Here is a 55,114-nt window from a genome sequence, read left to right as displayed (position 1 = left end):
TCCTTTTAATTTTTCCATATTTTTAAAGGATTTTAGTTAACTCGTATCAGTTGATTACTAATCTATCGGGGAATGGTACCAGCATTTCCCGATTTTTTTATTTTCTTCACATCTATTTCATTGGCTGTTGTTTTTTTATGTTAGTCTAATTTTCGGGTTTGTTTATTATAACTTCATTTCCATCTACTTCAAAATAGAAGGGAATAATCTCGCTGAGCGACGCCATGACTTCCCCTATGGTCTCAATATCATAGCTGGCCGTAAACACCTTATCGTTTAAGGTTGGATAATTATTTGTAATGGAAATATTATAGTGCCGTTGTAGTTTGGGAATTATTTGGGCAAAGGGCGTGCGTTTTAGCACCAATCTCCCATGGATCCAAGAAGTGTGAATCTCCGTATCCACAGCTTCCATGGCCATGGTATTGTTGGACTTGTCCCAAGTAGCCATGTGACCGGGCTCCAATAGTGTGGGGTCCGTAGTCGGATTGTCCGCATTGGAAAGACCTACAGATCCCGAGACCAGTACCGTGTTTATTTCCCTGTCCTCAGGATACGCTTTTACGTTAAAGGTGGTGCCCAGTACGGTTACCACCAAATCATTACTACTAACCCTAAAAGGACGCTCGGCATCCTCGGTTACTTCAAAAAAGGCCTCACCGGTCAAAAATACCTCTCTGTCCGCTCCTTCCATGAATTTAACAGGATACTTTATGGAAGAGCCTGAATTGAGATGTACCCGGGTCCCATCGGAAAGCTGAATGCCAAATCGTTTGGCATAGGGTACGGTTAAGGTATTGTAAACCAGCTTTTCTATGGTTGCCGAGTTGGAATACGCCAAGTTGGATCCCTTTTTGGTAACCACCAAGTTTCCCTCCTTATCCTTAATTTGGGAAGACCCATCTTCAGATAAGACTTTTACCTCCCCATTTTCCAGTTGTAATGTAATTGCGTTTTTATCGGGTTGTGATAACATATTTTCAGGCGTTTGGACAGAGTTGTGCAAATACCAGAAAGCCAAACCGAGCAGACCAACAAAAATAGCCGCATATCTAAGAACCGCTCTTGTCCAAAGTGTCCTTTTTTGTGACACTTTATCGGGCCCCACTTTTTGAAGTATTTTGTCCCAGGCAGTGACTTCGTCCAAATTTTCCAATTCGCTGATGTCCTTACCTGATTTCTGAATTGAAGATATCCGGTCAAAGATTTCCTTATTTTCATGAGACGCGTGCAACCAGGAATCAAATTCTTTAGCTTCGGTCTCCGAAAGGTTTGTGGTCAGTTTTTTTACAATTAGTTTAGTTATTTCCATAGATGGTTTTCATAGCCTATACTATAAAGACACGGAAAAACGTAAAAAGGGTGATGTTAAAATTGAAAAAAGTTAAAAAAAGGCTACCGTAAATGCGAAATTAACAACAATAACAGAAACAATTGTGTGTCCTGTAGCTCCACGCGAAGGATTTTGTAGGCCTTTTTCATGTGCGATTTAACCGTGTTTACGGAGATGTTCAGGGTTTCGGCCGCGGTACTATACTTTTTACCTTCCAGGGCACAGAGCTCAAATACCCTCTTGCATTGCAGAGGTAGGTTTTCTATGGCAATCTTGATTTCCTCATCATGGTCAATCCGTTGCGGACTTTCATATTGGGGGAGTTTCAGTACTTTCTCGGAGATAGGCTCCAGCTTTTTTGATTGCCTAATTTTATTGAGGCTGGCATTTCTGACCGATTTTTTCACATACCCTTCCATATTTAGTATGTTATGATCTTGCCGTCTTAGTAGGGAAATAAATACATCCTGTACAATATCCTCGGCTTCATCAAGATCGGAAACAAAGCTATAGGCAATTAAACAAAGCTCTTGATAATGCCTTTTAAACAGCTTCTCTACCCTAACCAGCCACTGATGATCCATATACATTAATTCAAAAACCTAATTCACATCAACCCCTAATGTTATGAATAAAAAAACGATTTTGCGCATTTGAAATTACTTTTAACACAGAATCGCTGGTTCCAAATCCAAGTAAGGCCAAGATACGAAATAATCCAGTTTTTTTTGATCACGGAACTGGGTAGAGTTCAAATTTTGGTTTTTATAAAAGGGTTTTTGGAGATACTATTTTCACCGTTTGAAGTAAACCTAAACCCTATAAATATTGGGATTACCAAGACCTTATTACTTCTCGGTTTTTCAATGGGACAGCTTTAATTTATCCGGATACCCCCAAATATTCATACATTGCACAACTATCCCTTTTGGAGATTCGAAGATTTACGTTGTTGGATTTGCTGGCAAAACGGATTGCTACGGGAATAGCCAAACAAATACATAGATTCAATGAACTTCTAATACTATCAGTCATGCATATTAAAAAGAAATATACCGCCCTTGAAATGGCACTATGGACCCGATTTGAAACTCTTCTTTTTCTTCTGATAATAGTGGTTTGGGTGGCCATATATTACTTTTTTGATTTGGGCTGGATAAAGATTCCCTGGACCCCTTTGGCCCTGATCGGTACGGCCGTGGCCTTCGTTATTGGATTTCAGAATAATTCGGCTTACGGAAGAATTTGGGAGGCACGCAAAATTTGGGGAGGCATTGTCAACACCTCGAGAACCTTTGGTATGTTCGTGCAGGACATGGTATCGAACGAAAACGCCCCATCTCCCTTGGCCGAAAATGAGCTACACCGTGAAATAAAGGTTCTGACATATCGCCATATCGCTTGGATGAACGCCTTGCGGCATGCCATGCGTATGCCCAGACCGTGGGAAACCAGTATAGGCCACAGGACCAATCAAGAATGGAACGTGCGGCCACCCGAGCTGGATTGCGATCTGGTAGATGATTTAAAGCCTTATATTTCAGAAAGGGATCTGGCTTATGTAATGGATAAGAACAACAAGCAGACTGCTTTATTGTACTTGCAGTCCCATCACTTAAGAAAGCTCAAGGAGCAAGGAGTACTATGGGAGTTCTCCTTTTTGGAACTCGAGGCCATACTTCAGGAATTGTTTACACTTCAGGGTAAAAGTGAACGTATCAAAAATTTTCCGTATCCTAGACAATTCGCTACCCTAAATCATTTTTTTATGTGGATTTTTATTTTACTCCTTCCTTTGGCCATGGTACCACAATTCATTGAGATTGGCAATGGTTTTTTGAATGCCCATCCCTTGGTAAGTGATTTGTTCGCTTGGTTGTCCATCCCTTTCTATATCATCGTAGCCTGGATATTCCATACGATGGAAAGAATTGGGCGAACGGGTGAGAATCCATTTGAAGGAACCGCAAACGATGTCCCCATTTCAACAATTGCCAGAGGTATTGAAATTGACCTACGACAGAACTTGGGAGAGCCGGACGAAAAAATTCCGGACCAATTCCCCGTTAAGCACGATACACAATTCTAATATATGCACTGAAGAAAACCAAGTATACACTCTCAAATTTTGACCCATGTAATGTGATTCATTCCTAAACATTCCAACATATGACCAAAAGAACCTTGTTTATAGCCTTTGTCGTCTCCCTAGGAGGATTTTTATTTGGCTTTGATGCCGGTATTATCTCGGGCGTCATGTCCTATGCCGGTCCCGAATTTGATTTAAACGATGCCCAGACCGGTTGGGCGGTAAGTTCGCCTTCTTTTTCCGCAATGATTGCCATGCTGATCTCCGGCCGGTTAAGTGATAGGGTCGGGAGAAAAAAGATATTGATCATAGTAGCCTTTTTATATGCCGTTTCGGCACTTTTTTCCGCTTATGCACTATCCTATGAAATGCTGTATATTGCACGTATGATAGGTGGTTTGGCCTTTGGGGCCGCCCTGATATTGGCACCCACCTATATTGCCGAGATTTCTAATGCAGAAAACCGTGGAAAGTTGGTTTCCATTCAGCAATTGAATATCGTTCTCGGTTTTTTTGCCGCATTTTTAAGTAATTATTACTTCAATAAAGTTTACAGTTCGGGGGATTCGTTTCTTACGGAAGGCACGGTTTGGCGATGGATGTTAGGTGTTGAGTTGGTGCCGGCCCTGCTCTATTTTTTATTTATGTTCTTTGTCCCCAGGAGTCCACGTTGGTTGTATATGCGAGGCAAGGTCGCGGATGCCAACCGGGTTTTAAGGCAGTTGCACGGGGATGAAAATGCCAAGGAAGAGATCAATTCGATTGAAAAGAGCATTCGTGATCAAAAAAGCACGGTAAAGGTATCCATTGGGGAATTGGTAAAGCCCACCTTGCGCTTTATCTTTTTGGTGGGTCTTACCATAGGAATTCTGCAGCAATTTACCGGTATAAATGCGATATACTTTTATGCCACATCCATCTTTAAGCAAACGGGTATTGGTACGGATGCGGCCTTTACTTCAGGAGTTTTTCTCAGTTTTACCACAGTGGTTTTCACTATTGTTGCCATGTTTTTGATCGATAGGCTTGGAAGAAGGCCCTTATTACTTTTTGGTATGGCAGGTATTGCGATTAGTATGCTTCTATGTGCTTATGGATTCAACAACGCCACCTACGAACTGAAATCCACGGAAATTGCGCAGCTCGAAAATATTGATAAAGATGCTTTGGCCCAATTTGCCGACAAAAAATTCGAAAACGATGTCGATTTCAAAAATGCCATGAAATCGGCTTTGGGAACTCAGGTTTATGCAAAAAATGAAGGCACCTTGATTGAAGCGGCTACTGAAATGAATGCTACCTTGATCTTGATAGGAATTTTGGGATTTATTGCCTGTTTCGCTTTTTCCCTAGGTCCCGTAATGTGGGTCCTGCTGTCGGAAATGTACCCTAACAAATACAGAGGTTTGGCCATAGGGGTAATTGGTTTCGTAAATAGTTTTGCCAGTTGGTTGGTGCAGCAAGTGTTTCCTTGGGAACTATCCAACTTAGGCAATGCCCTAAGCTTTTTCATTTTTGGTATGATAGCCGTTATCGGATTCTTTGTGCTATTTAGAATATTGCCGGAAACCAAGGGAAAGTCTTTGGAACAGCTGGAAAAGGAATTGATAGGACGATGAATTATATACAAAATCCGATATTACGGGGATTCAACCCAGATCCCTCCATTTGTAGGGTAGGCGAGGACTATTATATTGCCACATCTACCTTTGAATGGTTTCCAGGCGTGCAGATCCATCATTCCAGGGACCTCAAAAACTGGAAGCTGATTGCCCGACCGTTGAATCGTCTTTCTCAGTTGGATATGCGGGGTAACCCGGATTCCTGTGGGGTATGGGCACCATGTCTCTCCTATGATAAAGGTACTTTTTATCTGGTGTACTCCAATGTACGGTCTTTTGATAGTATTTGGAAGGATACTCCCAATTATCTGGTAACGACAAAGGACGTTACCGGCGACTGGAGCGAACCGATTTATTTGTCTTCGCGCGGTTTTGACGGTTCTCTCTTTCACGATACCGATGGAAAAAAGTGGTTCCTCAGCATGTTGGTCGATCATCGTGGCGGTAAATTTTTTGGAGGGATAGAAATGCAGGAATATGACCCGGTGGGCCAAAAGCTGATAGGTGAAGTGCATTACCTTACGGAGGGCACGGCTTTGGGTCTTTCCGAGGGCCCCCATCTGTACTGGAAAGATGGATATTACTATCTTATATTGGCAGAAGGAGGTACGGAGTATGGTCATGCCATGAGCATTGGGCGTAGTAGTGATATTTTTGGTCCATATGAATTTCACCCTGAAAATCCCTTTGTATCCGCAGCCGCTAAGAAGAACCACCCGCTACAGAAGTGTGGACATGGGGATTTGGTACAGACCCAAAACGGCGACTGGTTTACCGTTTTTTTGGTAGGGCGACCTTTGACGACTCATGGCAATTGCATTTTGGGACGGGAGACAGCTATTGAAGAAGTCATTTGGAAAGAAGGCTGGCCTTATTTAAAGGGAGGAAGTCGAGTGCCCCGTTTGGAAATCTCTTGTCCCGATTTACCCCAATTCCTTCACGAAACAACTTCCATAAGAATCAGTTTTGATCAAAAGGAAATCCCTATGGATTTTCAATCCCTACGTATACCGATTGCCGAAAGTTGGTGTAGCCTTATGGACAGAAGAGGGTTTTTAAGATTGTATGGCAAGGAATCTTTAACTTCCTTGCATCAACAAAGTCTACTCGCAAGAAGAATCCAGGATTTTCATGTTCGTGTAACGACTTCTATTGATTTTCATCCCGATCATATGCTACATATGGCCGGTCTGGTATTCTATTACAATACCGGTCATTACCATTATGCCTGTATTACCTCCAATTATGAGGGAACCCGGAAGTACTTGTGTGTTATTACTTCGGATAATTTCAAAATGAGCTTTCAAGAGGAATTGGTGGATGTCACAAATCAGGAATCGATTGTGTTACGCGGCGAAATGGATCGGGATAAGCTGCAGTTTTTTTTCGGACTTGGGGAAGACAAATTTGAAAAATTAGGCGTTGAACTGGATGCGAGTATCTTGTCGGACGACTATGTAAGGGAGGGTAGCAATCGGTATCGTCCTGCCTTTACGGGAAGCTTTGTCGGTATTTGTTGTCAAGACCTTGCCAGGAATACCCATCATGCCGATTTTGAGTGGTTCGAGTATAAAGAAATCAACTAAAGAAAATGAAAATAGGAATTATAGGTTGCTTGACCCTACTACTGGCATGTGGCGAAAAGCAACAAAGGAAGATGGATGCTATGCCATTGGAAACTGAAAAAAAACAGGTCCGAAAGCGGGCCAAATTTGAACCCAAGGATGGTGAGGTACTGCTCTTTGTGGGGCAAGAGCTTGAAGCCGTTGGCGGTTTGGATGAATATAGCGATGGTTATTTGGATCATTTTGATAGGCCGGCCGGTTGGACCACTTATACCAATATTAACCCCGGTGAAAATTCTTTTGGCCGCGTTATGGAAGGGCTGGATGGCCTATATGAAACCCATGATTGGGGGGATAACGATTACAATGCTACATTGCAATTGAACGACCCAGATTATGCGAACATGGCCTTGGCCATTGGACTACAGTTCGTGAATCATGAAGAGAAGGTTGCCGATGGCACGCACGATGCGTACATTGACCGATTGGCCGATTTTCTTTTATCCCTTGGGAAACGACCGGTTTTTTTGCGTATAGCCTATGAATTTGATGGCGAACCATGGAACCATTATGATAAGGAAAGTACCATAAAGGCCTACAAAAGAATTGTAGATAGGTGCAGGGCAAAGGGCGTTACCAACACGGCATACGTATGGCAATCCACAGGTTTCATGTCTCCCAATGCCGGTGATTTGGAATCATGGTACCCGGGGGATGACTATGTGGACTGGTTGGGCTTTTCATTTTTCAATCGGTGGGCGGACCAAAAAATGATTCCTTTCGCAAGGAAAAAAGGAAAACCCGTTTTTATAGCGGAAGCCTCACCAACCATTTCGGATGTTGATGCCAAGACTACGGGAAACACCCTGGAAACACAATTGGATAATCCCCAGCAGGCCGAAGAGGCTTGGCAAAAATGGTTTATCCCTTTTTTTAAGACTATTGATGATAATCCGGATGTAGTAAAAGCGGTACACTATATCAATTGTCACTGGGATTCGCACCCTATGTGGTATGAAAATCCAACGTTTAAAAGAATTGATGCCCGCCTTCACTTAAGTGATTCCATAAGTAAGCGATGGAAGGCGGTTACTGCCCAGCCCAAGTATATCAAATCCTCCCAGGATTTATATGATAATCTGTATATGGGCAATTAAGGATTTTAATATCTTCGCCCTACTTTTTAGGGCAAAAATGGGTGGAAAAGCCTATTTACCTTGCTGCTAACCATTACCTAGATATCTGTTCGCTTCTTTGGCCAGGATCAGATTGCTTTTTATCCCCAGTTTTTTATGGATATTCTTTCTGTGGGTGTCCACGGTGAATCGGCTTAGGTTTAATTCTTGGGCCATTTGCTGACTGGTTTTTCCCTCGGAAAGAAGGGTTAATATTTGTCGCTCCCTTCGGGTAAGCTTCAAGTCCTTGTTTTGCCTTTCTAGGGCCGTCCACTTCTCATGGATTCCCTTGAACTTCGGACTAAAATAATGCATCCCCCTGGAAACGGCATGTATAGCTTCCAACAGTTCCTCCTTCTCGGCATTCTTTATAAGGTAGCCCTTGGCTCCGGCATCCAGCATTTCAACAACATCATCTTCTTGGTCGTACATACTTAAGGCTATAATCGATATCCTTGGGTATTTTTTTTGGAAGAGTTTGGCAATGGCAATACCATCCATAACCGGCATTCGGATATCGGTAAGGATAATTTTCGGGTCAAGACTTTCCATAAGCTCCAGTAATTCGAGGCCGTTGGTCGCTGTGCCGATGACATCGATACCCAGTTCGTTCTTTAAAATGGATTCCAGCCCATTCAAGAACAATTTGTGATCGTCCACCAGAATTACCTTCACGCTCATATCGGGACATTTAAGATGATAGTGGTGCCGTTACCGGGTTTTGAATCGATAGTAAGTGCGCCACCAATTTTTTGTATTCGGTTTCCCATGTTTTTCAGACCGACGCCAGAATCCGTTTTTTGGGTATCGAAACCTATGCCGTCATCCTCATATACCACATTAAGGGTGTTATCCTCTTCTGAAAATTGGATGTTTACGTTTTTGGCCTTGGCATGTTTTATGGTATTGGTGAGCAGCTCCTGAATAATCCTAAAAAGTTGTAGTTCGATGAAGTTCTGAATCTTCTTTTTAAAATCGATATTGGTAACCTCAACTTGAAGTCTTTCCGTTGATTTCAATCGGTCGGCCACCCGATTGACCGCGGGGATAAGCCCCTTTTCTATCATGGCCGATGCATTCCTTTGATGCGAAATATGACGCACATCGTTATAGGATTCGTCCAAAACGGCCTTTATTTTATCATACAAGGCCTGATCGTTTTTTTTGATATCCTCAACGAATAACTTTAGGGCCGAAAGTTTTCCGCCTAGGCTGTCGTGCAGGTCTTCGGCTATACGCTGCCGTTCTTTTTCCTGCCCCTCGATCATGGCATCGATTCCTATCAATTCTTGCTCCTTGAGTAGTTTTTCAACTTTTTGACTTTCCAATTCCTGCAATTGCTCGGCAATGATTCTTCTTTTTCTTATGTTTTTCACATAGGCATAGGTTAGGACACCACCGATGAACAGCAGGGCAAAGGCCGCATACATCAGGTTTCTACTTTGCCTTCTTTTAATGTTGGTCTGTAGATTGCTATGCTGTAGGTTTAGGATTTCTTTTTCCTTTTTTTCAGTTTCGTATTTGGTCGAGATCTCGGCAATGGCCTTTTGATTTTCTACCTTCAGAATACTGTCGTTTAGGGCGTTTTTCTTTTCTTCAAAGAACAGAGCAGTCTTGTAATCCCTTAATTGTCGATGGGCATCTGCCAAGTTGTTGTATGTAGTACTTGCGTTGGACCCTTTGCCATACTGTAGAGCGGTTTCCAAATAAGGGATGGCTTTTTGTGCATTTCCTTTTTTTAGTTGTAGATAGCCCAGATTGTTGTACAAAGTCCCGATTCCGTCATTGCTCTTGGTCTCCTTCCGAAGGCTAAGCGCCCTCGTTAAATAGTTTTCGGACTGGGGGTAATCGGTTTCTAGGTACATATTGCCCAGGTTGTTGTAAATTCTGGCCAGAGAGAATAGATCGTTACGTTCCTTTGCCAGGGCTTCCGCTTGTAAAAAATAGGATTTGGCCTTTAGGGTATCCCCTAATTTTAAAAATTCACCGGCAAGGTTTGGTAATGTAACGGCCTTGAAAGGAAGCATATTTTTTTGGGTAAAGATGGCCAGTGCGCGCTCACCATAGGCGATGGCCTTTTTGGAGTCCCCCAGTTCACCAAATGCAGAGGATACGTTGCTATAACATTTGGCCATATTTACGCTGTCGCCTTTCTTTTCAAAATACTGCGCACTTTGAATCAAGGTGGCCACTGCGTTTTTATAGTCCCCTTTTCTAAGATGTACGGCGCCAAGGCTAATTTTAACCGACGCGGCCTGGTCTTGGTAGTCCAGTCCATTGAGCAGATGAACGGACTCCATGAAATGATAGGACGCGGAATCCAACTGATTTTGATAGAAGTAGGCCCTGCCCAACTGGTTATGCGCCTCACTTTTTAAGGAGTCGTTGTCAAAAAGTAATGTTTTTTCTGCAAACTTTTTGCTTTCCGTAATGTCCGTACGTTCAAACATTTTCGATAGAAGTATTTGCAATTTGGCTTTTTCCTTTTTAGAATCGGACTGCTGCAAAATGGCTAAGAGGCTGTCTATCTGGGCTTTCTGACCAAAAACCTGAATCGGCATAAATAGGCATAGAAGAACGGTAATGATGTACAGTTGCTTGGTGGTCATTACTTTAAAGTTATCAAATTTTTGCTTTACAAGCTATCCTATTTTTTGACCGGTCGAATATTTCAACCCCTTTTTTAGTTACAGTTGATGCGGCAAAGGTGTCCTTTATCGGGTGCAGCTAGAACAGGCCGCACATGAGGATGCCACCTCCGATTCAAGCTTTCGTGAATAGGACTGTATTTCTGAATAAAAAACACGGGTATCACCCGCCTGGTACATTCTTGATTTTAGATTTTTAAGATAGGTGTTACCAAGGCAATTTGAGGCCGCTATGTGATTTAGGGCATAGTCTATGGTCTTATCCATCCAATCCCAGGGGTAGCCCTCATAGGCACCAAGCTCCAGACTGTTAACCAGTTTGCCCAGACCAAGGAGGCTATGGCAGTTTATGCTATTTGAAGTAGGCCTTTTAGCTTCACCAAAAACATAGTAGATGCGATGTCCGGCAATGGAGAATGCAATTGCGGTTAATTTTGCTGGCTTCTTGGGCTGATAGGTAAAGTTATATGTATTTGAGAGCTGGCTGGGCTGCCAGTCGAAAACCCCGGAACTACCACCGGATCTACTTGTGAGAGTGATATTGCCATTATAGGTGTACTCCGGATAGCTCGGTATCTTCAGCACGTTGTTGGATCCCAAAACGTCGGCTATACCCCATTTATAACCGCAGGGAGTGCGGCAACTTGCACATTGAAGGGTAACTCCAAAGGTCTCACCAGGTTGGAGCAAACTTAAATCTTTTGAAAATGTCCATCTAATTTCGTAAGATCCTATACAACCTGAACGATACGTTCGATTAAAAACCGCGGTCCCGCCATTTTTATTGGCACTTACTTCGATATAGGGTTCATTTTTTTTCTCATGTACTACATCAATAAACCCAATGGATTGCCCAACGGAAAAAATGGGCCATAAAAGAATTACTAAAGTTTTTCTCATGATTGTTGGTTTTTAAGGTTAGATCAAACCTACCTCCCTTTTGATATGGAACAAATACCTAGCATTAGGTATTTTATTTGGATTGGGGAGTGTATAGTTTGGACCCGAAAACAAAACCAATACCCATGATTTTTAAAAAACTATCGATTTTCATTACCCTCGCCAGTCTATTTAGTAGTAGTATCTGTTTTTCCCAAGACCCAAATGCACCCATTTGGGGCATTTATGCATCCGGGGTGGGGGATAGGTTGTCCAACTGTATGGATCCCTGTTGGGTGACCTATACGGTAGCCCTTACCACGGACCCGAACATTGTCGCCAATTTGGGATACGGCACTATGGGCGCCATATCCACCAATATTACCTGGCGAGAGGCCACTGCCCTTCAAAGAAGATATGGTAGGTATTATGATGATGAGCCGGACGGAATCTACAAATGCACACCTTGCGAAGTTCCCAGACCCGATCTTTCTTGTGCTTGGTCTTCCTCTTACGGCAGCATTCACTGGGGTAAGGGCTATTATGGAAAAAGTACCAATACCATTTCCGGTAAGCTGTTTCAGGAAGGAGGTGCGTGGGTATATAGGGGAACCTGGGGCAGGACAAACAGTTCGCGATCAGGAAAGGTAGAATTTAAATTTACATCGGCCAGTTCATTTACCGGCTTTTGGACGGAGAATGGAAGTACAAGAAAGGCAAGCTGGTCCGGATCGGGAAACTGTAATTGATTAAAGAGAGCAGGAATGAAAAAAATAAAATCGTATATACTACTTCTAATACTGGTTCCCTTGACCAATTGTGATGCGTTGGAGGAATTGGTGGAACAGGAATTTGAAGAGTCCATAACATTTGATGGAGAACTGGAAGTCGTGGAAAAATCTCCGGTTGCGTCCATAGATGATGACATTGATGTGGCAACCGATGCTGGCGTGTATCGGATAACTTCGGATCCGGACATAGCATCCTTAATTGAGGATGATAATGCCGAAATAACGAAAATAAAGATCAATGAGATCCGATATACCTACAAAGATTTTGAAGGTAACGAGGAAGCAGTGGTCGTTCAGGCCGGTTTTTCGATTGTCACGGGCAATTTGGCCGCGCTGAACTCTTTTTTGGAAAATGGTATAGCCATTGCGGATGCCGATCAAAGAAATATCCAGTTTACCCATCGAGATGATTTTAGTACAATTGAGAAAGCTCTTTTGGGTAGCCCAAATGGTACCATTATATTTCAATATTTTGGAAGGATTTCAAGAAACCCTGTGGACTTTAAGGTGGCCATCCGGGTTGATGTGACCGTAACCATAAAGGCGAAAATCTAGTAGGAACTATCGGTAATCGAATCAAAAAAAATCCCCTAAACTACCACATCCTAAAGTTAACCCATATTCGGTTAACTGTTTTCCGCTGAAGTGGATTTTAGAAATTCAGAAGGTGTAGTGCCCGAGAGCTTTTTAAACACCTTATTGAAAGTGTTTTTATTGCTGAAACCGGAATCATAGGCTATCGCCAATATGGTAAGATGGCGATATTCCGGATTAGCCAATCGAGATTTGACCTCCTTAAAACGATATTCGTTGAGGAACTCATAAAAGCTCTTTCCCAATGCAACGTTCAATACTTGGGATACCAAATACTTGGGCCGGTTGAGTTTTTTGGAAAGTTGGGAAAGGGAAAGGTCATGATCTAAATAAGGCTTTTCATTCTCCATGTAAACCAGGATTTCCGAAAGATGTCTCTTTAAATCGGATTCCAAAAGACTTGAGCTTTGGTATTTTTCCCTGGCCGTATCCAGGAAAACCTCGGTAAAGGCCTTGTTGTTCTTAATGGCTAGGACCACCAAGGTATGAATGGCTAGGGCGCAACAAAACATGGTGAGATAATATGCCCTAATATCTATAAATCCTTTTTGAAAGTACCAGAGCAGGGCCAAAAAATCTATCATCCAAAAGACTAGAAATCCTATAACGAATCTCTTGAGCCACATTAATTTGGTTTTATAAGCCTTATCCAAGTCTTTACTGAATTTTTTGGAGAGCAATTGCAATGTCACAATTCCATAAATTAAGCACTGTAGAATCTGCGCTACGGTAAATACTTGGGTTCCCATATCAAAAGCTTGACCATCGGAGCGGATTTGATTTTGAATTAAGGTAATTTTTCCGTCACCCGTGAGTATAAAAAATGGGAGCATGTATATAACTGCCAGTAGAAAGGGCAGGGTATGTAATAAATCGGAGAGCTTCAATATAAAACGAGCACTTAAGATAGATTTTATATAATACAGGAACAGAGGCCCTATTAGAAAAAGGAAAGGGAGGCTCAAGTGGGTAAAATGGGGAATCATGGTGTACAGGGTGGAGTTAATGACCAAGTAGTTGAGCAAGTTTAGCGAGAGAATGACGATAAGTGATACCAAGAAGTATTTGGATTTTTTCTTGGAAACCCCGGTTGCAAGCAAAATACTGAGAAACAAGCCCTGTAAAAGCCCAAAAAGGAGAAGCGCCGACCAGGCGTCAAAAGTGATATCGGTTGGGTGCCCCATACTCAAAAATACATCTTCAAAATACAAATGTAACGTCTTCGTATACATTGCTTAAGGTGGGCCCATAAAATGGGTCACGCTCAATCTATGGATACCATAAACTTATGCATTTGACATAATCTTGCTCCATAAATTAAAATCTTATGGAAGGATTGACCCTATTGCGCACCGCTCTTAAAGGAAATGGTATTTTCTCGTTAGCATCGGCCATACTCACATTGGTATTGGGCCATTCGGTTAAGGCCGTCAATGAAATGGCCAATGGACAACCCATGGCTTTTTCAATTCAATTAGCTGTATTTGCTATCGTGGTTTTAATCACGGCCCATAGAAAAAAGGTGTCGACTATTCTGGTTTGGATAATAATTGTTCTGGACATTTTATATGTTTCGCTTGGATTTTACAATCTTTTCGCCCTAGTCTCCGAGATCAGCACAAGTGGTAAGCTATTGATTTTGGCGACGAATGTCATGGTTGCCCTATTTGCCATTTTTCAAACCATTGGAATGATCAGGTATAGAAAATCGCTAAAAACGATTACCCGGTAGAAAATTCAAAAATGGTACTTAGCGAAGTCATCCCATGAAAAATAAGATTCAAACGCATAAGGGGCTAGTATTTTTCTGGGTATTGGCAACGTGCATTTTGATCAATGCCCCTGCACAGTCCGTCCCTGACCCTGTAGATATTAGACCAAGGGAAATTAGGGATTGGGTAGGCGATGCTACTTTGGAAATCCGGGATAGGAACAAAAGAGGAAGGCAGCTTTTGAATGAATGTTTTGATGCACATGGATGGGTAGCGGGGAATTCGAGCACTATTTCCGCCACTTATATCGATGATTGGTCCGTGGCACCGGAACCTTTGCGTAGGTACAATAACTGGCCATATTTAAAGCAAGCTTTGCAACACGATTTTCTTTCTTTTAAGTTGGGGCATTCCCGTGCCCAATTGCTTAATGGCCCCTCCAAGGGTGAAATATGGGGTATTGACCATGCTATGCCCTACAAGATAATCAACGGGGAGATGAACCGTGTAGAAGATTCAAATATGGTTCCGGCCTTGGTCGGAAAGGAATATTTTATCCAGTTACCCTATTGGACAAAAAAGGTTCCCTTAGTAGCCTATGTAAAGGACACCGTGCATCAGGGCCAACCCTATCATTTGGTTTTTGGGACCTGGGAAACCCCCAAGGTCAACCCTAGGTTTGATCAGTATGTGTATTGGATAAACCAGAAGACCAAATTGCTGGAAATTGTGCAATACACAGTACGGGTTGTAGATCCCAGCGCTGTAGGATTTGTTGTCTTTGATGATTTTAGGGAAGTAGATGGGGTCTCAATTCCCTTTGTACATCGTTTGGGATATCTGCCGACCTCGGAGGGATTGATTCATGAAATGCGATTTCAATCCGTTGTTTTGGACCCAAAAGGATTGTCCCTTCACCTTCTTGGGAATCTTCGTGAAAAAGAGCAGCCCTAAAAGTGCTCTTCGAATACCAACTTCATGGCGAAATCGTCTTGAGGCCTTCATTTTCTTAGTAATTTTAGGAGGTGGTGTTTTTTGGTGTATAAAAGAGTCGAAACTCAGCGGAGATATATCCGAAATGTTTCAGAAACTTTTTAAGGAAACCTGTATACCTCATGAAAATAGGTACGGGTTAATTAGTCGGAAAAGTCCATAAAATAGTCTTTACCATTTAAATTAGCTAAGATTTTACCATGACTAAACGCATAGCGATTTTACTTGGATGCATTTTTTCCTTTGCAGCGTCGGCACAGGAACGTCCAAACATCATATTGATTATGACCGACGATCAGGGGTGGGGACAGACCGGATATTATGGACATCCGTTGCTGAAAACGCCCAACTTAGACAAAATGGCCAAAAATGGGCTACGTCTCGATCGTTTTTACGCTGGAGCACCCGTTTGTTCGCCCACGCGGGCCAGTGTATTAACGGGGAGATCCTGTGTCCGTGCCGGAGTGCCAGAACATGGTTATGCATTGCGAAGACAGGAAAAGGTACTGTCACAAGCCCTAAAGGAGGTTGGCTATGCTACCGGACATTTTGGGAAGTGGCACTTAAACGGTTTGCGTGGTCCGGGAGTTCCCGTTTTTAAGGAGGATACCCATTCGCCCGGCGCATTTGGATTCGACTCCTGGATAACTGTTTCCAATTTCTTCGACATAGACCCGATAATGAGCAGGAGTGGCGTATTTGAGGAATTCCGGGGGACATCATCGGAAATCATTGTGGACGAGGCCTTAAAGTTTATCGAAAAGGCGGTGGCCGAGAATAGGCCATCCTTCACCGTAATCTGGGACGGCTCCCCACACGATCCCTTTGTGGCCCGGGAAGAGGACATGAAAGGGTTTGAACATTTAGATTCCCGAAGCAAAAATCACTATGGGGAATTGGTCGCCTTTGACCGTAGCCTAGGCAAACTGCGAAAAAAATTGCGACAGCTACAGATTGCGGAAAATACAATGGTTTGGTACTGTAGTGATAATGGGGGATTGCCACGTATAACACCGCAAACGGTCGGTGGTTTGCGCGGCAACAAGGGAACGCTTTGGGAGGGCGGTATCCGTGTACCATGTATTATCGAATGGGAGGGAAGGATTGCTCCCAAGATCAGTACGTATCCGGCCTCTACCATGGATATTTTTCCGACCATCGTGGATATGTTGGACCTGCCCCCAAAAACGATGCTAAACCCTACGGACGGTGAAAGTCTGAAGCCCTTGCTCGAAAATCGCGGGGCGAAGATCCGGAAAAAGCCGATTCCATTTATTTTCAGGGGTCAAGGTGCCCTAATCGACAACCAATTTAAACTGGTAGCCACCAGCATTCAGGAACAGACCTTTCAGTTGTTCAATCTAGAAAAGGACAAAACGGAAGCTACAGATGTTTCCACGTTGAACCCGAAAAAGATGGAAACCCTGAAAAGAGCGTTTATGGGCTGGTATGATTCAGTTAATCGCAGTGTTGCGGGACTGGATTACCCGGAAAAGGAGGTAGATGAAAATCATCCGATACCCCATTTCTGGAAGGACGATCCAAAATACGGGCTGTTCGTAAAAGAACATGGTGGCAGACCTGAATACTCGGGGGCGTATAAAAGGTAATATGTAGCGTCCCATTTGGGGCCTACGGAAAATCATACGAGAGTTGGCAAATACTACATACCTAAATTAGAGCGGCTAAAAAAGGTAGCTTAACTTGCAGAGGTAAACTTACTTCGTTTCCATAGGTATTTTATCACATTCTATACGCTGTATTGCAAGATAAGTGCATGATGTAAGGAAAACTATTCTTTTTGAGTTTGTTTCAACGTGTAAATGAATTTACGGTCTTAGTTTCCTATGGCCAATGAAGTATTTACGCTTTTTGTCCGCGGGGAGTTAAATTTTTTTTGTATGTTTGTACTATATGTATAGTACAATAGTTTTATAGTATAATGATCAAGTTTAGATTGGACCCCAAGACCGGAATTCCATTTTATAGGCAAATCATTGACCAGATTAAATTTGGTATTGCTTCCGGAAACTTAAAAACAGGCGAGCAACTCCCTACAGTTCGGTCCTTGGCCGTAGATTTAAAGGTTAATTTAAATACAGTGGCCAAAGCCTATAGGGAGCTGGAGATTCAAAATATACTGGAAACCCATCAGGGTACAGGCACTTTTATCAACGAAAACAAGATTAGGATATCAGAGAAGGAAAGGGCACAAAAACTGGGTGAAATATGCAACGAGTTTTCTTCCATTGCCTATAGCTATGGGTTTACCATAGACGAGATAATCGATCAACTACAAAATCAAAAATAATATGAAAGCGATTACCAAAAAGTTTTGGAACCCCATTTCCGGGACCGTAATGATAGCCACATCAAGTATTTGTATAGCACTGTATTACTTTGACCTCGTTAACTCCCAACAGTTGGCACTTCTATTGTTGGCCAGTTTGTTGGTCGCAAGATCTATACATATAGCCGATCAGTGGGAAAAAGCGGTGGTTTTGCGGATGGGAAAATTCCGGGGCCTTAGGGGACCTGGCCTATTTTTCATTATTCCCATCATCGATCAAATAGATAAGTATATTGACCAGCGCGTCCGGGTCACCGATTTTAAGGCCGAACAGACCTTGACGAAGGATACGGTTCCCGTAAATGTGGATGCCGTGGTCTATTGGACGGTCTGGGATGTTGAAAAGGCGGCCCTTGAGGTACAGGAATATGAACGGGCCATTTTCTACATAGCACAGACCGGATTACGGGATATCATCGGGAAGCATGAGTTAGCGGACATACTGCAAGAAAGGGAAAAGATAGCTGATGATTTACAGAAGGTTTTGGACCACAACACCAATCCCTGGGGCATTACTTGCCAAACGGTTGGGATAAAGGATATAATAATCCCTCAGGTTTTGGCGGACGCCATGAGCAAGGAGGCCCAGGCGGAGCGTGAGCGTAGGGCACGAGTAATTCTCGGAACGGCCGAAACCGAAATCGCCCATAAATTTTCAGAGGCCAGTGAACGCTACAAAAAGAATCCCGTTGCCTTGCACCTTAGGGGAATGAATATGTTGTTCGAGGGTTTAAAAGAAAAGGGATCCATGGTCATTGTACCAAGCTCGGCATTGGATTCCATGAACCTAGGGGCCGTGGGCGGATTGGTGTCCCTGTCAAAAGGGAACGAGGAAGAATTTTCGGCCAAGGGATGATTACTTCATAATTCGGTATTTTGGGCCATTTATCGCCATGTTCTTCAGAAAATGGAGTTTATGTTGGATAGCTACCAGTTTCAATGGAGTATTATGGAGCACAGACAATGATAACGGAATGCCTGTGATCGTTTTCTGTTGAAGTGTATATATCAACTGCTCTAGAAGGATTCACATCCTTCAAAGCGGTGAAATCTTGTACAGTTAAGGTAATTGTATGCGTATGATCAGAAAACCCCTGAATGTCATATGTTTTTTCTTCGGCAGCAAGTATGTCTTCCTTGGGTATGGTCAGCGAATGGCCATGATTTTCTGATATATTACCTAATCCACCGTTCTCAAGACATTGGGATAGAAGCGTTTCATCCGGGTCAGGATTTCCGGATTCATCATCTGAATTTGAGCATGCTATTAAAACGACTACCGAAAGGGCCAGGAGAAAGACTGTCAAGTTTTTGTCCTTACGATTTTTTCTGGCCATTTTAAAGTGTTCTTACGGTCAGTACAAATTACGAAATTATGGGCACTTTATACCCATTTTTTGTATTACGGGTTTTGGTCCAAATATTGCAAAACGTTGTGAAGGACAACATCGGTTCTGGAAGCATAAAAATCTTTAAGCAGTGCCGTATGTCCTTGGCCGAATAGGATCAATATTCTATCTCCCTCTTCCGTCAGTTTGTCAATATTCCGCATAATATGCATATTCCGCTCCCACCATTTTGAGTTGAGGTCGACCCCGACCGGCTTTTTATCTGTTCCTATTTGGTTTAGATGTTGTAAATAAAACCCTGTATTAAGTCGGTCGTATTTCTCCTGATTCATGAAGACAAGAAATTGCGATATCGTAGAAGCGTCATATTTCTCTTGAAGGACATCGATTACCTCGGTTTTCATTTTGGAAAGAAAATTGGGAAAAAAATCAGCTTGGTCAATCTCAACAAGATAGTTCTGAAGGTCCCCAAAGGGAAGGTCCATAGGGTGGTCCGCCATATATATGTGCTTGTGTCCCAAATAGGCTGCCAGCTTAAAACCTAGCTGCTGACGTTCGTTGATCGTAAGCTTGTGTTTTCCTTTCAAATATTGTCCGTAAATAGAATCCAGTTCATAATTCCCAAAGGGAAATTCCAGAACAATTTTAGTAGGTTTATATTGGGCCAAGTATGCAATGACGGAATCAATTTCTTTTTGTCTTTGTTGGCCCATAATATCGCCGGGTTGGAGGCTCATAAGATCCGAAGTGCCTGCAAAATGGAAGGTTCCCAAAAACCCAATACTTGCCTTTTGCTTGACTTCTTGCGAATGCATCGCCAAAACCGATATAAAAATTAGTATCCAGCAATATTTTCTGTACCTCATAAGATTGATCATGTATTTTCCTGAATGCGATTCATCATTTAACTGAATTTTTGTAACCCTGGTGCTTTAGTTGGATTACGAAACCTGTCAAATAGTATTATGTATTCCGTATGCTCCAAGGTGGCTTCCGTCCGTTTTCTCTACCATAAAAGAAAAGAACCTGTCTATATCGAAATATTTTTATCGTATGAATTTAGTGAATACAATTTTCTAAATAAACTTCATAGTTTAAATAGACCTAAAAAATTAGTTTCCTCCCAATAAATGATTTATCCTACTCTTATAAGTCTGACCAATAGGAATTTTATGTTCGTTTAGAAAGATTTGATTGCCTTGGATACGTTCAATTTTGTTGGTGGCGACCATAAAGGATTTATGAATCCGTAAAAAGTTTTCTTTGGGCAGTAAATCCTCAAAGGCTGATATTTTTTCATGGCTAACTATCATTTCCTCGGTTAAAAAGACCTTTGTATAATTGCCATAGGCCTCAATGAATAGAATGTCATCGGTGCGAATTTGATGGTATGTTTTATCCCCTTTCAAGAAAAAACGACTGTTCTCCAAGCTAAGGTTTCCTGCAGATTTTACTGAGCTTGCTTGTTCGTAGGCATGCACCTTATTGACCGCCTTTAGGAAACGCGGAAAAGAAAAAGGCTTGAGCAGATAGTCCAATATATCCAATTCGTAACCCTCTAAAGCATATTCCTTATGTGCCGTTGTCACGATGATCTTGGGAGGCTTTGGTAATGTTTTTAGCCACTCGAAGCCGGTCATTTTGGGCATATTAAGATCTAAAAAAATCAAATCTATTTTTTCCCGGGTGACAATTACAGAAGCTTCCATAGGGTTATAAGCATTACCGATTTTTTTTAAGTAGGGCAATTCCGCACAATAGCCTTCAATGATACGATGTGCTATGGGTTCGTCGTCAATAATACAATAGGTTATCATGCCTGCGGTTATGGGTTTGGAAATAGGTTCAAGTGGGCTTTATATGTAGCATCTCTATTTTCAATCTTCAATTCATGTCGATTCGGATAGATATGCGCTAGGCGTTTCTTCAAATTATCCAGCCCTATACCTGCGTTTTCGTTAGGGGTGTTGGGTTCATAATTATTGGCAATGGTAAAAAATATCTGACTGCCTTGCGTTTTTAGATTCAAATGAACATAGGCGTTTTCCGTCAATGGTTCAACCCCGTGCTTCAACGCATTTTCCAGTAAAATAATAAAAAGCAACGGGGCGACTTTTACGCCTTCCTTAGTATCATGGTCAAATCGAATTTCAACTTTTTTTTGATAACGGATTTTATGTAGTTCAATGTAATTTTCGAGATAATTGATTTCGTCCTTTAGTAACACCGAATCTTCTTTTCCCTGATAAATAGTGTACCGCATCATGTCGGACAGTTTTAAAACGACTTCCGGGGCTTGTTCGGATTTTTCCACGACCAAGCCATAAAGATTATTCAACGTATTGAAGAAAAAGTGAGGATTGATCTGACTGGTGAGTAACGCCAATTCTGCCCTTGCCTTATCTGCTTTTAGCATTTTTAACCAGCGCCACTGTTCATATCCCCACAAAGCCACAAATACAGGAATGGGAAGGAGCATAAAATTTATCAAATTCAAGCGATAATCCTGTACGTGATCAGGTGCCGTAGTAAAAAAGAAAAAATGATAGGCAATAACCGATAGGTATACGGAAAGAATGACGACCCGATATTTTTTAAAAAATTCAGGCAAAATGAGGTAAGCCACACCCAACCAGAATAGGATCAACAACGGAACGGTAATGGGACTATCCCAAATGCCGGTATAATGGGGTATAACAAACATTACGGCTAGGAAAATAACAAGGATTCCCCCTTTGATCAAAGCCTTATGATTTTTTTGAATAAAACCCTTCATGGTGCAAACTTAGCATTATTGATACGCGCCTTATAATCTCTTTGACCAACACCACACATTTTGTGTCGAACACTATGTTTTTTTGATCGAATCGTATAGGTCTGCGATTTACCGATAAGTGTATCGTTTTTTGGTGGGTTCATCAAAATAATTTCATGATGTTTTCAAGTGAATCTAGGTTTGGATGGAATTAACTAAAAACCATATTATGTTACGGATGGTCTTGAAGATATTAAAGTGGATTGGCTTGTCGATTACTTCATTACTACTATTACTTATTTTGGTAGGATTGGGCTTTCGACTGTTCAGGGACAAACCTGTACCCCCTGGAAAACTGGTTGATATTGGAGGTTTTAAATTACATGTCCATAGTACCGGGGAAAAAAACGAGAAACCCACTTTGGTTATTGAGGCAGGGGCAGGTGGGCATAGCGAATACTATCATTGGTTGAGTGAAGGACTGAAGGATAGTCTGCGTGTGGTTCGATATGATAGGGCCGGTATTGGCTATAGCGAACTTAGTGATGGCCCGAGAGATCCCGAGACCATTGCAGATGAATTACACACCTTATTGGAAAAGACAGGGGAATCACCACCTTATATTCTCGCCGGCCATTCCCATGGAGGCCATTATATCCGAGTATTTGGACAACGCTATCCAAACGAAGTGGCCGGTTTGGTTTTGTTGGACTCTGGGCATCCAGATGAACGTGAACGATTGCCCTGGCCGCCTTCTCCTAGTTGGTTAAACTCAATATATTACATTGGAGCTGTTTTAGGGGATTTAGGCGTTTTGGATTTATATGTGACAATTTTCGGGAATACGATCATGCCTGCGCCAGGTCTGCCCAAGGAAATTACCGATCGTTATCAAGATTACTTTTTGAACGGAAAATATCTTTGGGGTTATATAAAAGAAGAAGAGTGGCATATAGCATTGGAAGAAATGTCCAAAAAAATAATGGTAACGGATAGCTTACCAATTCGGATTTTTGCCGGGACACATCTCAACGAAAAAGCGCTTCGGAAAATGGGCAGGGACCCGGAAAAGATGAGAACCAATCGGCGAAAGATGCAAGAAGAAATGGCCTCTTTTTCTAAAAATGGCAAAGTATTCTTTATGGATGGAGGTCATTTTACCATTTTTATTCAAAAGGAAAATGCAGATATGATTTGTAAAGAGATCATTCAATTTTCGAAGGAATTAAAAAACTGAAAAGAGTGCCATGGTGGTATTTCCATTTTGGAAGCCCCAACAGCTTGCGTTAAAATGGGTACGGGATTGCAAGGGAAAATGTAAGAACAAAAGCCCTTTTTGCGGTAGGTTGCCGATGAGGTGCAAACGTCCTAGTTGCAGGTTTCCTTTATACTAAAGTTATCCGCTTGGGACAGTGCCTCGTTTTCGGAAATACTTTCTTTATGCAGCAATATCCGGTCTATGGCATGAAAATCCGAACGGGCGGCGATTTCCATGAGATACACACCAGGTGTTTCGAAAGTTACGTAAATATCATGGGCATCGTGGTCCGAAGTCCGGGCTTGCCATTTGAAAGCGTTGTCATCCCCGCTCCGGTATACCTTGAACCAACCATCCTTGGAAGCTCCATTGGGGTTAGGTTCCTTCCCGGAACCATCGGGATAAACCCTGCTGCCACCATCTTTCATTCCAAAAAAGTCCTGGGCATCCGGAAAACGCAACCAGGAATCATTGTGTTCCGTTCCATTGTCTCCTTTTCTATATGAGGAATTCCATGTGAAGCGATAGGTACCGGTATCGCTTATCCTAACAGGAAAGCTTATCATGCCATTACCAGGATTGCCCATACTGGGGTCGCCCTCCCATTGCATATAGCCGTCACCGGAAACATCATTTGCATCATTTTTCAAAACCCAACCTTCTGGGAAACTGTTGTCCTCAAATTCAATGGATATGATGCCGTCTTTTTCCTCAAAAACGAATCCAACTGAACTGGGACAGTCACTTCCAGGTTGTTCGGGCTCCTGTCCATCTTCTTGTATCATATTGTCTTCGGCCAGTCGCTCCTCCAAAGTCGTTGCATCATTGCTACAGGATGGGAAGGCAAATACAATGATAAAGCATAGGATAAATACGGTTCTCATGATCTGGATTTTGACTGGAAAACGCCTAAAGCAAAATCCATATTGTTCAAACATGGCAACATTCGATGAAATTCAATCTAAAACACAGGGGATTACGAGACTTTTTGATGAAGCCAGGCGAACTATCCATAGAAACCGCAAATGAACAATTCAATTATCCGGGCCACTTTGAACAGGCGCACTTCAAGTTGAATGCATCTTGTTTGTGTACGTCTTTTTTGCACTATTTCCCAATTTTTCTGCATGTTTTCTACATTTTCATGCAAAATCGTACATTTGAAGCCTTACTTCGTATACATGCAGAAAGACAAAAGACAGGAGGTAATTCTCGAAAAACTCCAGTTGGAAGGTAAGGTGGCTACCCTACAATTGGCCGAAAAACTCTTGGTATCTGAGGATACGATTCGCAGGGACCTTAATGAAATGGCGCAAAAAGGACTGCTTTCCAAAGTGCATGGCGGCGCAATTTCCTCCATTCAAAAATTATATTACTACAACGACAACGTCGTAAAACATCAGGAGGAAAAAAATCGTATTGCCAAAAAGGCCTCGGGCCTATTGCAAAATGGAATGACGATCATAATAAGTGATGGCACCACCAATCTCGCTTTTGCCCGGAGTATTCCAAAGGATTTAAAGGCCACGGTCTTTACCTATTGTTTGCCTATAGCCATGGAACTAACGGAACATCCGGGAATCGAGATTATTTTTTTGGGTGGGAAAATCGAGAAAAAATCCATGGTGAGTTTAGGAAATGAAGTCGTGAACAAATTCTCCAATATTCATGTGGATTTATGCTTTCTGGGTACGGGGAGCATAGGACCTCTTGAGGGAATAACCGAAGGTTCGTATGAAGTTTCCCTAATCAAGAGAGCCATTATAACCGCATCCGATAGGGTCATCTCCTTAGCTACGTCAAGTAAATTGGGTCGGCGACAGCCCTATACCATTTGCAAACCTTCTGAAATTGGATTGCTGATTACGGAATTGGATCCAACGGACGACAAGTTGGTCGAATTTGCCGAAGCGGGGATTCAATTAAGCTGATCAAATCGTATTTCTTTCTACGCCATGGTTGCTGCCCCAATGGTAATAGGTAACTTACCTATCTTATATATGCCGTTTTTTTGCATGTTTATAAATATATTTTGCATTTTATATTCATTATTGAATATATTTATATCGAATTCGTTGCAATTTCATGAAAAGAACACCTACGGTAATCGGTATTGATATTGGTGGAACGAAGATTTCGGCCGCCTTGTTTCATCATCATGGGGACCTATTGCATAAGGAAGTGCAGCCCTTGGCCGAAAGAGAAGGGGGAGAGGTCATTGCCTTAATCGGTACCATGATCCAATCGCTGATGGATTATGCAAAAGGTAGGGCTTACAAGGTAGTCGCTATTGGGGCCTGTGTCCCCGGCATCTACGATGCTATCAAGAAAACCGTGTGGGCCCCCAACATTCCGGATTGGAACCATATTCCTCTTCAGGATGCGCTTAAGAAGTACCTGGGCGATCAATCCATAAATATCGTTTTGGAGAGCGACCGATCTTGCTACATCCTGGGAGAGGTCTGGAAAGGTTGCGCCAAAGATTGTGCCGATGCAATTTTTATCGCGGTAGGCACGGGTATAGGTGCCGGAATACTATCAGGTGGGAGAATTATCAATGGTAGTGGAGGTATTGCAGGAGCCATTGGCTGGATGGCGTTGGAACCCCCTTACGATAAAAAGTATGATGCCTGGGGTAACTTGGAGCACTATGCATCCGGTGACGGTATCGCACGGAGTGCCGTAGAACTATTGGAAAAAAAACGAACGTCAACCAGTCTTTTGGATGCCATTCCAACGGACCAGATTACCGCACATCACGTTTTCGATGCGTATGAAAAACAAGATCTAGTGGCTGTTGAGGTAATCGAAAAAGTTATTGGGTATTGGGGGATGGCATTGGCCAACTTGGTGAGCATATTCAATCCCAGAAAGGTAATTTTTGGTGGCGGGGTCTTTGGACCTGCCGACCAATTTTTGGACCGCATAGTAGAGGAGGCAAAGCAGTGGGCACAACCCCTTTCCATTCAAGAAATCCAATTGGAAACTTCGGCCCTAGGGGGTGACGCAGGTTTAATCGGTGCTGGATACTTGGCCCTTACTACCCTAAACGACCAAGTGCATGACGAATAAGGGGTATCACAAAAGTTACGTATTTACCGCAGCCTGCATTGGGATGTTGCTTTTTGGAGTGGTGATGATATCCCTGGGATCCATTCTACCTGAAGTTACCGGGAAGTTTGTATTGAACGAAGCCCAAACCGGTTTTTTGACTACCCTGCTGCCCTTGGGTATTTTGGTGGGCTCCCTGATCTTTGGACCGTTGATTGATTGGTTGTCCTACAAAAAAATCTTAATCGCAGGTAGTATTCTCACCTTGCTGGGACTTGAAGGTATTGTGTTCGCCAAAAGCATGATTTTCTTGCAGGCATCCGTTTTCTGTATCGGTCTGGGTGGGGGAGTACTGAACGGTACCACCAATGCCATTGTTTCGGAGATTAGCGAAGAGAACCATAGCGCAAATCTTAGCCTTTTGGGTGTTTTTTTTGGGATCGGGGCCTTGGGGACCCCTGTTGTTTTGGGTATATGGAAAGGGCTGTATTCCTTTGAGACCATTTTCGCCCTGCTAGGTGCCCTTATTACCCTGCCGCTCATTTTCTTTTTGATGATTCGTTTTCCAAAATCGGCCGAAACTAAGGGACTCCCTATCAAGGAAGGGTTGAAAATGGCAAAAGATCCCGTATTGCTATTATTCGGCTTTATCCTTTTTTTTCAGAGTGGCATCGAGGGATTGACCAATAACTGGACTACCACCTATCTGGAAACCATAAAGGAAATGAAGTCCTCCAACGCACTATTTATATTGTCCTCGTTCGTTGGGGCCATTACAATTACCCGAATCGCGCTGGGTAAAATTCTCCGCATGTTCCCTCCTTTAAAGGTAATGGTCGTAGGTTTTGTCATTGTCTTTATAGGGGGCCTAATACTACAATATGGAGCTTCATATGCCCTATTTATAGCCGGAATGGTGGCCATGGGGGTAGGCTTGGCAGCAGGATTCCCTGTTATTCTGGGCTATATCGGCCAGCTATATACCCACCTTTCAGGTACGGCCTTCAGCATTGTGATTACTATTGCCCTTATCGGAAACGTCCTAACCAATTATTTGATGGGCCAAATTTCACAATATCAAGGTACTGGAGTGTTCCCCTATCTTATTCTGACCTCTGTATTTATGGTGCTCGTCTTACTGTATATCACGAACAAGAAATATAATTCCAAAATAAGTTAAAATTCAAATTTATGTTAGCAAAACAATGGCTGGATAATGCCAGAAACGTAATGGATAAAATAGAAAGTACCCAAATGGAAAACATTAAAAAGGCTGCCACTATTATGGCCGATTCCATAGAAAAAGGAAAATGGGTACATACCTTCGGATGTGGCCATGCCACCCTCCCCATCGAGGAAATGTACCCTAGGATTGGTGGTTTCGTCGGGTTTCACCCTATTGTTGAACTGCCATTGACATTCTTTACCAACATTACGGGACAAATGGGGGTGGACCAGTTTATTTTCCTGGAAAGGGTGGAAGGCTATGGACGGGAAATTATGAAGGGCCATAATTTTGACGAAGAGGATACCATGTGGCTGTTTTCACATACCGGTGTTAACGCCGTAAATATCGATATTGCTCTGGAGGCCAAGGAAAAAGGAATGAAAGTAATCGTCTTCGGCTCCGCGGCGGAGGCCCAGGGAAAGACCACAAAACATTCCTGTGGAAAGACCTTGTTCGAATTGGCGGATTTGGTAGTGGATTCTTGTGCACCCTCTGAGGATGCAACGGTGCACCTAAAGAATCATATCGATAAAATTGGACCGGTTTCCACCATGGCCTTTGTCACCACCGTATGGATGACCGTGACCACAGTAGCCGAAATATTGGCGGAAAGGGGTGTTACATTGCACATTCACCCGTCTCACAACATCCCGGGCGATTCCACCTCAAAACAACGATTGGCAGATGCCCTAAAGGAGTACAAAAGAAGAGTTGCCTCTGTTTAGTATAACGTACAAAATGCATTAAATCATTCAAGCATAAGATCATAGCTCATACCATTAAAAACCGCATCTCTAAATTTCAACTCATTATGAAAAAGTATGTTGTCCTCCTTGGCGTAATCCTGATCATATCCTGTGTTCAGAACCGCACTACCGAAAAATCGGGAGTGGCCGTCGTTCGGATAAATCAATTGGGATATTTACCGGAAAGTATTAAAGTGGCGGTTTTCGCGGCAAAGGAGGCTACTTCGGTCAATTCGTTCTCGCTGCACGATGCCGAGACGGACAAAGAGGTATTTGTATCAACCACACCGGTGTCCAAAGGTGCCTACGGACCCTTTGAAAGCGCTTACCGCTTAAATTTTAGTGAATACCAAACACCGGGCACCTACTATCTTAAAGTAAATGGTACGCAATCCCCGATATTTCGGATCAATGCGGATGTCTATGACCATTCTGCGGATTTCCTATTGGAATACATGCGTCAGCAGCGTTGCGGATACAACCCGTTTTTGACCGACTCTTGTCATTTGGATGACGGATACATCCTGTATAACCCCAAAAGGGAGGGAGAACGAATTGATGTGACCGGAGGATGGCATGATGCCACGGATTATCTGCAATATACGGCTACCTCCGCCAACGCCGTTTTCCAATTGCTGCTATCGTACCGGGACAATCCAGAAGCTTTTGGCGATGCCCATAGGGCCAATGGCTTGCCGGGGCCCAACGGCATTCCGGATATTATTGATGAGGCCAAATGGGGGATGGATTGGCTTAAAAAGATGAACCCGTCTCCCACAGAGTTTTACAATCAAATTGCAGATGATCGGGATCATGTCGGTTTCCGATTGCCCAATGAGGATTCCGTGGTGTATAATCCGAAACGAAAGGGGCGACCCGTATACTTGGCCAGTGGCCAAAAACAAGGCGTATTACAATATAAAAACCGTTCTACCGGTGTAGCATCCACGGCCGGTAAGTATGCTTCGGCCTTTGCCTTGGGTGCCTCGGTCTTGAATGATTTTTACCCGGGATATACGGATGACCTGCCGAAGCGTGCTAAGGATGCTTATGATTTTGGTGAAAAAAATCCGGGGGTTAGCCAGACCGCACCGGGCAGTGCACCCTATTTTTATGAAGAGGACAACTGGATGGATGATATGGAACTGGCGGCAAGCAGTCTGTACAAGCTGACCCAAGACGAAAACTATAAGAAAAAGGCCTTGCATTATGCATCCGAAGAAAAGATTACACCCTGGATAGGACGTGATACGGTAGTGCACTATCAGTATTATCCATTCTTGAATGCTGGTCACAACGAATTGGCGACGGCCTTAAAATCACAGGAAAAGGAGACCGTAGCTTCGTATTATGACATGGGGCTTCGTTTACTGCATGAACGAGGGAAGGACAACCCCTTCTATATTGGTGTTCCCTTTGTATGGTGCTCCAATAATTTGGTGACCGCAGCCGTTACCCAATGCAAATTATATCATCAGTTGACCGGAGATGACACGTATCTGGAAATGGAAGCGGCCTTACGCGATTGGCTTTTTGGCTGTAATATTTGGGGTACCTCTATGGTCGTTGGGCTTCCCAGGGACGGAGATTACCCCATAGATCCCCATTCTTCCTTGAATCATTTAGAGGGATATCAAACCTATGGGGGCCTGATCGATGGACCGGTTTATGGTTCCATTGCCAACAGCCTCATTGGGGTTGAACTTCATGATGAGGATGAGTATGCCGAATTTCAATCGGATTTGGTAGTTTATCAGGATGATGTGGGTAGTTTTTCCACCAACGAACCCACTATGGATGGTACAGCCTGTTTGGTCTATTATCTTTCGTCCCTGGAAAATGCAAGTATCATAGGAGGTCACCTGAAAAAGCAGTATACCTATGATCAAAGCGGGGCGATTATTCGAGGGGATAAGTCGGAAAGAAAAATAAATTTGATGTTCTCCGGTGATGAATATGCCGATGGAGGGGAGGAAATTCTTGAGGTCCTCGAAAAGCATGGCATTAAAGCCTCGTTCTTCTTTACCGGAAACTTTTATAGAAACAAGAATTTTGCTCCCCTTATTGAAAAAGCAAAAGATCAGGGGCACTATCTTGGGGCGCATTCTGATAAGCATCTACTGTATAACGACTGGGAGGAAAAGAAGCGACTGGTAAGCCAGGAAGAATTTAAAGCCGATTTGAAGGCCAATTACAAGGAAATGGAAAAATACGGCATCAAGGAGGCGCCGTATTTCTTGCCCCCCTATGAGTGGAACGATGAAATCATTACCCAGTGGGCCGATCAAATGGAAATTGCCGTTATCAATTATACTCCGGGGACACTTTCACATGCGGACTACACTACCCCTAAAATGGATAATTACCGAAGTACGGATCGTATTATGCAATCTATTTTAACCTTTGAGGAAAAAGAGGGATTAAACGGGTTTATGTTGCTCTCGCATATCGGTACGGAGGACGATCGCACCGATAAGTTCTATTCCAGATTGGATGAGCTGATAACGACCCTCAAAGAACGTGGTTATAAATTCGACACCTTGGAAAACCTTTTGAGCTTAAAAAACTAGAGTATTGGCCCGATCCTAAAAAGGGTAGCGCAACAAAAAAAGAGAAATGAAAAACACCGGCACGGCATCACCGAATCTTCGCATCAGGACCATAGACGTGCTACGCGCCCTTACCATGTTCTTGATGATTTTTGTCAACGATCTTTGGTCGCTTACCGGAGTTCCAAAATGGTTGGAGCACACTTTGGCGGAGGAGGACGGCATGGGATTTTCGGATGTAATTTTTCCACTTTTTTTGTTTATTGTAGGGCTGTCCATTCCGTTGGCCATTGATGTACGGTTTAATAGGAAGGAAACCAACACCGCCGTCCTGGGTCATATTCTTGTGAGAACGATCGCCCTTCTGGTCATGGGTTTTTATATGGTCAATTATGGGGTAATCAATGAGGAAGCCACTGGATTGGATAAAAACATATGGCAAATTCTTATGGCCACCGCTATCTTTTTGATTTGGCTAGACTACAGGAAATTGTTCAATCTGCGAAAGGGGTTGGTTTGGGGATTACAGGCTTTGGGCCTGTTGATTCTGTTGTATTTAGCCTGGATTTACAGGGGTGGGGCATTGGAGGATATACATTGGATGCAACCGCGATGGTGGGGGATTTTAGGCTTGATCGGATGGGCTTATTTGCTGAACGGGTTACTCTACTTGGTTATCCGAAAAAGGGTTATCTACTGGGTGCCAATTTTTCTCTTGCTACTGTTTATGAACATACAGGAAAATAACTATTTTGAATCCCTTCCTAGCTTTAAACTGGTCATTAGTGCATCCAATCATGTGTTGGTTATGGCTGGCCTGTTGTGTACCGTCTTTTATTTGAAGTTCAAGTCAGGGGGAGGGAAATTACCGCAATTCTTAAGTATTGTGGCCCTGGCCAGCGGTCTTTTTGTTCTCTTTGGATTCTGGATTCGGCCTGCCTTCCCTATATCAAAAATTTTGGCCACACCTTCCTGGACGGTCATTTGTATTGGGATAAGCTTGCTGTCCTATGTTTTACTCTACATTTTGGTGGATCGGTGGGGGTATGCCAAATGGGCAGATCCCATTAAAGCGGCCGGTACCAGTACGTTGACTTGCTACCTCATGCCTTATTTTATCTATCCCACCATAGTACTGGTCGGTTTTCAATGGCCGAAATTCCTATCGGACGGTTTCATGGGTATTGTAAAATCGCTTCTTTTTTCCCTGGTGATTATACTACTGGTAAGGCTATTGGAAAAAAGAAATATCCGGCTTAAGATTTAACTTAATACCACTTGAAGTAATTGCTTTTAGATAATATCCCGTTGTTTTCACCTTCCCTCGGGGAAAATAAATCTATATTTTTGATTGAAAGTTTTCTGGTATGGATTCAACATCGGTGATGGCTATTTTTAGTGCTTTGGCCCTGGGCCATAGTCTATTTCTGGCACACTATTTTTGGACGCCTGTTACTAAAAGTCCGAGTAATTTCTTTCTGGCACTGTTGCTCTCGGCCCTCATTGTACGTATTCTAAAATCCGTTATCGTAATTCTAGTCCCCAATAGCCCCTTTGCTGTTCCCGCAATAGGCCTAGTAGGCCTATCCGCGATTGGCCCCTCATTGTGGCTCTATCTGCAAGCCTACAAAAACTTGAGATTCAAATTCAAAAAGAAACATATAGGACACTATGCTTGGGCCTTATTGTTGGTTCCGGCGATACCTGTTTTGAGTGAACCCCAAATGTATTTGGCGTATTGTATTTCAGTAGCCCATATGCTCGGCTATCTTTTGGTATCACTGCTTCAATTGATAAAAAGTCGAAACAAATACGGCGCTACGGAAGCGCGTTGGTTACAATTACTGGTGGGTGCAACATTCTTGATATGGTCGACCTTTTTTGCACAGTTGCTGGTTGAAAGTTTCGGTACCTACCTATCCGTTACGGTGGCGGCTTCCATCGTAATCTACGGTTTAAGCCTCTGGGCCGGAAAGAAGCGAAATCTTTTTATGGAACCCAAGAAAGAGTTGAACAAGGAGCTACTGGGCCATCTTGAGGATATGGGCAAGAGCATTGAGCAACTGTTTACGGAAAAGCTGTTGTTCAAAGATTCAAAACTGAACATCAAAAAAATAAGCGATATCCTATCAGAACCCGAATATATGGTCTCCCGGTCCATAAATGCTTACTTCAGAAAAAGTTTCCCGGAAGTCCTGAATCAGTATCGCATAGAACATGCGGCCCAACTAATTCGGTCCAAGGCTTCGGAACATCTATCCATGGAGGGTATAGCTAGGGAAAGTGGATACAATACCGTTTCGGCCTTTTATAAGACGTTTAAAAAGTTAAAGGGCGTTACACCTGCTAAATTCAAGCGGTAACTTCTTCCACATTCGCAAAAGTGGAAACATTTGGGCAATTCTTTTCCAGGTTTTCGTCCATTTAATTTGATATTGCCTATTCAAACAAAGCGGCCTCCTGTACCCTTAGCCTAAAAAACCTTCAAAAAGATATCCGTCATGAAAAGACTATTGATTTTCCTTTGCTTCGAAACGTTGTTTTCCTGTGCACAGAATAAAATGGGCGAAGCCTACAAATTAAAAGATGAGGCTTCCGTATCATTGGATGCAGAAGAATATCCGCAGGCCATTGATAAGGCCCGGCTGGCCAAAACCATTTTTGAGAAAAACAAGGACACATTGGGAATTGTGGAGTCTCTATACATCATGGCTAGGGCTTCCGCTTTATCCGGTGATTTTGAACATGCAATACCCTATGGAGAAAAGGGGAAAAAACTTTGTCTGCTCAAGGAAAACTATGCAATGGAATACAAGATTAACAATACTTTAAGCTGGGCCTACTTTGCCCTGGATAAGGACTTTTTTAAAATTCTGGAACATCAGGAACGCCAGCTCTATGTGGTAAATCAGTTGGAGGATGAGGGCGCCAAGGCATCTGCATACAACAACTACGGCTATGACACCACCGTTTCCGGGAGTATTGCTTTGGACAGCGCCATTACCTTGATGCAATTTGCGAATAATCATTACGCCAAAACAGAAAATAATAAAGGAAGATGGTACACCTTGATGAACCTCACTTGGCAATATCGGTTAAAGAACGATTTGGAAAAGTCGGCCTACTTTGGAAAATTATCCGCTAAACGGGCCAAAGAGGACAATGATAGGCACGCTATTGTAGAGGCGAATACCAATTTTGGGGAAACCTTACTGCATCAAAACAAACTTGAAGAGGCCGCTCCATATTACGTGGAAGCCTTGAAATGGGCCGAACAAAACCAAGACAGGGACAAATATGTCTTTGATGTATATTATTCCAGATACCTATGGCAAAAAGGCGATAAGGCAGAGGCACTAAAACTCCTTAAAAAGGCTATTACATTTCTAGAGACCAGCGAAGTGTTCTATGAAATGCTAGGGCGTGCATTTTTGGCTACCTACAGTTATGAAACAAACGATTATGATGAAGCCAAAAAACAACTGGCAGTCTTTGAAAACCCAAGAAGTGAATACATTTCCGTTGAAGCTAGGATTTTAGCCAAATTAGTTGAAGCTAAAATGCTTTTCACTGCGGATAGGAAAAGGGCAAGAGTACTATTGGAAGATGCCTCCAAGCAATTGCGGCGGATAGGAGCAAAACAACTTCTTAACTTGGTGCAACAGGTCCAAAAAATGGACGATACCCCATAACAGTTACTCGGACTTAGTTGTAAATTACCTAGTTTACAAAAACTGTACGGCAATTTAGGATAACTCGGTTGGTGGGGAAACAACCATTTTATTCCAGGAGTTCATAGCAAAATCCTTGTGATGTTTCTTATTTGAATCTGAAATAACTGGACAAATGCCCATTTATCCCCGTCATAATTTCCCCTAATGGTTTGAACATGTAAGCTTCTAAAATACAAAGAGTTAATTAGCAATTCACACATTGAAAGAATTCAAATAGTTGATGGAAACTGTTCAATTCCTGGCCTAGTAACCCAAGCCGAAGGAATAACATGGATTTCCTGGTTTCGAACCAAGTTGAGAAGAGCATATCAAATAAGCCTCAAAACCACATAGGGTCCGTCAGAGAATGTTTTCCGCATATCTTCAAAGAACACAGCGTAAATAAGCGGGATATCCATTTTAGAGCGTTTTTAAATAAGCCACCCTTTGTTCCTTGCATCGGCCGTTTTCCGTAACTTGTACATGGAGTCAAAACATCGGCTTACTATTTTTAAAAGCCAAGTCCTACATACCAACAACCCAAACATGTATCGGGAGAAATTGAAAGAAGCGTTTGAGATGAAAACTAGACCAATTACTGCATTACTTTTTCTAATCTTGCTCTTAATGGCTGCCTGTGGCCCAGCGGAATACGATGCCCGTCATCCAATGGCGGAGCAGGCCACCTTTAGGTTTGCAGACCCCGAACTGGAAATATCCCTTATCGCCAGTGAACCGGATATCATCAGTCCGGTGGACATGGCCTGGGCGCCCGATGGAAGTTTATATGTGGTTGAAATGACCGGATATCCAATCACAGAAAACCATGGGAAAGTTAAAAAGCTGACGGATCCTGACGGTGATGGCCATTACACCTTGGAAAGTATTTTTGCGGACAATCTCAACTTTCCGGCAAGCGCCATGTATTATAAAGGTGGACTCCTAGTGGCCGATGCACCCGATATACTTTACCTCTACGATTCGGATGGAGATGGTGTGGCCGATAAAAAAGAAGTGTTCATTACAGGCTTCGAGCCGGGAAACCAACAATTTAGGGCGAATTCCCTACAATGGGGCCGTGATAATTGGATTTATGGTGCCAATGGCCGAGCGGGCGGCACACTAAGATTTAGTGACGATACAACTCAAGTTTCCATTGCAAGTAGGGATTTTAAGATTAATCCCCGCAACACACAAATTAAAGCGATCAGTGGACTTAGTCAATTTGGATTGGCTATGGACAACTGGGGAAATCGGTTCATTTCCGTCAACAATCGGTTTGCTCGGCAAGTGATGTTGGAACAACCCCATTTATCGCGCAACCCGGCCCTGACCAAGGATGCCATCTTTGATACTTACAAGGATGAACACGATAGAAGGGTATGGACCTTGCTTACCAACGCCATGCGTTTTAATAGAGACCCCATAGGTTATTTCACTTCCTTATCCGGTTTGGAGGCGTACCGCGGAAATCTTCTTGGTCCCGCATATGAAGGAAGTCTCTTCGCGGGCGAGTCTGTACAGGCAGCGGTAATCCGAAGACATATGGAAAAGGATGGGGCTGTCTTTAGGGCAACGGATATGGAGAAGGATGCCGAATTTTTGACGTCTACCGATGACTGGTTCCATCCCGTCAACTTTTCCAATGGCCCGGATGGGGCACTTTATTTGGTTGATTTTTACCGCAGATTTGTAGAACATCCGGAATGGGCCTACGATGAGAAAGAGGAAGGTATTGATTGGAACCAGGGACAGAACCACGGCCGTATTTGGAGAATTGCCCGAAAAGCTAACCCACTTGAACCGGAAGAAATGAGACCCAATTTTAATGAGGTGGATATTTCTACTTTGGTCGGTCAACTTGAGAGCGGTGCCGGTTGGCGTAGGGATATGGCACAGCAGTTACTGGTAGAGGGTCAAAAAAAGGAGGCAGCAGGCGAGCTTGAAAAAATGCTCGATGCTACATCTGCCTATGCCAGGGTTCATGCCTACTGGACACTGGACGGATTAGGGCTCCTAACCACCAAACATATCGTACAGGCCCTGGGGGACAAAAACAACGAGGTGGTACTTCAAGGGATAGAGTTGGCCAAAAAGCATGCATCCATATCCGACGAAATCCTAGAAAAGATGATTTCACTGGCTAACAGCAGGGACGGAGACCTAAGATTCAAAGCTATTCTTGCCCTTGGGGACTCTAAGGACCGATATGTTCAAGATGGATTGATAAGCAGTGCTACCCAATATGCGGATAAATGGACCCAAACAGCCATTTTAAGTAGTGTGGCGCAGTGGCCGCTACGATTTGCCCAGGAGATGCTTGCCGTACATGCCGGATCCAAAAATTGTGATGAAAAACTGAATTTCTTTAGGCAAATTGGCGATCTGATGGCCTATTCGGAGGACAAGAATATAAACCGTTGGGTACGTACGGTAATCAACAAAACATCAAAAACGGATTGTAGTGGATGGGCCTTGGTCGTTGGATATATGACCGCCATGGAAGAATTGAGTAAACCCACGCCGAAACTAGACGACAAGATCTTCGCATACGCTGTCGAAAATTTGAGGCAAATCCCGGAAAGCCCAATTGCCCTTCTCGGTACAGAACTTCTTCGATATACATCCTCCGAAAACACCTATCAAGAAGTAATGGATATTTTGATAAATACCCAAAACCTGGATTTGCAGATTGTAGCCATCCAAATGTTCAGCAACCTAAAGGATCCAAAATATACGAAACGGCTATTCGAAAACATACAGACATTGGATCCCAAGGCCCGGAAGGCGCTTATCGTCAGTGCACGGAATTCTACGGCAGCCAGCCATAGTCTTTTAAATGCCATTCAAGAGGAAACGGTACAGGTCTCGGAAATTTCAGAAGAACTAAGATACGCGCTATTATATCATGATGTTGCCGATGTGAGCGAGAAGGCGGAAACACTTTTGTCCGGTTCCGTGAATGCGGATCGTGATGCCTTGGTAAAAAGATATGAATCCGCAATCAAAAACCTTGCTGTGGACCTTGAATCAGGTGCCGCTGTTTTCAACACCAATTGCACCTTGTGCCATTCCATAAATGGCAAAGGGGGCAATCTTGGGCCAGACCTGACCAATATCGGGAGTCGCTCTGACGAGATATTGCTTACCAGTATTTTAGACCCAAGTAGAATGGTGTCCTGGGAACTGAAATTACAGGTCATTACTACCAAAAGCGGGAAAGTATATTCCGGAATGGTCTCTGCGGAAACGATTACCAGCATTACCATAAAACAATCCGACGGAAAGGAGCATTCCATACTCAAGGAAAACATTAAAAAAAGGTCACATATAGAGCAGTCCATAATGCCGGAAGGATATGAACGTATTATAGACGAGAAGTCCATGGCCAATTTAATTGCCTACTTGAGGAATCCAGTATAAGCTTAAACCTCTTTTGGATATTCCCAGGATGTTTTCCGCAATCGGGTTGGGGTAAACTTCGCTAGGCTCGTGCCCCTGCTTTTTTAAAACACAAACAAACCGACGTCTTCTAAAACAAAAAATCTTGCCCAAATAGGCAGGGTTTTGCGCTTGATTGTGACCTGGCCAGGGCTTCCCTCATCTTCGCTCGGGACAAGCGTCCCGCCCCGGTTTTATTGCATAAAAAACCCGACTTTTTGGTCGGGTTTACATGTCACTGCGTGACCTGGCTGGGGCTCGAACCCAGGACCCTCTCCTTAAAAGGGAGATGCTCTACCAACTGAGCTACCAGGTCATAATTTGTTCGTTTGGTGGGCATGCCCGCCAAAGCAATACCAGAGGTACCGTGTAGGCGGGTGCAAATATAAGATCATTAATTTATTTAACAAGTCGATTTTGGCAGAAATTTATCTTTTCTTTGCCCTTATAAGCAAATCTTTCATTTTTAATAAATAACAGTCCAAATGAAAATAGTTTTAGTAGGCTATATGGGTAGCGGCAAGTCCACCATTGGCAAAATATTGGCCGATGGACTGGGGTTGGATTTTTTGGATTTGGATAGCTATATCGAGCAATCGGAAGGGGTTACCATACCGGAATTGTTCAAGAAAAAGGGAGAGATTTACTTTCGCAAAAAGGAAAATGAGTATCTACGGCAAATACTGCAAAAAGAACACAATTTTGTACTCTCCACCGGGGGTGGCGCCCCGTGCTATGGGAACAACATGGAAATCATACTAAGGGGAACGAAAAATGTCTTTTATCTCAAGGTATCCATAGGCGAGTTGGTAAGACGATTGGCCACTCAAAAGTCCGAGCGCCCTTTGATCAAAAATATCCCGGATTCGGATTTGCTCGAATTTATCGGCAAGCACTTGTTCGAAAGAGGTTTTTTTTATGAAAAAGCTTGGCAAACGATTGTATGTGACGGTAAGGATACCCAAGAGATTGCTCAAGAAATCCGGACCTTTCTAGTCTAGATAAACCCGGTCATTTTGCCTTTCAAATTTAACATGGACGTGTTCCTGCAAGGATGTGGAAAGCGAAATACCCTTATAATCGGCCTTTACAGGGTATTTTTTATGGTTGCGATTTACCAAGACCGCTGTTTTCAACTGTTTTAACGGGGTTTTGAGAAAGTGTTGTACTCCATAGATCAAGGTAGTCCCAGAGTTCAAAACGTCATCTACCAAAACCACGGATTTTTGTGTGTACTCTTCTTCCGGGATGGAAGTGGTAACTCCACTTTTTAAGGGGTCACTCTTATCCATCTGCACCTTACACAAAAGTATCTCTGCCGAGGTTATCTTTTTTAGGACGGTCTGGATTTTTTTGGCAAAATCGAGTCCACCACCTTCAATACCAGCTACTATGATTTCCTGTTCGTCTACATTGGCCTCATAGATTTGGAAGGCAATTCGCCGTATTTTATGTTGTATTTGAAGATGGGAAAGGATATTGTTTTGCATAAAAACTAGCTTATGATTCAAAGATAAAAAAACCGTACGTACCTGGAATCTTAATTCTCATCTTCATCATTTTCGTCGAAAGGGGAGGGGGCATCCAAATAATCCTCAATTTCCCTTCGATCTTTTTTTGTAGGCCTACCCGTTCCTTTCTTGCGATAATAGTCCTTGGAATACTGTAACAGTTCATTATGCACAAAGGCTTCTTTCGGCGTGGTATCCTTTCGATACATATCTACTAATTTTGCCCCGACCCTGGAAGGGGGAAGTTCCAGTACGTGCAACTGATAATCGATTTGATTTTTTCGCACTGTAACGCTATCTGTAGGGTACACTTCTTTGGAAGGCTTTGCCGAATGACCATTGACCTTCACCTGACCCTTTTTACAAGCATTGGATGCCAAGTTCCGCGTTTTAAAATAACGGGTACTCCAAAGGAACTTATCGATACGCATCTACCTTCAAAATTGTTTGTTAACGATTCCCGCAAAAATACGGGAAAATTGTATCTTGCCGCCCTTAAAGATTGCCTAATGAAAAGAATTCTACTTGTAGTTCCATTGTTAATGCTGATTCTTCTGGGGTCTTGCAAGAACGACGACAATGGGCCGGAGGCGGAACTGGTGCCACCCAGGCTTTTAAGCGAAGTGGCCGCCGAGGATGATGAGGAGTTGCAGGAATTTCTAAAGTCCCATTTTTACAACTACGAAGATTTTGAGGAACCGATCGATCCCGGTTTTGATATGATCGTACGGATCGATACCATTGCGGGGGACAACGCCGACAAAAGACCGTTGTGGGAAGATGTGCAAACAGAAAGTGCTATTGTAGAATCCTCAAATTTTGGATTGGACGATGGGGAAGAAATTGAGCATACCCTATATTACGTGGTGGTTAGGGATGGTGTGGGTGGAAGCCCCACATTTGCGGACAATACGGTACTTCAATACGAAGGTTCCTTATTAAACGGGGATGCCTTTGATGCCGCCAATTCCCCCGTAAATCAATACCTCTCCGGGAACCTCATTCCTGGGTATGCCATGGGCGTTGAAAATTTTAATGCAGGGGAGGGGCCTTTTGATAATGGGGATGGTACAGTTAGTTTTGAGGATTATGGTATCGGCATACTTTTTATCCCTTCGGGCTTGGGTTATTTTGACAGACCCCCGCTAGGTTCGGGTATTCCTTCCTATGAACCTTTGATTTTTAAAATTGATTTGTTGTCCTTTGAGCCTGATACCGACTTTGACGGGGATGGTATCCCCTCGATTTTGGAAGATTTAAATGGGGATGGCGACTTGAACAATGATAACACGGATGAGGATACCGAGCCCTTAGGTGTATTCTTGGCGAACCATAACGATACGGATGATGATGCGGATGGTATACCTACCCGTGAAGAAATCGATATTGATGAGGAAGGGAATGTGACCTTTCGCGATACGGATGGTGATGGGATATGGGACCATTTGGACAATGATAATTAGTCCAAATCACTGCTCTCTCAAGGGAAGTGAAAAAAGGCCCGCAAATTCGAATTTGCGGGCCTTTTTTGATGATATTTTCGTTGTTATAGTTTTAAAGAGAGACTTACGATAAGCTGGTCGGGACGGGTATCTATTCTACTGGGGCCCACTGATGTGATATTGGTATTGACGAATTCGGCTTCATTATTGCTAAATCCTCTCTCATATCTTATATCAACACCTAGTTTTCCCAAATTTACACCGGCACCGATATTGAGTCCCACTGTAAAATCGTTTTCCACATCATCGATATCGATGCCGTCGAATTCCGTGTTCAGGATATATTGAAAAGAGGGGCCCGCAAAAACATGCAATGGTCCTATAATTTTAGCCCCAAGGAGTACAGGTACATCCAGCTTGCTCATATCAAAGTCATTACCGTCGTAGTCTGACTTTGTTTTGGTGTAGACCAATTCCGGTCTCAAATAGAGTCGGCTGATTTCCAACTTACCGAAAAGCCCAATGTGGTATCCTACGTTTCTATCCGGATTGCGGGCGGCATCTCCAACGGATTCAAAATAATCTCCGTTGGCATTGTAGTTTAATCCAGCCTTTATACCCAGACCGGAACCTTTTTGTGCAAATGCAACCGTGCCAAAAAATAGACAGGTTGCGCAAAGAAGTAGATGTTTCATAGTGTTCGTTTTTAATATCCAAGTGATATCAAAAACGATACCACTGTTACTTTCTTTTCAACACTTTCAAAACGGCGTCCTCAATGGCTTTATTGTTTAGTCCATATTTGTCCATGAGTTGGTCCGGAGTGCCACTTTCACCAAAAGTATCCTTTGTGGCAACGAATTCCTGTGGCGCAGGATAGTGCATAGCAAGGGTTCGCGCAATGCTCTCACCAAGGCCACCCAAGTAATTATGTTCCTCCGCTGAAACCACACAGCCTGTTTTTTTAACAGATTTTAACACGGCTTCCTCGTCCAAGGGTTTTATGGTGTGGATATTGATGACCTCGGCGGAGATACCCTGATTTTCCAAGCTTTCAGCAGCAATTAAAGCTTGCCATACCAAATGACCGGTGGCCAGAATTGTGACATCCGTTCCCTCGTTTAACAGCAGGGCCTTACCAATTTCAAACTTTTGGTCGGCCGGGGTAAAATTGGCCACCTTGGGTCGACCAAACCTCAAATAAACGGGACCCTTGTGCTCGGCTATGGCTATTGTAGCCGCTTTGGTCTGGTTATAATCACAAGGATTTATAACGGTCATCCCAGGAAGCATTTTCATCAAACCGATGTCTTCCAATATTTGGTGGGTGGCTCCATCTTCGCCCAAGGTAATCCCGGCATGTGAGGCACAGATTTTTACGTTTTTGCCAGAATAGGCAATGGATTGCCGTATTTGATCATAAACCCTACCCGTGGCAAAGTTGGCGAAGGTGCTGGCAAAAGGTATTTTACCGCCAATGGTGAGTCCGGCTGCTATCCCCATCATATTGGCCTCGGCAATGCCAATTTGAAAGAAGCGTTCCGGGTTCTCTGCAATAAACGTATCTATTTTTAACGACCCGACCAAATCGGCGCATAGGGCCACTACATTGGGATTGCTCCTTCCCAACTCGGTCATTCCTGCACCATAACCACTTCTCGTGTCGTTTTTACCTTGGTCTATGTATTTTTTCATCTAATTTTGGTTTTGTGGTTCCCGAAAAAAGGGAATTTTAATACTAGGGATTCCCCTTTAATAATCGCCCAACGTCTCCGGGTTTTGCGCCAATGCCGTTTCCAATTGATCATCATTGGGTGCCTTTCCGTGCCAGGCGTGGGTGTGCATCATAAAATCGACCCCGTGGCCCATTATCGTATGCATTATGATACCAACAGGTTTTCCTTTTCCGGTCCTGCTTTTGGCTTCCTGTAGTCCGGCAATAACTTCCTCCAAATTGTTGCCGTTTTTTATTTCCAGCACATCCCAACCAAAGGAAGTGAACTTTTCGGTGAGATTGCCCAAGGGGAGAACTTCTGCCGTGGGCCCATCGATCTGCTGTCCGTTACGGTCTACCGTAGCGATCAAATTGTCTACTTTGTTTCCTGCAGCGTACATAATGGCCTCCCAGTTTTGGCCTTCCTGTAATTCGCCGTCACCATGTAGACTATAGACCAGATGATCGTCCTTGTTCAATTTTTTGGCCAGGGCAGCGCCAATGGCTACCGACATCCCCTGTCCCAGAGATCCCGAAGCCACGCGTACGCCAGGAAGTCCTTCATGGGTAGTGGGATGCCCTTGCAAACGGGAATCTATCAAACGGAACGTATTCAATTCTTCTATGGGAAAATAGCCTTTGCGGGCAAGAACGCTGTAAAAAACCGGTGAAATATGCCCGTTGGATAAAAAGAAAAGATCTTCGTCCGCACCATCCATGTCAAACCCATCCTTGAGTTCCATGATTTCATGGTATAGGGCCACAAAAAATTCGGTACACCCCAAGGAACCACCGGGATGCCCGGAATTAACTTTATGTACCATCCGAAGGATATCCCTACGGGTCTGGCCAACGATATCCTGTAAAGCTTCTATGTTTGGCATAGTTTTGTTTTTAATGATTTCAAAAGTAGGGGCTATCTTCTGGGTATCCAAACGGTACTTATAATATTTTATCAACCAGCACCAATCCAAGAGAACTTTATTTTTTTGTTAAGGACATTATGCAAGGCAGTTGACTATATTTGCCACTTTAAAGGTGAATTTTGGAGTTTACTTTACATGATACCGATTCCCAAAGTAAGGCTAGGGCCGGTACGATAACCACATTCCACGGGGCCATTGAGACCCCGATTTTTATGCCGGTGGGTACTGTCGCTTCGGTAAAGGGAGTGCACCAAAGGGAATTAAGACAGGATATAGATCCAGATATTATACTTGGAAATACCTATCATCTTTTTTTACGGCCCAAGACCCATATTTTAAAGGAAGCCGGGGGACTTCATAAGTTTATGGGATGGGATAGAAATATTCTTACGGATAGTGGGGGGTACCAGGTCTATTCACTTGCGGCCAATAGGAAGATAAATGAGGAAGGCGTAAAGTTCAAGTCCCATATAGATGGATCCCTACATTTTTTTACACCGGAAAACGTCATGGAAATCCAACGGACCATAGGTGCGGATATTATCATGGCCTTTGATGAATGTACGCCATACCCTTGTGAATACGGATATGCCAAACGTTCCATGAAAATGACCCATAGATGGTTGGACCGCTGTATGGCACATTTGGAAAAAATTCCCTTGGAATACGGTTTTGAGCAAGCTTTTTTTCCTATCGTACAAGGCTCCACCTATAAAGATCTGCGTAGGCAATCCGCTGAATATATAGCCAATGTCAATGCCCCGGGCAATGCCATCGGTGGACTTTCGGTCGGGGAACCTGCCGAGGAGATGTATGAAATGGCCGGGATAGTCTGCGATATTCTTCCTGAGGATAAGCCTCGATATCTTATGGGCGTAGGTACCCCCATAAACATTTTGGAGAATATAGCTTTGGGTGTTGATATGTTTGATTGTGTTATGCCCACCCGAAATGCCAGGAATGGGATGCTTTTTACGGCACAGGGCACTATCAATATCAAGAACAAAAAATGGGAGGATGATTTTTCCCCTATAGATGAGATGGGAATTACATTTGTAGATTTGGAATATTCAAAGGCCTATCTACGGCATTTGTTTGCGGCCAACGAGTATTTGGGCAAGCAAATCGCGACCATTCATAACTTGGGATTTTATTTATGGTTGGTACGTGAGGCGAGAAGGCATATTTTGGAAGGAAATTTTATGGAATGGAAGACCAAAATGGTGCAACAAATGGATAAAAGATTATAGGGTGACGATAATTGACAGATACATACTCAAACGGTATTTGGTCACTTTTGCAGTGATGCTCTTATTGTTTATCCCTATTGGCATTATGGCGAATTTGGCGGAACAAATCGGCAAGATGATAGACAATGAGGCTCCGCTGAACGAGATTTTGATCTACTATCTCAATTTCACGATTTATATTGGCAATCTCCTTTTTCCCATTTTCCTATTTCTTTCCATCATCTTCTTTACTTCCAAGTTGGCCAGCAATACGGAAATAGTGGCCATTTTAAGCTCGGGAGTATCCTATGGAAGATTTCTACGACCCTATTTGATCGGGGCCAGTATTATAGCTTTTGTAATGTTGACCATGGGAATGTTTCTGGTACCCAATGCCAGTCAAGGGTTTAACGAGTTCAAATTCAAATACCTAAAAAAGGGGAAAAAGGATAGGGTAACGAGCAATATATTTAATCAATTGAATGAAAATGATTTTATCTATGTAAGTAGTTTTGATCCGGCGCGAAAAATTGGCTACAATTTTACCTTTGAAAGATTTGATGATAATGATCAATTGGATTTTAAAATCTCCTCCGCCAATATAAGGTGGATAGATAGTTTATATCGGTTGACCTCCTATAAAAAAAGGACAATAAAAGGAGATACAGCCATCATAGAATCAAAACGAAGATTGGACACCCTTTTTACCTTTAAGATCGATGATTTGACTCCGGTATCCTACATCGCCGAGACCAAGAACTTGGCAGAGTTGAATAAATTTATCGATGATCAAAGAAGAAAGGGGGCCTCGAACATCAATTCCTACATTCTGGTAAAATACAAACGATGGGCCATGCCCATTAGCGCTTTTATCCTTACCCTTATAGCTGTGGCCGTTTCTTCGGTAAAGCGGAGGGGAGGTATGGGGGTTAACCTAGCTTTTGGTATTGGTGTGGCTTTCATCTACATTTTTTTTGATAGGGTATTCGGTACCCTGGCCGAGCAATCTGGATTTTCACCCATTTTGGCCGTAATCATCCCTAATCTACTTTTTGGGATTTTGGCGGTTTATTTGTTGCAAAAGGCCAAAAGATAACCATTGGTGCAATTTTTTTAGTGCTGTTCAAAAATGGATCTATTTCAAAACTATAGCCCATAAAACTTTATATTTGCCTCTCAAACTAAACTAAAATCATGGAGTATTTGGATTTTGAACTTCCGATCAAGGAACTTGAAGAACAGTTGGACAAGTGCCTGGTAATTGGGGAGGAGAGCGATGTTGATGTCAGTGAAACCTGCAAGCAAATTGAAAAAAAGCTGAATGAGACCCGTAGGGATATCTACAAGAACCTTACCGCTTGGCAGCGGGTACAATTATCCAGACACCCCAATAGACCCTATACCTTGGATTACATCCGGGCTATTTGCGGGGATACCTTTCTGGAATTACACGGAGATCGTACTGTAAAGGATGACAAGGCCATGATAGGTGGTCTGGGAAAGATCGGAGATCAAAGTTTTATGTTCATTGGCCAACAGAAAGGTTACAACACAAAGACCCGGCAATATCGAAATTTTGGTATGGCCAACCCGGAAGGATATCGGAAGGCACTTCGATTGATGAAATCCGCGGAAAAATTCGGCATCCCGGTAGTTTGTTTTATAGACACACCCGGGGCATACCCTGGTATTGAGGCGGAGCAACGGGGACAAGGGGAAGCCATAGCCCGGAATATTCTGGAAATGACCCGACTTAAAGTTCCGATCATTGTGGTAATCATAGGCGAAGGTGCCTCGGGAGGTGCGTTGGGCATTGGAGTAGGGGACAAGGTCTTAATGCTGGAGAATACCTGGTATTCGGTCATATCCCCGGAATCCTGTTCCTCCATTCTTTGGAGAAGTTGGGAATATAAGGAGCAGGCCGCAGAAGCCCTAAAGCTTACCGCCACAGATATGAAAAAGCTAAAACTCATAGATGAAATCGTAAGGGAGCCTGCTGGAGGCGCGCATAGCAATCGGGATAAGGCCTTTGAAATCGTAAAAAATAAAATCGCATCCCATTATCAGGAATTGGAAAAGTTATCACCAAAGGACTTGGTAAAACTACGCATGGAAAAATACGCGAATATGGGTGTCTTCAATGGCTGATACGCTGATTTATAATGCTCAATAAAAAACGGAGATTCCTATCTCCGTTTTTTATTTCTTATCAACAGTTTTTCGTAACTTATAAACACGATAAATGTTAACCAATGGTGAATATCGTTTCTCCATTTGTAAAGTTAACTTAAGGTTAATTCTATATTTTCGTATCCATGGAAAAACCGAATCCGATCATCGGACGTAAAATAGACAAATCTACCATAATCAATTTGGAACGGGGTAAAATACCGCCTCAATCAGTTGATTTAGAGGAAGTTGTTCTTGGTGCTATGATGATTGATAAAAAAGGTGTGGATGAAGTAATCGATATCCTACATCCTGAGGTTTTTTATAAGGACGCCCACAGGTTCATTTACGAAGCCATCTTTAAATTGTTCGAAACCTCCGAACCTGTGGATTTATTAACCGTTTCCACGCAATTACGAAAAGATGGAAGGTTAGAGTCCATTGGAGGGGATTTTTACCTTATAAAATTGACCCAAAAGGTGGCCTCTTCCGCCCATATTGAATTCCATGCAAGAATTATCCTTCAAAAGTATATTCAACGCAGTCTAATCAAAATATCCAATGAAATTATTGAGGAGGCCTATGATGACGGCACGGATGTATTTGACCTCTTGGACAACGCGGAATCCAAGTTGTACGATGTTACCCAAGGCAACCTAAAACGTTCTGCGGAAACCGCACAAAATTTGGTCATACAAGCCAAAAAACGAATTGAGGAGATTGCCAATAAGGAAGGATTAAGTGGTATTCCTTCAGGTTTTGACAAGGTAGACAAACTGACCTCCGGGTGGCAACCCAGTGATTTGGTAATCATTGCCGCCAGACCGGGTATGGGTAAAACGGCCCTGGTACTTTCCATGGCCCGTAATATTGCCGTTAATGCAGATGTCCCCGTGGCCTTCTTTTCCTTGGAAATGTCTTCCGTACAATTGATTACAAGATTAATATCTTCTGAGACCGGATTGTCCTCGGAAAAATTACGGACCGGAAGGCTGGAAAAACATGAATGGGAGCAATTGAACGTAAAGGTCAAAGCCTTGGAAAAAGCCCCATTGTTTATTGATGATACCCCTTCACTTTCTATTTTCGACTTAAGGGCCAAGGCGAGAAGGTTATCGTCACAGCATAAGATAAAGCTGATTATTATCGATTACCTCCAATTAATGACAGCTGGCGGAAGCCAAAAAGGAGGAAACCGGGAGCAAGAGATTTCTACCATTTCCAGAAATTTAAAAGCCCTGGCCAAAGAATTGGACGTGCCTGTCATTGCTCTATCACAGCTCTCCAGGGCTGTTGAGACTCGGGGAGGTAGCAAAAGACCTATACTTTCCGATTTAAGGGAATCCGGGGCCATAGAGCAGGATGCGGATATCGTATCGTTCATCTACAGGCCGGAATACTACAAAATTGATGAATGGGATGACGAGGAACGTACCCCTACACAGGGTCAGGCCGAATTTATCGTGGCCAAGCACCGAAACGGTGGATTGGACAACATTCGCTTAAAGTTCATCGGACAGTTAGGTAAGTTTGATAACTTGGACGATTTTGATTCGCCCTTTGAGTTCCAATCCAAAATGAACGCGGACGAGGAAAATCCATTTTTGACCAAAAATCTACCCGATGCCAATGAAGCGTTTGGAAGTTCCATGAACGATACCCTCGATCCGGAGGAGGATAATGATGTTCCGTTTTAAACAAAAATTACGGTCCCAGGACCTATTCAAGAAGTCTTTTCAGGAATGATTAACGTATTACTTCGGGGAAATCCCTAATTTTTCGCTTAACTTTGATAGGAATCTAACATCCTTTTTTATGCATAGGATTCTATTTTTCCTTGTTTTCATTCTTGCATCTTTTCAAATTTCAGCCTCGTCCATTCTCATTCCTATGGATGCCGAAGGTCAAAAAAACCACTTAAAGGCATATGGAATAACCTATTGGGTCCTTACCAAACAGCAAAAAGTACAATGGCTTTTGAATTATAGGGGGGGATCCTTTCTTCTGCCCGATGGGGAAAGCATACGTAAGGAATGTCAGATTCGGGGAGTATCTTTTGAGATTCTTTCCGATGGCCAGGCCCAGGCTATTTTAGATGACATAAGTAGTCCTTCCCAAAATCAGGAGGCGGTTATACTCGAAAAGGCACCTAAAATTGCGGTGTATTCCCCAAAGGGAAACCAACCATGGGATGATGCGGTTACCATGGTGCTTACCTATGCGGAAATTCCTTATGTGACCGTTTACGATGAAGAAGTCTTGGGCGATAAACTGGCCCTATATGATTGGCTCCATCTGCACCATGAGGATTTTACCGGGCAATACGGTAAATTTTACGGGGCATATCGGGCTGCACCCTGGTATATTGAACAAAAAAAGGAAGCGGAATCGTTGGCATCTAAACTGGGGTTTTCTAAAGTTTCAGAGGCGAAGAGGGCGGTGGCCCTTAAAATTAGGAGATATGTAATTGGTGGAGGTTTTATGTTTGCCATGTGTTCCGCGACGGACAGTTTTGATATTGCCCTTGCGGCCGATGAGACCGATATTTGTGAACCCATGTTCGATGGCGACCCCTCCGATGCCAATTATCAGAGCAAACTGGATTTTGGCAAAACCTTTGCGTTTAAGGATTTTACTTTGGAACGTAACCCTTTGCGCTATGAATTTTCATCAATAGATATGACCAATAAGCGGGGCAACGTTCCCAAGGAATCCGATTATTTTTCCCTGATGGATTTCTCGGCAAAATGGGATCCCGTACCTACAATGCTCTGCCAGAACCATACAGCATTGGTAAAGGGATTCATGGGGCAAACCACGGCATTTACCAGAAAAGAAGTAAAGTCAACAGTCTTGGTATTGGGTGAGAATAAGATAAACGGGGAAGCCCGGTATATCCATGGAATAAAGGGTAAAGGCTTTTTTACATTTTACGGAGGGCATGATCCTGAGGACTATCAGCACCGTGTGGGAGATCCCAAGACCGAATTGGAGCTACATCCTAACTCACCGGGATATCGCCTTATTTTGAATAATGTATTGTTCCCGGCCGCGAGAAAGAAAAAGCAGAAAACCTAGGCATCCAAAAGTTTTTCCAACACCTTTTCCACTCCAAAATCGTCATTGCTTGCCGTCATATAATTCGCAGCTTTTTTGACATTGGGATGCGCATTGGCCATAGCAAAACTATAATCCGCCAGGGCCAACATTTCAAGATCATTGTTGTAATCCCCAAATACGATGGTCTGGTCCGGGCTTACCGCATATTGTTCCTGTACCTTTTGAAGGGCATACCCTTTATGGGCATTTTGATCGGACACGTCCACCCAATTCTCTCCGGATACCTTTACCTTCAAATAGGTTTCCAAATGTTTTACGGACGGATAAATGTATTCTTCGGAACTCACGGAGTGATAAATGGCTATTTTCATGACCTCGCCTGTAAATGATTTTAGGTCTTCCAATACTTCGTAGGCCGTGTAGTATTCACTGAGCTTGCTTTCAAACTCCCGTGAATCTCCCAATAAGTAGGCATTTTGTTTACCGCAAAGGACAGGATGAATATCTTTAACGTTTTCCAGAATACCGAGCACTTCATTTTTGGCATCTTGCTGTAAGGGAGTGGATACCAATTCGGTTCCGTTTTGCATGGCAAAGCCACCATTTTCCGCAATTACAACAATATCATCCTTAATGATATCCAATTTATCCACAATGCTGTTGTATTGTCTCCCGCTTGCCGCTACAAATACGATGTCCCTTTTTCGCAATTCCTTGAAAAGGTCAAAAAAGTAATCACTGACCTCATGATTGGAGTTTAGCAAGGTGCCATCCATATCGGTAACCACCATCTTAATCTGTGAAAAATCCATAAGTCTTATATAGTAAAGCCGCAAAGGTATTCCAAAGGATTCACATTATGCTTTGTGACCATAAAGTTTTACATTTAATTGATATTCGCGAATTTATGAAGTCTTACCAGAAAGAAGTACGGCTACCGGCATTCCCAAGAGGATTCCACTTAATTACGGCCAGGGTGTTGCATGCGGTACCACAGCTCAAGGATATAAAAATTGGTACCCTACAGGTTTTTATAAAACATACCTCGGCAAGTTTGACGATAAATGAAAATGCCGATCCCACGGTCCGAACGGATTTTGAAAGTCACATGAATGTCATGGTACCGGAAGATATGCCCTATTATATCCATACCTATGAGGGGCCTGATGATATGCCCGCCCATATAAAAGCATCCTTAATGGGGTCCTCGGTACAAATACCCGTTACCGATGGAAGGTTGAACTTAGGCATTTGGCAAGGCATCTATCTTTGTGAACATCGCGACCGTGCCTCGGGAAGAAGCTTGGTGATTACGCTAATGGGGACATAAAAAAACCGGTCTTAACAGACCGGTTTTTAAAGTGAGATATTTTGTTTAGACTATTTTACCTTGTCCACTATGGCTTTAAAAGCTTCGGGGTGGTTCATGGCCAAATCGGCCAACACTTTTCGGTTTAGCTCAATATTATTTGCCTTTACCTTGCCCATGAACTGGGAGTAGGACATTCCATGTAGGCGTGCACCCGCATTGATACGGGTAATCCACAGGGAGCGAAAATTTCTTTTTTTGTTTCTGCGGTCCCTATAAGCGTAAAGCATGGCTTTTTCCACCGCATTCTTAGCGACAGTCCAAACGTTTTTACGTCGTCCAAAGTATCCTTTGGCCTGCTTCATCACCTTTTTTCTTCGGGCTCTGGAAGCAACTGAATTTACTGATCTTGGCATAATTTTTAATTTTTTGTAGCAGGCGGTCTAAAATTACATGTAATGTTCTAAATGTTGAATTACTTTTTATCCCAGCATCTATGAACTATAACTTAAAACTCTTTGTATTGCCTGGCTCCAGGGTTAATATTAATTTACCTCTAATTGCGGATTATTTTAAACGCAATTGTTCTTTGATATTACTCACATCCGAATCGTGTACCAATGTAGAATGTGTTAGGGCAAGCTTTCGCTTTTTGGATTTTTTGGTCAAAATATGACTCTTAAAAGCATGCTTTCTTTTAATCTTTCCCGTACCGGTCAGCTTAAACCGCTTTTTGGCACTGGACTTTGTTTTCATTTTAGGCATCTTCTTCCTATTTAATTTAAATGCACTCTCGTTGATTTAATTTTGCCTTTCCGAGTGTGGTAAAAAGGCTGTTAACAATAATCTCACTTGTTTATGCTGAACAAGCCCCCAAGGGCTTGATTCAGTATCCGTTCAATACCGCAAAAAACGGCAGTTATTTTTTATTTCTTCGTTTTGGGAGCGATGAACATGGTCATTCGCTTCCCTTCCAATCGGGGCATTTGCTCAACCTTGCCTACTTCCTCCAGCTCCGAAGCTAGTTTCAACAATAATATTTCGCCTTTGTCCTTGTATACAATTGATCGTCCCTTAAAGAAAACATAGGCCTTTAATTTTGCCCCATCCTTTAAAAACTTCTCCGCATGTTTCTTTTTAAACTCGTAATCGTGGTCGTCCGTATTGGGACCGAACCGTATTTCCTTTACAATAACCTTTGAGGCTTTGGCCTTCATGGCCTTCTCGCGTTTCTTCTGCTCATACAGGAACTTTTTGTATTCCATTATTTTGCAAACGGGAGGCTCTGCCTTTGGCGATATTTCCACTAAATCAAGCCCCATTTCCTCGGCTTTGTCCAGTGCCTTTCGGATAGGATAAATTCCAATGTCCACGTTGTCGCCTACCAATCGTACCTCGGGGGCTAAAATTTTTTCATTGATTCTATGGGGGTTTTTATTCTCCCTTCTAGGTTGGGGCCTAAATCTCTTTCGTATTGCTATGACTTGTACTTTTTGATTAAACGTAAAATTTACTAAAACGACTTTAAGGTACTATTTATTTCTTTAGTTACCAAGTGGGCAAAATCACTGATTTGGATGGTTCCCAAATCGTCCCCTCCATGTTTTCTGACCGATATGGTCTCATCCCTCTCCTCACTATCGCCTACGATAAGCATAAATGGAATTTTGTTCATTTCTGCTTCACGTATCTTTTTCCCTACAGTTTCGTTCCTATTATCAATGAGCGCGCGAATTTCGTTATTTTCCAAGGAATTTAAAACTTTTTCGGCATATTTTTCATGTTTCTCACTAACAGGAAGCACAATAGCCTGTTCGGGTGTTAACCATAAGGGGAAGTTTCCGCCAGTATGTTCCAGCAAGAGGGCTATAAAACGTTCCATGCTTCCAAAGGGAGCTCTATGAATCATAACGGGCCTGTGTTCTTCGTTGTCACTTCCCTTATAAGTAAGTTCAAAACGCTCCGGCAGATTGTAATCCACTTGAATTGTACCTAACTGCCAGCTTCTTCCCAGGGCATCCTTGATCATAAAATCCAATTTTGGACCGTAAAAAGCAGCTTCGCCTTTTTCTATTACAAAATCCAACCCTTTTGCCTCTGCCGCATTTATTATCGCCTTTTCCGCTCTTTCCCAGTTTTCCACCGAACCAATGTATTTTTCCGGCGTATCTAAATCCCGTATGGATACTTGGGCGGTAAAATCATCAAAGCCTAAGGATTCCAGAACATAAAGGGACAAATCGATTACATTTTTGAACTCTTGATCTAGTTGGTCGGGAGTACAAAAAATATGCGCGTCGTCTTGTGTAAATCCACGAACTCTGGTAAGTCCGTGTAACTCACCGCTCTGTTCGTACCTGTAGACGGTACCGAATTCTGCATAGCGTATGGGTAGATCCCGGTAACTATGAGGCGCGTAATTGTATATTTCACAATGGTGCGGGCAGTTCATGGGTTTCAACAAAAACTCCTCATCTTCCTTTGGCGTGTGAATCGGTTGAAAGCTGTCCTTTCCATATTTGGCATAATGACCAGAGGTTACATAAAGCTCCTTTTGACCGATATGGGGGGTCGACACCATTTCATATCCGGCTTTTTTTTGTGCCTTTTTAAGAAAGTCTTCCAATCGCTCACGTAGGGCCGTTCCTTTTGGAAGCCATAGTGGTAATCCTGGACCTACCTTTTTGGAAAAAGTAAATAGTCCTAGTTCCTTGCCTAGCTTCCTGTGATCCCTTTTTTTGGCCTCCTCCAAAAGTTCCAGGTATTCGGTCAATTCCTTTTGTTTGGGAAAGGATATACCATATACCCGGGTAAGTTGGGGGTTGTTTTCATCACCGCGCCAATAAGCTCCTGCAACACTTAGAATCTTTATGGCCTTTACGATGCCTGTATTGGGGATATGCCCTCCACGGCAGAGGTCCGTAAACGTATCATGGTCACAGAACGTTATGGTTCCATCCTCCAGATTTTCTATAAGCTCTACTTTGTACGCATTGTTTTGTGATTTGTAAAATGCCAATGCATCGGCCTTGGATACGGGGCGCATTTTATAGTCGTGCTTACCTCGTGCAATTTCCAGGGCCCGTTTTTCTATCATTGGGAAATCCTTTTCGGAAATGGTATGTTCTCCAAAGTCTACATCATAATAAAATCCATTTTCAATGGCCGGTCCAATGGTCAATTTTATACCGGGATACAAATTTTCCAAGGCCTGGGCGACAATATGTGATGTGGAATGCCAAAACGCTCTTTTTCCTTCCGGGTTGTTCCAAGTATATAAAACCAAAGAGCCGTCCTCTTGCAATGGTGTGGTTGTTTCAACAATGGTATTATTGAATTTTGCGGAAATAACATTTCGGGCCAGTCCTTCGCTTATACTCTTTGCAACGTCCATGGGGGTACTCCCATTGGCATATTCCTTTATACCTCCGTCCGGTAGCGTGATCTTGATCATATCTAATTTTTGGCAATAGATCCGCAAAGATAATATCTTATGGTCAGGCTAACAATATATGGACATGTTTTTGGGTGTTTGCTTTTTTATGCCTTGTGCCGTGGTTTCCGTATTTCCAATGGCCTAATGGATTACCTTGGGGGTCGTGGTCAACCCTTGGGAATCGTTTTTTGTGGTGCTTGGAAATGTTGTTTAAATGCTGAAAACTATTGTATAAGGAATAGGCGGATTATTTGGATAAACAAACTAAAAGTAGTAAATTCAAAATTCTTTTTTTGGCTGCAAAATATTCTAATTTATTGGTAGCTAAAGGATTGAAAAAATAAGCTGTAAAAAAAATAAAAAAACCATTTTTAATTTAAAAAACCGGTTTATATTTGCAGCCGCTTTGGGGGTAAGTCCCGGGGCTTTGATGAAGTTCATTAACATATTGTGGAGACGCGGAGCGAGGCCTTTGAT

At 42.9% G+C, this 55,114-nt stretch carries 50 protein-coding genes and 1 tRNA gene; 29 read left to right on the top strand and 22 right to left on the bottom strand.

All coding sequences use genetic code 11. From position 1 onward, the window contains the following. Nucleotides 1–145: 145 nt before the first annotated feature. Entirely contained in the window at nucleotides 146–1,312 is a 1,167-nt protein-coding gene (locus Q0993_RS05515) for a FecR family protein (protein WP_299530521.1), read from the bottom strand. 83 nt (nucleotides 1,313–1,395) lie between these two features. Next, a complete protein-coding gene (locus Q0993_RS05510) occupies nucleotides 1,396–1,917 on the bottom strand; it encodes a sigma-70 family RNA polymerase sigma factor (RefSeq protein ID WP_299530518.1) in 522 nt (173 codons plus the stop codon). Between the two features lie 449 nt (nucleotides 1,918–2,366). Between Q0993_RS05510 and Q0993_RS05505 the strand changes: the two genes are divergently transcribed. The 4 genes from Q0993_RS05505 to Q0993_RS05490 all read left to right on the top strand — a co-directional run bounded on the left by Q0993_RS05505 (nucleotide 2,367) and on the right by Q0993_RS05490 (nucleotide 7,766). After that, complete coding sequence (locus Q0993_RS05505) at nucleotides 2,367–3,422, top strand: bestrophin family protein (RefSeq protein WP_299530516.1); 1,056 nt, start codon at nucleotides 2,367–2,369, stop codon at nucleotides 3,420–3,422. Between the two features lie 80 nt (nucleotides 3,423–3,502). Continuing rightward, nucleotides 3,503–5,041, top strand: coding sequence for a sugar porter family MFS transporter (locus Q0993_RS05500; RefSeq protein WP_299530514.1), 1,539 nt, complete (start codon nucleotides 3,503–3,505; stop codon nucleotides 5,039–5,041). Next, a complete protein-coding gene (locus Q0993_RS05495) occupies nucleotides 5,038–6,630 on the top strand; it encodes a glycoside hydrolase family 43 protein (RefSeq protein WP_299530512.1) in 1,593 nt (530 codons plus the stop codon). The genes Q0993_RS05500 and Q0993_RS05495 overlap by 4 nt, the downstream gene beginning before the upstream one ends. A 5-nt stretch (nucleotides 6,631–6,635) precedes the next feature. Beyond that, nucleotides 6,636–7,766 carry a glycoside hydrolase family 26 protein gene (locus tag Q0993_RS05490; protein WP_299530509.1) on the top strand — a complete coding sequence of 377 codons (1,131 nt, stop codon included), beginning with the start codon at nucleotides 6,636–6,638 and terminating at the stop codon, nucleotides 7,764–7,766. Nucleotides 7,767–7,832: 66 nt separating this feature from the next. On the opposite strand, the gene Q0993_RS05485 is transcribed toward Q0993_RS05490, so the two are convergent. The 3 genes from Q0993_RS05485 to Q0993_RS05475 form a co-directional block, all read right to left on the bottom strand. After that, complete coding sequence (locus tag Q0993_RS05485; protein WP_299530507.1) at nucleotides 7,833–8,465, bottom strand: response regulator transcription factor; 633 nt, start codon at nucleotides 8,463–8,465, stop codon at nucleotides 7,833–7,835. Beyond that, complete coding sequence (locus Q0993_RS05480; RefSeq protein ID WP_299530505.1) at nucleotides 8,462–10,393, bottom strand: tetratricopeptide repeat protein; 1,932 nt, start codon at nucleotides 10,391–10,393, stop codon at nucleotides 8,462–8,464. Before Q0993_RS05480 ends, Q0993_RS05485 begins: the two co-directional genes overlap by 4 nt. Before the next feature lie 105 nt (nucleotides 10,394–10,498). Continuing rightward, a complete protein-coding gene (locus tag Q0993_RS05475) occupies nucleotides 10,499–11,332 on the bottom strand; it encodes a hypothetical protein (protein ID WP_299530503.1) in 834 nt (277 codons plus the stop codon). 125 nt (nucleotides 11,333–11,457) lie between these two features. Between Q0993_RS05475 and Q0993_RS05470 the strand changes: the two genes are divergently transcribed. Beyond that, nucleotides 11,458–12,060, top strand: a complete 603-nt coding sequence (locus tag Q0993_RS05470; protein WP_299530501.1) for a hypothetical protein — start codon at nucleotides 11,458–11,460, stop codon at nucleotides 12,058–12,060. A 15-nt stretch (nucleotides 12,061–12,075) separates the two neighbouring features. Continuing rightward, nucleotides 12,076–12,657 carry a hypothetical protein gene (locus tag Q0993_RS05465; protein WP_299530499.1) on the top strand — a complete coding sequence of 194 codons (582 nt, stop codon included), beginning with the start codon at nucleotides 12,076–12,078 and terminating at the stop codon, nucleotides 12,655–12,657. A 71-nt stretch (nucleotides 12,658–12,728) separates the two neighbouring features. Here Q0993_RS05465 and Q0993_RS05460 read toward each other — a convergent pair whose 3' ends face one another. After that, the gene (locus Q0993_RS05460; protein WP_299530497.1) at nucleotides 12,729–13,928 is read right to left on the bottom strand and encodes an AraC family transcriptional regulator; all 1,200 of its coding nucleotides are present in this window, start codon (nucleotides 13,926–13,928) and stop codon (nucleotides 12,729–12,731) included. Nucleotides 13,929–14,023: 95 nt separating this feature from the next. Here Q0993_RS05460 and Q0993_RS05455 point away from each other — a divergent pair, with 95 nt between their 5' ends. The 5 genes from Q0993_RS05455 (at nucleotide 14,024) to Q0993_RS05435 (ending at nucleotide 18,607) form a co-directional block, all read left to right on the top strand. Next, nucleotides 14,024–14,428: a hypothetical protein gene (locus tag Q0993_RS05455; protein WP_299530494.1), complete on the top strand. Its 405-nt coding sequence runs from the start codon at nucleotides 14,024–14,026 to the stop codon at nucleotides 14,426–14,428. Between the two features lie 34 nt (nucleotides 14,429–14,462). After that, nucleotides 14,463–15,362 carry a hypothetical protein gene (locus Q0993_RS05450; protein WP_299530492.1) on the top strand — a complete coding sequence of 300 codons (900 nt, stop codon included), beginning with the start codon at nucleotides 14,463–14,465 and terminating at the stop codon, nucleotides 15,360–15,362. 239 nt (nucleotides 15,363–15,601) lie between these two features. Then, nucleotides 15,602–17,011 carry a sulfatase-like hydrolase/transferase gene (locus Q0993_RS05445; protein WP_299530490.1) on the top strand — a complete coding sequence of 470 codons (1,410 nt, stop codon included), beginning with the start codon at nucleotides 15,602–15,604 and terminating at the stop codon, nucleotides 17,009–17,011. Between the two features lie 332 nt (nucleotides 17,012–17,343). Next, nucleotides 17,344–17,712 (top strand): GntR family transcriptional regulator, encoded by a 369-nt coding sequence (locus tag Q0993_RS05440; protein ID WP_299530487.1) that lies wholly within the window; start codon nucleotides 17,344–17,346, stop codon nucleotides 17,710–17,712. A 1-nt stretch (nucleotide 17,713) separates the two neighbouring features. Beyond that, nucleotides 17,714–18,607 (top strand): slipin family protein, encoded by an 894-nt coding sequence (locus Q0993_RS05435; RefSeq protein WP_299530485.1) that lies wholly within the window; start codon nucleotides 17,714–17,716, stop codon nucleotides 18,605–18,607. 91 nt (nucleotides 18,608–18,698) lie between these two features. Here the strand turns inward: Q0993_RS05435 and Q0993_RS05430 are convergent, their stop codons facing one another. From Q0993_RS05430 to Q0993_RS05415, 4 genes are all read right to left on the bottom strand, one after another. Continuing rightward, a complete protein-coding gene (locus Q0993_RS05430; RefSeq protein ID WP_299530482.1) occupies nucleotides 18,699–19,088 on the bottom strand; it encodes a hypothetical protein in 390 nt (129 codons plus the stop codon). Nucleotides 19,089–19,153: 65 nt separating this feature from the next. Next, entirely contained in the window at nucleotides 19,154–19,915 is a 762-nt protein-coding gene (locus Q0993_RS05425; RefSeq protein ID WP_299530479.1) for a DUF5694 domain-containing protein, read from the bottom strand. A gap of 297 nt (nucleotides 19,916–20,212) precedes the next feature. Continuing rightward, nucleotides 20,213–20,917, bottom strand: a complete 705-nt coding sequence (locus tag Q0993_RS05420; RefSeq protein WP_299530477.1) for a LytTR family DNA-binding domain-containing protein — start codon at nucleotides 20,915–20,917, stop codon at nucleotides 20,213–20,215. 8 nt (nucleotides 20,918–20,925) lie between these two features. Then, a complete protein-coding gene (locus Q0993_RS05415) occupies nucleotides 20,926–21,876 on the bottom strand; it encodes a sensor histidine kinase (RefSeq protein WP_299530476.1) in 951 nt (316 codons plus the stop codon). A 184-nt stretch (nucleotides 21,877–22,060) separates the two neighbouring features. On the opposite strand from Q0993_RS05415, the gene Q0993_RS05410 reads away from it, so the two are divergent. Continuing rightward, complete coding sequence (locus Q0993_RS05410; protein WP_299530475.1) at nucleotides 22,061–23,092, top strand: alpha/beta fold hydrolase; 1,032 nt, start codon at nucleotides 22,061–22,063, stop codon at nucleotides 23,090–23,092. 131 nt (nucleotides 23,093–23,223) lie between these two features. Here Q0993_RS05410 and Q0993_RS05405 read toward each other — a convergent pair whose 3' ends face one another. Continuing rightward, on the bottom strand, nucleotides 23,224–23,997 hold the full coding sequence (locus Q0993_RS05405; protein WP_299530473.1) for a hypothetical protein: 774 nt from the start codon (nucleotides 23,995–23,997) through the stop codon (nucleotides 23,224–23,226). Nucleotides 23,998–24,294: 297 nt separating this feature from the next. On the opposite strand from Q0993_RS05405, the gene Q0993_RS05400 reads away from it, so the two are divergent. The 9 genes from Q0993_RS05400 (at nucleotide 24,295) to Q0993_RS05360 (ending at nucleotide 37,823) form a co-directional block, all read left to right on the top strand. Beyond that, nucleotides 24,295–25,044 (top strand): DeoR/GlpR family DNA-binding transcription regulator, encoded by a 750-nt coding sequence (locus Q0993_RS05400; protein ID WP_299530471.1) that lies wholly within the window; start codon nucleotides 24,295–24,297, stop codon nucleotides 25,042–25,044. 154 nt (nucleotides 25,045–25,198) lie between these two features. Then, nucleotides 25,199–26,185 carry an ROK family protein gene (locus tag Q0993_RS05395; protein ID WP_299530469.1) on the top strand — a complete coding sequence of 329 codons (987 nt, stop codon included), beginning with the start codon at nucleotides 25,199–25,201 and terminating at the stop codon, nucleotides 26,183–26,185. Beyond that, nucleotides 26,175–27,344 carry a sugar MFS transporter gene (locus Q0993_RS05390; RefSeq protein ID WP_299530467.1) on the top strand — a complete coding sequence of 390 codons (1,170 nt, stop codon included), beginning with the start codon at nucleotides 26,175–26,177 and terminating at the stop codon, nucleotides 27,342–27,344. The genes Q0993_RS05395 and Q0993_RS05390 overlap by 11 nt, the downstream gene beginning before the upstream one ends. Before the next feature lie 11 nt (nucleotides 27,345–27,355). Further along, nucleotides 27,356–28,117, top strand: a complete 762-nt coding sequence (locus Q0993_RS05385; RefSeq protein WP_299530465.1) for a sugar isomerase domain-containing protein — start codon at nucleotides 27,356–27,358, stop codon at nucleotides 28,115–28,117. 86 nt (nucleotides 28,118–28,203) lie between these two features. After that, entirely contained in the window at nucleotides 28,204–30,708 is a 2,505-nt protein-coding gene (locus Q0993_RS05380; protein ID WP_299530463.1) for a glycoside hydrolase family 9 protein, read from the top strand. 46 nt (nucleotides 30,709–30,754) lie between these two features. Beyond that, entirely contained in the window at nucleotides 30,755–31,954 is a 1,200-nt protein-coding gene (locus Q0993_RS05375; protein WP_299530461.1) for a DUF5009 domain-containing protein, read from the top strand. A gap of 100 nt (nucleotides 31,955–32,054) precedes the next feature. Further along, nucleotides 32,055–33,050 (top strand): AraC family transcriptional regulator, encoded by a 996-nt coding sequence (locus Q0993_RS05370; protein ID WP_299530458.1) that lies wholly within the window; start codon nucleotides 32,055–32,057, stop codon nucleotides 33,048–33,050. 138 nt (nucleotides 33,051–33,188) lie between these two features. Then, the gene (locus tag Q0993_RS05365) at nucleotides 33,189–34,379 is read left to right on the top strand and encodes a hypothetical protein (RefSeq protein ID WP_299530455.1); all 1,191 of its coding nucleotides are present in this window, start codon (nucleotides 33,189–33,191) and stop codon (nucleotides 34,377–34,379) included. Between the two features lie 600 nt (nucleotides 34,380–34,979). Further along, nucleotides 34,980–37,823, top strand: coding sequence for a PVC-type heme-binding CxxCH protein (locus Q0993_RS05360; protein WP_299530450.1), 2,844 nt, complete (start codon nucleotides 34,980–34,982; stop codon nucleotides 37,821–37,823). 261 nt (nucleotides 37,824–38,084) lie between these two features. On the opposite strand, the gene Q0993_RS05355 is transcribed toward Q0993_RS05360, so the two are convergent. After that, a tRNA-Lys gene (locus Q0993_RS05355) sits at nucleotides 38,085–38,157 on the bottom strand. A 169-nt stretch (nucleotides 38,158–38,326) separates the two neighbouring features. Between Q0993_RS05355 and Q0993_RS05350 the strand changes: the two genes are divergently transcribed. Further along, nucleotides 38,327–38,842, top strand: a complete 516-nt coding sequence (locus Q0993_RS05350; protein ID WP_299530447.1) for a shikimate kinase — start codon at nucleotides 38,327–38,329, stop codon at nucleotides 38,840–38,842. Here the strand turns inward: Q0993_RS05350 and Q0993_RS05345 are convergent. Together Q0993_RS05345 and Q0993_RS05340 are read right to left on the bottom strand one after the other, a co-directional pair. Beyond that, the gene (locus tag Q0993_RS05345) at nucleotides 38,834–39,331 is read right to left on the bottom strand and encodes a phosphoribosyltransferase domain-containing protein (RefSeq protein ID WP_299530445.1); all 498 of its coding nucleotides are present in this window, start codon (nucleotides 39,329–39,331) and stop codon (nucleotides 38,834–38,836) included. The genes Q0993_RS05350 and Q0993_RS05345 overlap by 9 nt on opposite strands. Nucleotides 39,332–39,381: 50 nt before the next feature. Beyond that, the gene (locus tag Q0993_RS05340; protein WP_299530443.1) at nucleotides 39,382–39,783 is read right to left on the bottom strand and encodes an RNA-binding S4 domain-containing protein; all 402 of its coding nucleotides are present in this window, start codon (nucleotides 39,781–39,783) and stop codon (nucleotides 39,382–39,384) included. A gap of 78 nt (nucleotides 39,784–39,861) precedes the next feature. Between Q0993_RS05340 and Q0993_RS05335 the strand changes: the two genes are divergently transcribed. Then, nucleotides 39,862–40,815, top strand: coding sequence for a hypothetical protein (locus Q0993_RS05335; protein ID WP_299530441.1), 954 nt, complete (start codon nucleotides 39,862–39,864; stop codon nucleotides 40,813–40,815). Between the two features lie 83 nt (nucleotides 40,816–40,898). Here Q0993_RS05335 and Q0993_RS05330 read toward each other — a convergent pair whose 3' ends face one another. From Q0993_RS05330 to Q0993_RS05320, 3 genes are read right to left on the bottom strand one after another with little or no spacing between them, the layout of a single operon-like run. Beyond that, nucleotides 40,899–41,489, bottom strand: a complete 591-nt coding sequence (locus Q0993_RS05330; RefSeq protein ID WP_299530439.1) for a porin family protein — start codon at nucleotides 41,487–41,489, stop codon at nucleotides 40,899–40,901. 46 nt (nucleotides 41,490–41,535) lie between these two features. Continuing rightward, a complete protein-coding gene (locus Q0993_RS05325) occupies nucleotides 41,536–42,489 on the bottom strand; it encodes a transketolase C-terminal domain-containing protein (protein ID WP_299530437.1) in 954 nt (317 codons plus the stop codon). Nucleotides 42,490–42,546: 57 nt separating this feature from the next. Continuing rightward, nucleotides 42,547–43,392: a transketolase gene (locus Q0993_RS05320; protein WP_299530435.1), complete on the bottom strand. Its 846-nt coding sequence runs from the start codon at nucleotides 43,390–43,392 to the stop codon at nucleotides 42,547–42,549. Between the two features lie 161 nt (nucleotides 43,393–43,553). Here Q0993_RS05320 and tgt point away from each other — a divergent pair, with 161 nt between their 5' ends. From tgt to Q0993_RS05295, 5 genes are all read left to right on the top strand, one after another. Continuing rightward, nucleotides 43,554–44,684 carry a tRNA guanosine(34) transglycosylase Tgt gene (tgt, locus tag Q0993_RS05315; RefSeq protein ID WP_299530433.1) on the top strand — a complete coding sequence of 377 codons (1,131 nt, stop codon included), beginning with the start codon at nucleotides 43,554–43,556 and terminating at the stop codon, nucleotides 44,682–44,684. 1 nt (nucleotide 44,685) lies between these two features. Beyond that, nucleotides 44,686–45,759 carry an LptF/LptG family permease gene (locus Q0993_RS05310; protein ID WP_299530430.1) on the top strand — a complete coding sequence of 358 codons (1,074 nt, stop codon included), beginning with the start codon at nucleotides 44,686–44,688 and terminating at the stop codon, nucleotides 45,757–45,759. Between the two features lie 98 nt (nucleotides 45,760–45,857). Further along, complete coding sequence (locus Q0993_RS05305; RefSeq protein WP_299530427.1) at nucleotides 45,858–46,811, top strand: acetyl-CoA carboxylase carboxyltransferase subunit alpha; 954 nt, start codon at nucleotides 45,858–45,860, stop codon at nucleotides 46,809–46,811. A 167-nt stretch (nucleotides 46,812–46,978) separates the two neighbouring features. Continuing rightward, nucleotides 46,979–48,529, top strand: a complete 1,551-nt coding sequence (gene dnaB / locus Q0993_RS05300) for a replicative DNA helicase (RefSeq protein ID WP_299530424.1) — start codon at nucleotides 46,979–46,981, stop codon at nucleotides 48,527–48,529. A 118-nt stretch (nucleotides 48,530–48,647) separates the two neighbouring features. After that, nucleotides 48,648–49,910 carry an asparagine synthetase B gene (locus tag Q0993_RS05295; RefSeq protein ID WP_299530422.1) on the top strand — a complete coding sequence of 421 codons (1,263 nt, stop codon included), beginning with the start codon at nucleotides 48,648–48,650 and terminating at the stop codon, nucleotides 49,908–49,910. Here the strand turns inward: Q0993_RS05295 and Q0993_RS05290 are convergent. Further along, nucleotides 49,907–50,704 carry an HAD family hydrolase gene (locus Q0993_RS05290; protein ID WP_299530419.1) on the bottom strand — a complete coding sequence of 266 codons (798 nt, stop codon included), beginning with the start codon at nucleotides 50,702–50,704 and terminating at the stop codon, nucleotides 49,907–49,909. The genes Q0993_RS05295 and Q0993_RS05290 overlap by 4 nt on opposite strands. Before the next feature lie 95 nt (nucleotides 50,705–50,799). Between Q0993_RS05290 and Q0993_RS05285 the strand changes: the two genes are divergently transcribed. Further along, on the top strand, nucleotides 50,800–51,222 hold the full coding sequence (locus Q0993_RS05285) for a secondary thiamine-phosphate synthase enzyme YjbQ (protein ID WP_299530417.1): 423 nt from the start codon (nucleotides 50,800–50,802) through the stop codon (nucleotides 51,220–51,222). A 50-nt stretch (nucleotides 51,223–51,272) separates the two neighbouring features. Here the strand turns inward: Q0993_RS05285 and rplT are convergent, their stop codons facing one another. The 4 genes from rplT to thrS form a co-directional block, all read right to left on the bottom strand. Next, nucleotides 51,273–51,617, bottom strand: coding sequence for a 50S ribosomal protein L20 (rplT, locus tag Q0993_RS05280; protein ID WP_126164230.1), 345 nt, complete (start codon nucleotides 51,615–51,617; stop codon nucleotides 51,273–51,275). A 151-nt stretch (nucleotides 51,618–51,768) separates the two neighbouring features. Further along, complete coding sequence (gene rpmI, locus Q0993_RS05275) at nucleotides 51,769–51,966, bottom strand: 50S ribosomal protein L35 (protein WP_299530407.1); 198 nt, start codon at nucleotides 51,964–51,966, stop codon at nucleotides 51,769–51,771. 161 nt (nucleotides 51,967–52,127) lie between these two features. Then, nucleotides 52,128–52,676, bottom strand: coding sequence for a translation initiation factor IF-3 (gene infC / locus Q0993_RS05270; protein ID WP_299530523.1), 549 nt, complete (start codon nucleotides 52,674–52,676; stop codon nucleotides 52,128–52,130). A 38-nt stretch (nucleotides 52,677–52,714) separates the two neighbouring features. Continuing rightward, nucleotides 52,715–54,655, bottom strand: a complete 1,941-nt coding sequence (gene thrS / locus Q0993_RS05265) for a threonine--tRNA ligase (RefSeq protein ID WP_299530405.1) — start codon at nucleotides 54,653–54,655, stop codon at nucleotides 52,715–52,717. Nucleotides 54,656–55,114 lie beyond the last annotated feature (459 nt).

The sequence above is a fragment of the Ulvibacterium sp. genome (genome assembly GCF_028285715.1).
GTDB lineage: Bacteria > Bacteroidota > Bacteroidia > Flavobacteriales > Flavobacteriaceae > Ulvibacterium.
The sequence above is the reverse complement of the archived record's forward strand: the minus strand, read 5'-3'. Positions and strand labels throughout refer to the sequence as shown.

Bases quoted from the DNA above. Each gene is read 5' to 3' on its own strand.
- Q0993_RS05515 (WP_299530521.1), bottom strand. From the start codon at position 1,312: ATGGAAATAACTAAACTAATTGTAAAAAAACTGACCACAAACCTTTCG.
- Q0993_RS05510 (WP_299530518.1), bottom strand. From the start codon at position 1,917: ATGGATCATCAGTGGCTGGTTAGGGTAGAGAAGCTGTTTAAAAGGCAT.
- Q0993_RS05505 (WP_299530516.1), top strand. From the start codon at position 2,367: ATGCATATTAAAAAGAAATATACCGCCCTTGAAATGGCACTATGGACC.
- Q0993_RS05500 (WP_299530514.1), top strand. From the start codon at position 3,503: ATGACCAAAAGAACCTTGTTTATAGCCTTTGTCGTCTCCCTAGGAGGA.
- Q0993_RS05495 (WP_299530512.1), top strand. From the start codon at position 5,038: ATGAATTATATACAAAATCCGATATTACGGGGATTCAACCCAGATCCC.
- Q0993_RS05490 (WP_299530509.1), top strand. From the start codon at position 6,636: ATGAAAATAGGAATTATAGGTTGCTTGACCCTACTACTGGCATGTGGC.
- Q0993_RS05485 (WP_299530507.1), bottom strand. From the start codon at position 8,465: ATGAGCGTGAAGGTAATTCTGGTGGACGATCACAAATTGTTCTTGAAT.
- Q0993_RS05480 (WP_299530505.1), bottom strand. From the start codon at position 10,393: ATGACCACCAAGCAACTGTACATCATTACCGTTCTTCTATGCCTATTT.
- Q0993_RS05475 (WP_299530503.1), bottom strand. From the start codon at position 11,332: ATGAGAAAAACTTTAGTAATTCTTTTATGGCCCATTTTTTCCGTTGGG.
- Q0993_RS05470 (WP_299530501.1), top strand. From the start codon at position 11,458: ATGATTTTTAAAAAACTATCGATTTTCATTACCCTCGCCAGTCTATTT.
- Q0993_RS05465 (WP_299530499.1), top strand. From the start codon at position 12,076: ATGAAAAAAATAAAATCGTATATACTACTTCTAATACTGGTTCCCTTG.
- Q0993_RS05460 (WP_299530497.1), bottom strand. From the start codon at position 13,928: ATGTATACGAAGACGTTACATTTGTATTTTGAAGATGTATTTTTGAGT.
- Q0993_RS05455 (WP_299530494.1), top strand. From the start codon at position 14,024: ATGGAAGGATTGACCCTATTGCGCACCGCTCTTAAAGGAAATGGTATT.
- Q0993_RS05450 (WP_299530492.1), top strand. From the start codon at position 14,463: ATGAAAAATAAGATTCAAACGCATAAGGGGCTAGTATTTTTCTGGGTA.
- Q0993_RS05445 (WP_299530490.1), top strand. From the start codon at position 15,602: ATGACTAAACGCATAGCGATTTTACTTGGATGCATTTTTTCCTTTGCA.
- Q0993_RS05440 (WP_299530487.1), top strand. From the start codon at position 17,344: ATGATCAAGTTTAGATTGGACCCCAAGACCGGAATTCCATTTTATAGG.
- Q0993_RS05435 (WP_299530485.1), top strand. From the start codon at position 17,714: ATGAAAGCGATTACCAAAAAGTTTTGGAACCCCATTTCCGGGACCGTA.
- Q0993_RS05430 (WP_299530482.1), bottom strand. From the start codon at position 19,088: ATGGCCAGAAAAAATCGTAAGGACAAAAACTTGACAGTCTTTCTCCTG.
- Q0993_RS05425 (WP_299530479.1), bottom strand. From the start codon at position 19,915: ATGCATTCGCAAGAAGTCAAGCAAAAGGCAAGTATTGGGTTTTTGGGA.
- Q0993_RS05420 (WP_299530477.1), bottom strand. From the start codon at position 20,917: ATGATAACCTATTGTATTATTGACGACGAACCCATAGCACATCGTATC.
- Q0993_RS05415 (WP_299530476.1), bottom strand. From the start codon at position 21,876: ATGAAGGGTTTTATTCAAAAAAATCATAAGGCTTTGATCAAAGGGGGA.
- Q0993_RS05410 (WP_299530475.1), top strand. From the start codon at position 22,061: ATGGAATTAACTAAAAACCATATTATGTTACGGATGGTCTTGAAGATA.
- Q0993_RS05405 (WP_299530473.1), bottom strand. From the start codon at position 23,997: ATGAGAACCGTATTTATCCTATGCTTTATCATTGTATTTGCCTTCCCA.
- Q0993_RS05400 (WP_299530471.1), top strand. From the start codon at position 24,295: ATGCAGAAAGACAAAAGACAGGAGGTAATTCTCGAAAAACTCCAGTTG.
- Q0993_RS05395 (WP_299530469.1), top strand. From the start codon at position 25,199: ATGAAAAGAACACCTACGGTAATCGGTATTGATATTGGTGGAACGAAG.
- Q0993_RS05390 (WP_299530467.1), top strand. From the start codon at position 26,175: ATGACGAATAAGGGGTATCACAAAAGTTACGTATTTACCGCAGCCTGC.
- Q0993_RS05385 (WP_299530465.1), top strand. From the start codon at position 27,356: ATGTTAGCAAAACAATGGCTGGATAATGCCAGAAACGTAATGGATAAA.
- Q0993_RS05380 (WP_299530463.1), top strand. From the start codon at position 28,204: ATGAAAAAGTATGTTGTCCTCCTTGGCGTAATCCTGATCATATCCTGT.
- Q0993_RS05375 (WP_299530461.1), top strand. From the start codon at position 30,755: ATGAAAAACACCGGCACGGCATCACCGAATCTTCGCATCAGGACCATA.
- Q0993_RS05370 (WP_299530458.1), top strand. From the start codon at position 32,055: ATGGATTCAACATCGGTGATGGCTATTTTTAGTGCTTTGGCCCTGGGC.
- Q0993_RS05365 (WP_299530455.1), top strand. From the start codon at position 33,189: ATGAAAAGACTATTGATTTTCCTTTGCTTCGAAACGTTGTTTTCCTGT.
- Q0993_RS05360 (WP_299530450.1), top strand. From the start codon at position 34,980: ATGAAAACTAGACCAATTACTGCATTACTTTTTCTAATCTTGCTCTTA.
- Q0993_RS05350 (WP_299530447.1), top strand. From the start codon at position 38,327: ATGAAAATAGTTTTAGTAGGCTATATGGGTAGCGGCAAGTCCACCATT.
- Q0993_RS05345 (WP_299530445.1), bottom strand. From the start codon at position 39,331: ATGCAAAACAATATCCTTTCCCATCTTCAAATACAACATAAAATACGG.
- Q0993_RS05340 (WP_299530443.1), bottom strand. From the start codon at position 39,783: ATGCGTATCGATAAGTTCCTTTGGAGTACCCGTTATTTTAAAACGCGG.
- Q0993_RS05335 (WP_299530441.1), top strand. From the start codon at position 39,862: ATGAAAAGAATTCTACTTGTAGTTCCATTGTTAATGCTGATTCTTCTG.
- Q0993_RS05330 (WP_299530439.1), bottom strand. From the start codon at position 41,489: ATGAAACATCTACTTCTTTGCGCAACCTGTCTATTTTTTGGCACGGTT.
- Q0993_RS05325 (WP_299530437.1), bottom strand. From the start codon at position 42,489: ATGAAAAAATACATAGACCAAGGTAAAAACGACACGAGAAGTGGTTAT.
- Q0993_RS05320 (WP_299530435.1), bottom strand. From the start codon at position 43,392: ATGCCAAACATAGAAGCTTTACAGGATATCGTTGGCCAGACCCGTAGG.
- Q0993_RS05305 (WP_299530427.1), top strand. From the start codon at position 45,858: ATGGAGTATTTGGATTTTGAACTTCCGATCAAGGAACTTGAAGAACAG.
- dnaB (WP_299530424.1), top strand. From the start codon at position 46,979: ATGGAAAAACCGAATCCGATCATCGGACGTAAAATAGACAAATCTACC.
- Q0993_RS05295 (WP_299530422.1), top strand. From the start codon at position 48,648: ATGCATAGGATTCTATTTTTCCTTGTTTTCATTCTTGCATCTTTTCAA.
- Q0993_RS05290 (WP_299530419.1), bottom strand. From the start codon at position 50,704: ATGGATTTTTCACAGATTAAGATGGTGGTTACCGATATGGATGGCACC.
- Q0993_RS05285 (WP_299530417.1), top strand. From the start codon at position 50,800: ATGAAGTCTTACCAGAAAGAAGTACGGCTACCGGCATTCCCAAGAGGA.
- rplT (WP_126164230.1), bottom strand. From the start codon at position 51,617: ATGCCAAGATCAGTAAATTCAGTTGCTTCCAGAGCCCGAAGAAAAAAG.
- rpmI (WP_299530407.1), bottom strand. From the start codon at position 51,966: ATGCCTAAAATGAAAACAAAGTCCAGTGCCAAAAAGCGGTTTAAGCTG.
- thrS (WP_299530405.1), bottom strand. From the start codon at position 54,655: ATGATCAAGATCACGCTACCGGACGGAGGTATAAAGGAATATGCCAAT.